Source organism: Pseudomonas sp. 22490 (genome assembly GCF_052044465.1).
In the GTDB taxonomy this organism is placed as follows: Bacteria; Pseudomonadota; Gammaproteobacteria; order Pseudomonadales; family Pseudomonadaceae; genus Pseudomonas; species Pseudomonas aeruginosa.
Window position 1 is genome coordinate 3,247 of record NZ_JBQENS010000020.1, and the last position, 55,529, is coordinate 58,775.

General features: G+C 66.8%; 55 protein-coding genes (1 of these 55 running past the window's edge). 32 read left to right on the plus strand and 23 right to left on the minus strand.

Going from position 1 to position 55,529, the window contains the following annotated elements; all coding sequences use genetic code 11:
- The coding region (locus ACTJJX_RS21000; RefSeq protein WP_033984372.1) for an Ig-like domain-containing protein at nt 1-911 on the minus strand (911 nt) is incomplete at its 3' end.
- Nucleotides 912-1,410: 499 nt separating this feature from the next.
- Between ACTJJX_RS21000 and ACTJJX_RS21005 the strand changes: the two genes are divergently transcribed.
- Nucleotides 1,411-2,433 carry a transporter gene (locus ACTJJX_RS21005; protein ID WP_003106674.1) on the plus strand — a complete coding sequence of 341 codons (1,023 nt, stop codon included), beginning with the start codon at nt 1,411-1,413 and terminating at the stop codon, nt 2,431-2,433.
- 60 nt (nt 2,434-2,493) lie between these two features.
- Complete coding sequence (locus ACTJJX_RS21010) at nt 2,494-3,285, plus strand: EcsC family protein (protein ID WP_003106675.1); 792 nt, start codon at nt 2,494-2,496, stop codon at nt 3,283-3,285.
- Nucleotides 3,286-3,399: 114 nt separating this feature from the next.
- On the opposite strand, the gene lasA is transcribed toward ACTJJX_RS21010, so the two are convergent.
- The 8 genes from lasA to fan1 form a co-directional block, all read right to left on the minus strand.
- Nucleotides 3,400-4,656: an elastinolytic metalloprotease LasA gene (lasA, locus tag ACTJJX_RS21015; RefSeq protein ID WP_003120216.1), complete on the minus strand. Its 1,257-nt coding sequence runs from the start codon at nt 4,654-4,656 to the stop codon at nt 3,400-3,402.
- 283 nt (nt 4,657-4,939) lie between these two features.
- Nucleotides 4,940-5,365, minus strand: coding sequence for a hypothetical protein (locus tag ACTJJX_RS21020; RefSeq protein WP_016851737.1), 426 nt, complete (start codon nt 5,363-5,365; stop codon nt 4,940-4,942).
- Between the two features lie 282 nt (nt 5,366-5,647).
- On the minus strand, nt 5,648-5,887 hold the full coding sequence (gene acpP, locus ACTJJX_RS21025) for an acyl carrier protein (RefSeq protein WP_009876275.1): 240 nt from the start codon (nt 5,885-5,887) through the stop codon (nt 5,648-5,650).
- A 167-nt stretch (nt 5,888-6,054) separates the two neighbouring features.
- Nucleotides 6,055-8,385 (minus strand): type II secretion system secretin GspD, encoded by a 2,331-nt coding sequence (gene gspD, locus ACTJJX_RS21030; RefSeq protein ID WP_016851738.1) that lies wholly within the window; start codon nt 8,383-8,385, stop codon nt 6,055-6,057.
- The gene (locus tag ACTJJX_RS21035) at nt 8,372-8,899 is read right to left on the minus strand and encodes a type VI pilus biosynthesis protein (protein WP_003113617.1); all 528 of its coding nucleotides are present in this window, start codon (nt 8,897-8,899) and stop codon (nt 8,372-8,374) included. Before ACTJJX_RS21035 ends, gspD begins: the two co-directional genes overlap by 14 nt.
- 141 nt (nt 8,900-9,040) lie before the next feature.
- Complete coding sequence (locus ACTJJX_RS21040) at nt 9,041-9,250, minus strand: hypothetical protein (RefSeq protein ID WP_016851739.1); 210 nt, start codon at nt 9,248-9,250, stop codon at nt 9,041-9,043.
- An 89-nt stretch (nt 9,251-9,339) separates the two neighbouring features.
- Nucleotides 9,340-11,616 (minus strand): ATP-dependent DNA helicase, encoded by a 2,277-nt coding sequence (locus ACTJJX_RS21045; protein ID WP_014603038.1) that lies wholly within the window; start codon nt 11,614-11,616, stop codon nt 9,340-9,342.
- A complete protein-coding gene (gene fan1, locus ACTJJX_RS21050; RefSeq protein WP_016851741.1) occupies nt 11,609-13,288 on the minus strand; it encodes a nuclease Fan1 in 1,680 nt (559 codons plus the stop codon). Before fan1 ends, ACTJJX_RS21045 begins: the two co-directional genes overlap by 8 nt.
- 133 nt (nt 13,289-13,421) lie before the next feature.
- On the opposite strand from fan1, the gene ACTJJX_RS21055 reads away from it, so the two are divergent.
- From ACTJJX_RS21055 to modC, 4 genes are all read left to right on the plus strand, one after another.
- Nucleotides 13,422-14,072, plus strand: a complete 651-nt coding sequence (locus tag ACTJJX_RS21055; RefSeq protein ID WP_003450136.1) for a TetR/AcrR family transcriptional regulator — start codon at nt 13,422-13,424, stop codon at nt 14,070-14,072.
- Nucleotides 14,073-14,190: 118 nt separating this feature from the next.
- Nucleotides 14,191-14,946: a molybdate ABC transporter substrate-binding protein gene (gene modA / locus ACTJJX_RS21060; protein WP_016851742.1), complete on the plus strand. Its 756-nt coding sequence runs from the start codon at nt 14,191-14,193 to the stop codon at nt 14,944-14,946.
- Nucleotides 14,947-14,958: 12 nt separating this feature from the next.
- Entirely contained in the window at nt 14,959-15,645 is a 687-nt protein-coding gene (gene modB / locus ACTJJX_RS21065) for a molybdate ABC transporter permease subunit (RefSeq protein WP_003088068.1), read from the plus strand.
- A 1-nt stretch (nt 15,646) separates the two neighbouring features.
- Nucleotides 15,647-16,732, plus strand: coding sequence for a molybdenum ABC transporter ATP-binding protein (modC, locus tag ACTJJX_RS21070; RefSeq protein ID WP_003098212.1), 1,086 nt, complete (start codon nt 15,647-15,649; stop codon nt 16,730-16,732).
- 21 nt (nt 16,733-16,753) lie between these two features.
- On the opposite strand, the gene ACTJJX_RS21075 is transcribed toward modC, so the two are convergent.
- Entirely contained in the window at nt 16,754-17,581 is an 828-nt protein-coding gene (locus ACTJJX_RS21075; RefSeq protein WP_014603040.1) for a class I SAM-dependent methyltransferase, read from the minus strand.
- A gap of 85 nt (nt 17,582-17,666) precedes the next feature.
- Between ACTJJX_RS21075 and ACTJJX_RS21080 the strand changes: the two genes are divergently transcribed.
- The 6 genes from ACTJJX_RS21080 to ACTJJX_RS21105 all read left to right on the plus strand — a co-directional run bounded on the left by ACTJJX_RS21080 (nt 17,667) and on the right by ACTJJX_RS21105 (nt 23,691).
- The gene (locus tag ACTJJX_RS21080) at nt 17,667-18,554 is read left to right on the plus strand and encodes a LysR family transcriptional regulator (RefSeq protein WP_003098210.1); all 888 of its coding nucleotides are present in this window, start codon (nt 17,667-17,669) and stop codon (nt 18,552-18,554) included.
- Between the two features lie 8 nt (nt 18,555-18,562).
- A complete protein-coding gene (locus ACTJJX_RS21085) occupies nt 18,563-19,390 on the plus strand; it encodes an aminoglycoside phosphotransferase family protein (protein ID WP_003098209.1) in 828 nt (275 codons plus the stop codon).
- 115 nt (nt 19,391-19,505) lie between these two features.
- On the plus strand, nt 19,506-20,429 hold the full coding sequence (locus ACTJJX_RS21090; RefSeq protein ID WP_003098208.1) for a DUF808 domain-containing protein: 924 nt from the start codon (nt 19,506-19,508) through the stop codon (nt 20,427-20,429).
- A gap of 346 nt (nt 20,430-20,775) precedes the next feature.
- Nucleotides 20,776-22,218, plus strand: coding sequence for a cytochrome-c oxidase, cbb3-type subunit I (ccoN, locus tag ACTJJX_RS21095; protein ID WP_016851743.1), 1,443 nt, complete (start codon nt 20,776-20,778; stop codon nt 22,216-22,218).
- A 2-nt stretch (nt 22,219-22,220) separates the two neighbouring features.
- Nucleotides 22,221-22,442 (plus strand): hypothetical protein, encoded by a 222-nt coding sequence (locus ACTJJX_RS21100; protein WP_016851744.1) that lies wholly within the window; start codon nt 22,221-22,223, stop codon nt 22,440-22,442.
- A 91-nt stretch (nt 22,443-22,533) separates the two neighbouring features.
- Nucleotides 22,534-23,691, plus strand: coding sequence for a CBS domain-containing protein (locus ACTJJX_RS21105; protein ID WP_003113608.1), 1,158 nt, complete (start codon nt 22,534-22,536; stop codon nt 23,689-23,691).
- Here ACTJJX_RS21105 and ACTJJX_RS21110 read toward each other — a convergent pair.
- Complete coding sequence (locus ACTJJX_RS21110; protein WP_003098205.1) at nt 23,679-24,542, minus strand: LysR family transcriptional regulator; 864 nt, start codon at nt 24,540-24,542, stop codon at nt 23,679-23,681. The genes ACTJJX_RS21105 and ACTJJX_RS21110 overlap by 13 nt on opposite strands.
- 284 nt (nt 24,543-24,826) lie before the next feature.
- Here ACTJJX_RS21110 and ACTJJX_RS21115 point away from each other — a divergent pair, with 284 nt between their 5' ends.
- Nucleotides 24,827-25,102: a hypothetical protein gene (locus ACTJJX_RS21115; protein WP_003098204.1), complete on the plus strand. Its 276-nt coding sequence runs from the start codon at nt 24,827-24,829 to the stop codon at nt 25,100-25,102.
- A 48-nt stretch (nt 25,103-25,150) separates the two neighbouring features.
- On the opposite strand, the gene ACTJJX_RS21120 is transcribed toward ACTJJX_RS21115, so the two are convergent.
- Complete coding sequence (locus tag ACTJJX_RS21120) at nt 25,151-26,356, minus strand: GGDEF domain-containing protein (protein ID WP_003098203.1); 1,206 nt, start codon at nt 26,354-26,356, stop codon at nt 25,151-25,153.
- A 248-nt stretch (nt 26,357-26,604) separates the two neighbouring features.
- Here ACTJJX_RS21120 and ACTJJX_RS21125 point away from each other — a divergent pair, with 248 nt between their 5' ends.
- The 3 genes from ACTJJX_RS21125 to ACTJJX_RS21135 are packed head-to-tail and all read left to right on the plus strand — an operon-like array spanning nt 26,605 to nt 29,048.
- A complete protein-coding gene (locus ACTJJX_RS21125) occupies nt 26,605-27,609 on the plus strand; it encodes a GlxA family transcriptional regulator (protein ID WP_003113607.1) in 1,005 nt (334 codons plus the stop codon).
- 22 nt (nt 27,610-27,631) lie between these two features.
- Nucleotides 27,632-27,874 (plus strand): DUF1272 domain-containing protein, encoded by a 243-nt coding sequence (locus tag ACTJJX_RS21130; RefSeq protein ID WP_003088038.1) that lies wholly within the window; start codon nt 27,632-27,634, stop codon nt 27,872-27,874.
- 4 nt (nt 27,875-27,878) lie between these two features.
- Entirely contained in the window at nt 27,879-29,048 is a 1,170-nt protein-coding gene (locus tag ACTJJX_RS21135) for an MFS transporter (RefSeq protein ID WP_014603042.1), read from the plus strand.
- Between the two features lie 58 nt (nt 29,049-29,106).
- Here ACTJJX_RS21135 and nfuA read toward each other — a convergent pair whose 3' ends face one another.
- A complete protein-coding gene (nfuA, locus tag ACTJJX_RS21140; RefSeq protein ID WP_003088034.1) occupies nt 29,107-29,691 on the minus strand; it encodes a Fe-S biogenesis protein NfuA in 585 nt (194 codons plus the stop codon).
- Nucleotides 29,692-29,813: 122 nt separating this feature from the next.
- Nucleotides 29,814-32,102, minus strand: coding sequence for a fatty acid cis/trans isomerase (locus ACTJJX_RS21145; RefSeq protein ID WP_016851745.1), 2,289 nt, complete (start codon nt 32,100-32,102; stop codon nt 29,814-29,816).
- Nucleotides 32,103-32,463: 361 nt separating this feature from the next.
- Here ACTJJX_RS21145 and tsi1 point away from each other — a divergent pair, with 361 nt between their 5' ends.
- The 4 genes from tsi1 (at nt 32,464) to ACTJJX_RS21165 (ending at nt 37,828) form a co-directional block, all read left to right on the plus strand.
- On the plus strand, nt 32,464-32,982 hold the full coding sequence (gene tsi1, locus ACTJJX_RS21150) for a type IV secretion system immunity protein Tsi1 (protein WP_003120232.1): 519 nt from the start codon (nt 32,464-32,466) through the stop codon (nt 32,980-32,982).
- A gap of 41 nt (nt 32,983-33,023) precedes the next feature.
- Complete coding sequence (gene tse1, locus ACTJJX_RS21155; protein ID WP_003088027.1) at nt 33,024-33,488, plus strand: type VI secretion system effector peptidoglycanhydrolase Tse1; 465 nt, start codon at nt 33,024-33,026, stop codon at nt 33,486-33,488.
- A gap of 258 nt (nt 33,489-33,746) precedes the next feature.
- Complete coding sequence (metH, locus tag ACTJJX_RS21160) at nt 33,747-37,451, plus strand: methionine synthase (protein ID WP_003088025.1); 3,705 nt, start codon at nt 33,747-33,749, stop codon at nt 37,449-37,451.
- Between the two features lie 14 nt (nt 37,452-37,465).
- Nucleotides 37,466-37,828 (plus strand): YggL family protein, encoded by a 363-nt coding sequence (locus ACTJJX_RS21165; RefSeq protein WP_003098191.1) that lies wholly within the window; start codon nt 37,466-37,468, stop codon nt 37,826-37,828.
- A gap of 51 nt (nt 37,829-37,879) precedes the next feature.
- Here ACTJJX_RS21165 and ACTJJX_RS21170 read toward each other — a convergent pair whose 3' ends face one another.
- On the minus strand, nt 37,880-38,377 hold the full coding sequence (locus ACTJJX_RS21170; protein ID WP_016851746.1) for a prolyl-tRNA synthetase associated domain-containing protein: 498 nt from the start codon (nt 38,375-38,377) through the stop codon (nt 37,880-37,882).
- 13 nt (nt 38,378-38,390) lie between these two features.
- Nucleotides 38,391-38,753 (minus strand): DUF1883 domain-containing protein, encoded by a 363-nt coding sequence (locus ACTJJX_RS21175; RefSeq protein WP_003122824.1) that lies wholly within the window; start codon nt 38,751-38,753, stop codon nt 38,391-38,393.
- Between the two features lie 37 nt (nt 38,754-38,790).
- Between ACTJJX_RS21175 and ACTJJX_RS21180 the strand changes: the two genes are divergently transcribed.
- From ACTJJX_RS21180 to ACTJJX_RS21195, 4 genes are all read left to right on the plus strand, one after another.
- The gene (locus ACTJJX_RS21180) at nt 38,791-39,831 is read left to right on the plus strand and encodes an RNA methyltransferase (protein WP_003122825.1); all 1,041 of its coding nucleotides are present in this window, start codon (nt 38,791-38,793) and stop codon (nt 39,829-39,831) included.
- A gap of 64 nt (nt 39,832-39,895) precedes the next feature.
- Nucleotides 39,896-40,123: a DUF2970 domain-containing protein gene (locus tag ACTJJX_RS21185; protein ID WP_003098182.1), complete on the plus strand. Its 228-nt coding sequence runs from the start codon at nt 39,896-39,898 to the stop codon at nt 40,121-40,123.
- A 410-nt stretch (nt 40,124-40,533) separates the two neighbouring features.
- Entirely contained in the window at nt 40,534-42,192 is a 1,659-nt protein-coding gene (locus ACTJJX_RS21190) for a nitrite/sulfite reductase (RefSeq protein ID WP_003098180.1), read from the plus strand.
- Nucleotides 42,176-42,673 (plus strand): DUF934 domain-containing protein, encoded by a 498-nt coding sequence (locus ACTJJX_RS21195; protein ID WP_003088003.1) that lies wholly within the window; start codon nt 42,176-42,178, stop codon nt 42,671-42,673. The genes ACTJJX_RS21190 and ACTJJX_RS21195 overlap by 17 nt, the downstream gene beginning before the upstream one ends.
- Nucleotides 42,674-42,737: 64 nt before the next feature.
- Here the strand turns inward: ACTJJX_RS21195 and ACTJJX_RS21200 are convergent, their stop codons facing one another.
- Nucleotides 42,738-43,319, minus strand: coding sequence for a TetR/AcrR family transcriptional regulator (locus ACTJJX_RS21200; RefSeq protein ID WP_003098179.1), 582 nt, complete (start codon nt 43,317-43,319; stop codon nt 42,738-42,740).
- A 122-nt stretch (nt 43,320-43,441) separates the two neighbouring features.
- Here ACTJJX_RS21200 and ACTJJX_RS21205 point away from each other — a divergent pair, with 122 nt between their 5' ends.
- Nucleotides 43,442-43,879, plus strand: coding sequence for a hotdog fold domain-containing protein (locus ACTJJX_RS21205; RefSeq protein ID WP_003098177.1), 438 nt, complete (start codon nt 43,442-43,444; stop codon nt 43,877-43,879).
- A gap of 94 nt (nt 43,880-43,973) precedes the next feature.
- Nucleotides 43,974-44,849 (plus strand): alpha/beta hydrolase family protein, encoded by an 876-nt coding sequence (locus ACTJJX_RS21210; protein ID WP_003117684.1) that lies wholly within the window; start codon nt 43,974-43,976, stop codon nt 44,847-44,849.
- Here ACTJJX_RS21210 and ACTJJX_RS21215 read toward each other — a convergent pair.
- A complete protein-coding gene (locus ACTJJX_RS21215) occupies nt 44,836-45,828 on the minus strand; it encodes a YhdH/YhfP family quinone oxidoreductase (protein WP_003087998.1) in 993 nt (330 codons plus the stop codon). The genes ACTJJX_RS21210 and ACTJJX_RS21215 overlap by 14 nt on opposite strands.
- A gap of 58 nt (nt 45,829-45,886) precedes the next feature.
- Nucleotides 45,887-46,912: a protease SohB gene (gene sohB / locus ACTJJX_RS21220; protein WP_003087997.1), complete on the minus strand. Its 1,026-nt coding sequence runs from the start codon at nt 46,910-46,912 to the stop codon at nt 45,887-45,889.
- 233 nt (nt 46,913-47,145) lie between these two features.
- Here sohB and ACTJJX_RS21225 point away from each other — a divergent pair, with 233 nt between their 5' ends.
- The 4 genes from ACTJJX_RS21225 to ACTJJX_RS21240 all read left to right on the plus strand — a co-directional run bounded on the left by ACTJJX_RS21225 (nt 47,146) and on the right by ACTJJX_RS21240 (nt 50,351).
- A complete protein-coding gene (locus tag ACTJJX_RS21225; protein WP_003098172.1) occupies nt 47,146-47,856 on the plus strand; it encodes a histidine phosphatase family protein in 711 nt (236 codons plus the stop codon).
- Between the two features lie 60 nt (nt 47,857-47,916).
- Nucleotides 47,917-48,231 (plus strand): SCP2 sterol-binding domain-containing protein, encoded by a 315-nt coding sequence (locus ACTJJX_RS21230; protein WP_003087993.1) that lies wholly within the window; start codon nt 47,917-47,919, stop codon nt 48,229-48,231.
- 257 nt (nt 48,232-48,488) lie between these two features.
- Nucleotides 48,489-49,559 (plus strand): phosphotransferase family protein, encoded by a 1,071-nt coding sequence (locus ACTJJX_RS21235; protein ID WP_003098170.1) that lies wholly within the window; start codon nt 48,489-48,491, stop codon nt 49,557-49,559.
- 24 nt (nt 49,560-49,583) lie between these two features.
- Nucleotides 49,584-50,351 (plus strand): SDR family oxidoreductase, encoded by a 768-nt coding sequence (locus ACTJJX_RS21240; protein WP_003087987.1) that lies wholly within the window; start codon nt 49,584-49,586, stop codon nt 50,349-50,351.
- A gap of 160 nt (nt 50,352-50,511) precedes the next feature.
- Here ACTJJX_RS21240 and ACTJJX_RS21245 read toward each other — a convergent pair whose 3' ends face one another.
- Nucleotides 50,512-51,273, minus strand: a complete 762-nt coding sequence (locus ACTJJX_RS21245; protein ID WP_003113599.1) for an SDR family NAD(P)-dependent oxidoreductase — start codon at nt 51,271-51,273, stop codon at nt 50,512-50,514.
- A gap of 131 nt (nt 51,274-51,404) precedes the next feature.
- Here ACTJJX_RS21245 and ACTJJX_RS21250 point away from each other — a divergent pair, with 131 nt between their 5' ends.
- Entirely contained in the window at nt 51,405-52,310 is a 906-nt protein-coding gene (locus ACTJJX_RS21250) for a LysR family transcriptional regulator (RefSeq protein WP_016851747.1), read from the plus strand.
- Here ACTJJX_RS21250 and ACTJJX_RS21255 read toward each other — a convergent pair.
- Nucleotides 52,307-52,951 (minus strand): hypothetical protein, encoded by a 645-nt coding sequence (locus tag ACTJJX_RS21255; protein ID WP_003087981.1) that lies wholly within the window; start codon nt 52,949-52,951, stop codon nt 52,307-52,309. The two genes, ACTJJX_RS21250 and ACTJJX_RS21255, sit on opposite strands and share 4 nt — an antisense overlap.
- A gap of 100 nt (nt 52,952-53,051) precedes the next feature.
- Here ACTJJX_RS21255 and ACTJJX_RS21260 point away from each other — a divergent pair, with 100 nt between their 5' ends.
- Complete coding sequence (locus ACTJJX_RS21260; protein ID WP_003113596.1) at nt 53,052-53,831, plus strand: TSUP family transporter; 780 nt, start codon at nt 53,052-53,054, stop codon at nt 53,829-53,831.
- Here ACTJJX_RS21260 and nudC read toward each other — a convergent pair.
- Together nudC and fimL are read right to left on the minus strand one after the other, a co-directional pair.
- A complete protein-coding gene (nudC, locus tag ACTJJX_RS21265) occupies nt 53,799-54,635 on the minus strand; it encodes an NAD(+) diphosphatase (RefSeq protein WP_003113595.1) in 837 nt (278 codons plus the stop codon). The genes ACTJJX_RS21260 and nudC overlap by 33 nt on opposite strands.
- Nucleotides 54,635-55,529, minus strand: partial view of a type IV pilus/biofilm regulator FimL gene (gene fimL, locus ACTJJX_RS21270; RefSeq protein WP_003098159.1) — the 3' portion only. It continues 794 nt past the right edge of the window; only the last 895 of its 1,689 coding nucleotides appear in the window; the start codon falls outside the window, past its right edge; the stop codon is at nt 54,635-54,637. Before fimL ends, nudC begins: the two co-directional genes overlap by 1 nt.

Below are 55,529 nucleotides of genomic sequence, written 5' to 3' on the forward strand. Positions count from 1 at the left end.
AGCGGAACCTCGAAGCTGCCGCCGGGGCCGACCACCACGGTGGTGTCCGGCTGGCCGTCGCCGTCGGTATCGACGCCCACCGTCGAGCCGGGTTCGGCCTTGCCGGTGACGCTGCTGCCGTCCGGCGCCACCTGCACGTCGGTAGCCGGCGCCGGGGCGGTAGTGTCCGGAGCGGTGACCTGGGCCGGCGGGCTGGCGTTGCCAGCCGGGTCGGTGACCACCACGGTGACCGTCTGGCCATTGGTCAGCGGCGGGTTCAGCGGAGCGGTGAAATTGCCGTTGGCATCGGCGATCACGGTGAGGTCCGGCTTGCCGTCGCCATTGGTATCGATGCCGACGCTCGCGCCGGCCTCGGCCTGGCCGCTGATGCTGCTGCCGTCAGGCGCTATCTTCAGGCCGCTGGCCGCCTTCGGCGGAGTGGTGTCCGGGGGCACCGAAGAACCGCCGCCGCCACCGCCGCCGCTGCTGTTGGAAATCGCCACCCCGGCGCCGATGGCCGCCGCACCGACCAGCAGCGCAGTCCCTGCGCTCATGCCACCGAGCACACCGGCGCCGGTCAGCGACTCGAAACCGGCCAGGCTTTCCTGCGGGATGTAGCCGGCCATCAGCGGCCCGTCGGCGGCGACCGGCGGCAGATCTACCGCCACCAGCTTGTCCTTGTCGGCCAGGAACAGCTGGCTGGAAGGCTGGCCTTCCGCATAGAAGTTGGCGATGCGTACGCTTTCCCCGGTCTTCAGCTGGACGATCAGGTCCGAACCGCTCTTCGAGTATCCCGCCACCGACTCCGGTGCGACATCGAGCGCGATATTACTGCTCTGGGAGAGTTTGAGTATCCCGTTTTCCGGAACCTCGACGGCAGCCGCAGAAGAAATACTCTGATCGATAGGGGTAACTTTCGCCTGGATCGACATTTCCGACATTCCTCTTGTCAAGCAGCGACCGAACGGCCGCACCATGTAATCCAGAAATAGCAGCTTTTAAATAAAAGGCGAGTCTGACTTTATATATAACGACTAAGAAAGCCCCCATGAAAAATTCAATTTAGATAACCCCTGGAAAACATGCAGCCATTTAGCCATCACACGCCTATCTAATTGATAAACAATATATAATCAAAAAGTTATAATACTTTATAAACAACCCCCATCACCTGGCACGGCAAATCGACTAAATAACCCAGCGGGCAAATATCAGAACTCTACGATGCGTATTTCATAAAAACCGGGAGAAATGAAATAGCACTTCCCGGCACCTCGTAGTTCGTCGGCGCGAGGCGACGGCAAGACGCCCCCGACAGTTCCAACGGAAAGCATCGCCGGGCATCCCGCGAAGCGGCCTTCATCGCCCTGCAATCAAAGCGTCATCGTTACGATGCCAAGTTACCCAACCGATCCTCTCCCGCGAGCGACCATGCATCACGGTATCTCCCCGCCCCAGGACGCCGACCTGTTCGGCCTGATCTACGGTTTCCGTTTCCGCCCCGGCGAAGCGGGGCGGGAAATCGACTCGGCTACCGCCCTCGCCTGCCTGCGGCAGGCTCGCGAGGAGGCGCCGGACGAGTTCCTCTGGCTGCACCTGAACCTCGCCCATGCCGCCTGCGAGCGCTGGATGAAGAAGCATCTGGAACTGCCGGATTATTTCTTCGAAAGCCTGCGCGAGGGGTCGCGCTCGACGCGCATCGAACACGTCGACTCGGCGCTGCTGGCAGTGGTCAACGACGTGGTCTTCAACTTCGGCCTGGTCTCTTCGGACGTGGCCACCCTGTGGGTCTGCGCCCGTGGCCGGCTGCTGGTCAGTGCACGAGCGCAACCGCTGCGCTCGGTGGACAAGCTGCGCTCTTCGGTGAAGCACGGCGAACCTTTCCGTTCGCCCCTGCAGTTGCTGATCCACCTGTTGCGCGACCAGGGCGACGTGCTGACCCAGATCGTCCGCGAAACCAGCGTCGCAGTGGACCGCATTGAGGACCAGCTACTGGCCCTGCGCCTCTCCGCCAACCGCGCCGACCTCGGCGCCATGCGGCGCGTGCTGGTACGCCTGCAACGCCTGCTGGCGCTGGAGCCCGGTTCGCTGCTGCGCCTGCTCAACCGACCGCCGGAATGGCTACAGGATGCCGACCTGCGTGAGTTGCGCGAAGCCACCGAGGAGTTCTCCCTGGTGATCAGCGACCTGACCGCCCTGGGCGAACGGATCAAGCTGCTGCAGGAAGAGATCGCGGCCAAGCTCAACGAACAGAATAACCGCATCCTCTTCACCCTGACCATGGTCACGGTGCTGGCCCTGCCGATCAACATCGTCGCCGGCTTCTTCGGCATGAACGTCGGCGGGATTCCCTTCGCCGACGATCCTGAAGGCTTCTGGATCATGCTCGTGCTGGTCGCCAGCTTCACCTTCCTCGCCGGCCGCTGGGCCTTCCGCAAGCGCGGCGACTATTGAGCGTGGACAACGCCGGCGGACAGTGGTTAGGTTGACCGACCACCGTCAGCCGGACCTTCCATGAGCCTTTCCCCCGCCGATCTCAAGCAACTCCAGGCCGCCAAGAACCTGCTGGAGAACCCTGGACTCACCGCGCAACTCACCAGCCTGCTGGGCACGCCGATCGAATACGGCCTGAAGAAGCTGCCACGGAAGGTCAACGAGAAGCTCGGTTCGGTGATCGAGGGAGCGCTGCTGAAAGTCGCCCGCTCGGCCACCGCCACTCTCCAGGAAAACGCCAGCGGTCAACCGGCGAACCGCCTGCATACCCTCGGCGCCGCCGTTTCCGGTGGCGTCGGCGGCTTCTTCGGGCCGCTGGCGATGCTGGTCGAGGTGCCGGTCACCACCGGCATCATCTTCCGTTCCATCGCCGACATCGCGCGCAGCGAGGGCGAGTCGATCAGGGACATGGACACCCTGATGGCCTGTATCGAAGTCTTCGCCCTCGGCGGCAAATCCGCCTCGGACGACGCGTCGGAGTCCGGCTACTACGCGGTGCGTACGGCGCTGGCCCAGCAGGTCAAGGCGGCCGCCGACTTCCTCGGCAAGGACGCCGGCAGCAAGAAGGCCGCGCCCATGCTCCTGGCCCTGGTGCGCAAGGTCGCCGAGCGCCTGGGCGTGCAGTATTCGGAAAAGCTCGCGGCGCAGATCGTGCCCATCGTCGGCGCCCTCGGCGGCGCGGCGATCAACACGGTGTTCATGAACCATTTCCAGGCCATGGCGCGCGGTCACTTCGTCGTCCGCCGCCTGGAACGCCACTACGGCAAGGATGTGGTTCGCGACGCCTACGCCCTGCTGCCCCGGCGCGGCTGAGCATGCCGGCCCACGCGGTCAGCCTGGCGCCGGGCGCGGCGGCAGCGACGCGCCAGCTGTTCAGCGCCGTTTCGCTCGCGGCGGAGCCCGGCTGGAGCCGGGCCCCGCGCCGACTCAGAGCGCCAGGCCGGGGTTGTACAACGGACGGAAAGCGCAATGGGTGGTGCCGGCGCTCTGGTTGTAGAAATAGTAGCGGCGACAGTCGTTGTCGTAGTTGCTGGTGCCGACGTTGATCCGGTACGGACCGAAGCTGGCGCCCTGCAGGGAAACGAAGGCGCCGTTGTAGAGCAGCGAGAAATGCAGGTGCGGTCCGGTGGAGCTGCCACCCTCGCAGAGCGCGGTGTTGATGTTGCCGGCATAGACGCCGAGCTTGGTGTCGGCGCTGACCTGCTGGCCGTTGCTCACCTGGATCTGGTCCATATGGTAGTAGTTGGTCGCCCAGCCGCTGGGGTGGGTCACCCGTACCTGGCAGCGCGACAGCACCCGTACCGTACCGGCGTGGGCGGCGACCACGCTGTAGGTCGCACTGCCCCAGCGCGGCCAGTCGTAGGACGCATCGAAGGACGAGTACGGATAGCCCGAGCCGGTGTTCGAATGCGCTCCGTTGGGCTGCCAGGAATAGCCCTGGCGCCAGGGCAATTGCATCAGGTTGGATGGCGGCGCCAGCGCGGCCTTCGCCTGGAGTTGCCGGGCCACGCGGTTGCGCGGCTGCAGGAGTTCCGCGGCCGGGGTGCCGAACAGGCGCTGGAAGGTCTGCGCGTAGGCGCCGAGCGGATTGCCGCCTTGCACGGCGGAGGCCTTCGCCCCCTCTCGCAACAGACCGAGCAGCGCGGCCGATGCCGCGTTCAGGCCGTCCTCGCCGACGGCCTTGCGCGCAGCCGCCTGGCGCAACTGGTATTCCTCGAAACCGTAGTAGCGCCGCGACAACTGCTGCAACACGTCGCGGACCTGGGCATCGAAGCCGCGTTTCGCCGACAGCCGTCCCAGCGGCGCCGCCAAGGCGCGCTCGTCCGGCGCCCCCAACGGCCCGGATTGCATGACCATCAGGGTCAGCAACACTTTCGGGTTGATGCTGTAGTAGCCGCTCCAGTGCTCCAGGTATTCGCTCTTGTCGCGCAGCGCCGGCGCATTCACCGCCAGGTAGGCCTCGAGGTCGAACGCCTCGGCGTCGCGACCGTAGAGGAACAGGTCGTCATTCAGCGGCAGGGCCACGCTGGGCAGTTGCAACTGGCCGAGTAACTCCGCCGAATAGCGGAAGGCCGGCAGGCCATCGTCATGGGCATTGGCCGTACCGCCCACGGCGAGCGCCAGCAAGACGAAGAGGAACGGCGAGCGCGGACTCGCCATCGCGCGGGATCTTTTGTGCTGCATGGGTAGCTCCTGGTCATCGAAGGGAAACCTTGAAAGCCAGCAGCCCGGCGACATCGCCTCCGACGGGATAGCCTGGTCCGCTCCGCCGGTATTTCGCCCAGGCCGGGTTGCACGCCGCAGGACCGTGCAACGCCGTCACCCGGGAAGACAACTATCAGCTTTTGCAGTAGATCCGGTGCCCCGCTCCGTCCGGCTGTAAAGCGTGCGGCAGCGCACTCCAACAGAGCCGAATCGATCACAGAACGCCAGGCGTCGGAAATACTTCGATACAGTCTGCGCGCGCTCAGCGTTCCTCGGTGGAGGAGCCGTCGAGCGGATCGCGACGTGCCAGCTCGGCTTCGTCGAGGCCGTGGCCAGCGCCGATCTCGTTGCCATGCACGACCCTCAGGCGCTTGTCCGCGGGCGATTCGCCGCCGCGCTCGGCCGGCGAGCGGGCGCCGCTTTCGTCGATCAGGGTTTCCGGAGCCAGATCGTCCATGCCGACGTTATCCTGGTAACCATCGTCCTCGTCCGGCTGCCCGCCAGCGTGGCCCGCCTCGCGTACCCGCCGCGAGGAAAACTCGGCCTCCACCTCGGCCTCGGGCCGCTCGTCGCCGATCCGCGCCTTGCGCGCCTGGCGGCGCTCGTCGAAATCGAGCTCGCGCATCGAACCCATGCGGTCCTGGATATCATCGATTTCCTGGGGTGTTGTTTTCCGTCGTGTAGCCATGGCGACCTCCGTTACGAATGGCGGGCACGCGCCGGGAATGGCACGCTGCCCTTGTTCGGTCGACCGGCGAGGCGCGGGAAGATTCAGGAAATCCAACCGACGGCGGCCGCCTCGCAATCGCGGCGGCGGGCAAAAAAAAGCCGGATCGGCCCGGGGCGGGCTGGACGATCCGGCGTAATCGAAGCGCGGGACGTCGCGCACCTTGCCGCCGGCACGGGCGGGAGGTGGCGCACAGCGTTTCGCAGGGAATGACCACGGCATCGGCCGGTGGTCCAGGGGGAGTCAGGTCGGCACGGCTTCCTCGAGATAGTCGATGGCCTGGCGCACGGTCTCGATCCGTTCCGCATCGTCATCGGCGATCTCGACGCCGAACTCCGTTTCCAGGGCCATGACCAGTTCGACCACCTCGAGCGACTCGGCACCGAAGTCGTTACGGAAGTCGCTGTCCAGCCGGATGTCGCATTCCTCCACGCCGAACCGGGCGGCTACCAGTTTCCTCACTCTGGTCTCGATGTCGTCCATGCATTGCGGTCCCACTGCCCGGCCCTGGAAAAAAGTGCGGCTACTAAAGCCTCCGTCCCCGCCAGCGACAACTGCCAGATCTGGCAGTGGCGCTGCGCTGGAGCGCGGCCGCCGCAGCGCGCCGGACAATCCGGTGGACGGAGCGCGACGCGAGGATTCGAAGTCCGTCACAGGGCGCTTCCCGGCGTATGCGCAATCACCCGCGCCTTCCCTCGCGGCAGGCTTTCGGGCAGTTCCGCCAGGGCCCGGCGTGCCTGCTCCGGGTCGAGGTAGTCGCCCCGTTCCACCGCGAACAGCTCCTGGCCATCGCGCAGTTCGCGGCGCAAACGCAACGACAGGCCCGGATGCCGCTCGATCAGCGCGCGCATGAAGGCTTCGCTGCTGCCCTCGACCAATCGCACGGCGTAGCGCTGGGGTGACGGCGGCTGCGGCGCGTGCGTGCCCTGGCGAACCTCCAGCACCTCGCCGCCGCGACCGTCGCCCAGGGACGCCGGGTCCGCCAGGCGCGGCTTCTCCATCAGCACCGGGGCTGGAGCCGGATAGCTGCGCGGCGAGCCAATAGGTGCCGGTGCGCCCTGGGCAGCGGGACGCAGGTCGATGGCGCCGGCATCCTCGAACAGCGGGCGCGCCGGTTCGCCGGCGGCACCGCGCAGCAACTGGATGGAACGGTAACGGCCATGGCTGATGCGCTCCAGGCCGGCGGCATCGCGGACGATGCTCGGGCGCAGGAAGACCATCAGGTTGCGCTTCACCCGGGTCTCGCGGGACGAGCGGAACAGCCGGCCGACGCCGGGGATGTCGCCCAGCAGCGGTACCCGCGAATCGCTGCGCAGCAGGTCGTCCTGGATCAGTCCGCCGAGGACGATGACCTGGCCGTCGTCGGCCAGTACGGTGCTCTTGATCGAGCGCTTGTTGGTCACCAGGTCCACCGCCTTCGCCGCCAGGGTGGCGGTTGGCGCGATGGAGGATATTTCCTGCTCGATCTCCAGGCGCAGCATGCGGTCCTCGCCGATGTGCGGCGTGACCTTGAGGGTCACCCCGATATCCTTGCGCTCGACAGTGGTGAACGGATTGCTCGAACCGCTGGCGCTGGTGGTGTAGCTGCCGGTCTGGAACGGCACGTTCTGGCCGACCAGGATTTCCGCCTTCTGGTTGTCCAGGGTCAGCAGGCTCGGCGTCGACAGCAGGTTGCTGCGGCTATTGCGGCTCAGCGCGGTGACCAGCGCGCCGAAATCGCGACTGCCGAGGCCGACTATCGCACCGTCGGGCAGCTCTGCCGGCGGCTTGCCGGCCTGCAACGCGCCCAGCAGGGTGCCGATGGACAACCCGCTGTCGGCGAAGCCAGCGCCGCCGGCGACATGCCCGCTACGCAGCGCCCATTGCACCCCGAGGGCGTCGCCGATCTCGCCGGACAGCTCGACGATCGCCGCCTCCACCAGCAGTTGCGCGCGCGGCACGTCGAGCTGGCGGACGATGTCCTCGAGCAGGCCGACATCCTCCGGGTCGGCGAGGATCACCAGGGCATTCAGCGATTCGTCGGCGCGCACCAGCAGGCCGCGCTTGCCGCTTCCCCGGCCATCCTGGCCCCGCTCGCCGTGCAGCGATTCGCCGATCTCCCCGAGGGTGGCGGCAAGGGTCTTGGCGTCGCCATGGCGCAGGCGGATCACCCGGCTGTTCGCCGACCGCGACGAGGGGACGTCGAGCGACTGCGCCAGCCGCAGCAAGCGCGCTCGCGCCTGCTGCGGACCGAGCAGGACCAGGCGGTTGCTGCGGCTGTCGGCAAGGACCTGGACGGTGGCGGCGCTCTTCCCGGCGGCCGGGGTGACGCTGCGATCGAGCACCTCGGCGATTTCCGCGACCCAGGCATGGCGCATGTCGTAGATGCTGTAGTCATGTTCGCCGGCCCGGTCGAGGCTGCGCACGATCGCCTCGATGCGCTCGATGTTGGCGCGGCGGTCGCTGACGATCAGCGCGTTGGCCGACGGTACGGCGGCCAGATGGCCATGGGCCGGGACCAGCGGCCGGATCATCGGGATTAGTTCCGCCACCGAGGTCTGCTGCGCCTGGACCACCCGCGTCTCCAGGCTGCCCGGCCCATCGCGGACGGTCTTCTGCGCGGCGTCCTGGCGTGCCTCCATGTTCGGCACGATACGCGCCTGGTCGCCCTGCGGCAGCACCGCGTAGCCATGGGTGGCGAGCACCGAAAGGAACAGTTGGTAGACCTCCGCCAGGCTGAGCCGCGCCTGGGATACCACCGTGACCCGTCCCTTCACCCGCGGATCGACGACGAAGGTCTGGCCGCTGATGCTCGATACCTGCTCGATGAAGTCGCCGATCTCGGCATCCTTCATGTTGATCGTCCACTGCTCTTCCTCTTGCGCGGCGGCAGTCTCGGCAGGTGCCGGATGGACCGGCGGCGCCAGGCCGAGGACGGCCAGCGACAGGACCAGGAACAGCGGAGACAGGCGCTGGGCGGAACGGGTACTACAACGTGGCATGGGTGGTTTCTGCCCCTTCGGCTTTGGGGAAATACAGACGTTCTTCATAACCCTGGTCGCGCAGCACCACATGGTCGCGATGAACCGCCAGCAGCACGGTGCCGGGGCGCACTTCGGCGCCCGGCAGGAAGCGCTGCGAGCGCCCGGCCACCGCGATCAGCGCCGCCGAGCGGTCCTCGCGACGCGCCAGGAAGCAGGCCAGCAGGCGCAATTGCAGACGCTCGCCCGCCGTCGCGCCGCGCGGCGACGGAGCGCCACCGAACAAGCCGGCTAACGCCGCGCGCGGGGCCGCTGAAGGGTTGGCTGGCGGCGCCGGGGCCGCTGCGGCGGGCAATTCCGCCAGCTCGCGGCGCAGCGAGCGCGTCTGGCTGGCCAGGCTGGCGCTGAGCAACGCCAGCAGCAGCACGCAAAGCACAGCGGGCGCATGCCCGGCCAGGCTGCGCAGGGAAACGAAAGACGATGGAAGGTGACGCGACATGCAGCAGGCGGATTCCGGCAAACGGGCGCGCTGCATCGACGCGGCTCGCCCAGGGGCGGCGAGCATAAGGGATGGGGCTGTGGCCTACGGCCGCGAAAGGGCAAAACTGTTAAGGCTGCCCGCTTTGATCCTTCGTGGCGGGAACTGGCCCACAAAACGCCAGGCGCGGGAAAGGCCTCAGCGCTTGCCCATCGAACGACGGGTACCGCGCGGCGCCATGCCGGGACGCTGGCCCTTGTCGTGGATCTTCCGCTGCGGATAGAGCTGGGCCTGGTTCTTCTTCGCCAGGGCGGCCTTCAGCAACGCGCTGGCGTCGCTCGGCGCGGCCTGGGCCGGAGCGTCGTCGGAGGAAAGGGTCTGGGGAAGAGCGTCGGGAGCGGAAGCCATGGCGTATCCGGATCGGGGGAAATCGTGGGGACGCGATTATACATGGCTGTCCGGCTGTCCGGCAGCACCTGCCGGCGTATCGCCACGGGTCAACGCAGTTGCCACCAGCCCGGCAGCAACCGGCGCACCTTGGCCTGGGCGAAACGGTCGTCGATCAGGTGCACCACGCCGCGATCGCTGCGGCTGCGGATCACCCTCCCGGCGGCCTGGACCACCTTCTGCAGTCCCGGATACAGGTAGGTGTAGTCGTAGCCGTCACCGAACAGGCGCTGCATGCGCAGGCGGATCTGCTCGTTCACCGGATTCACCTGGGGCAACCCGAGGGTGGCGATGAAGGCGCCGATCAGGCGCTCGCCAGGCAGGTCGATGCCTTCGCCGAAGGCACCGCCGAGCACGGCGAAGCCGATGCCCTCGCCGCCCGCGACGAAGCGCTCAAGGAAGCCTCGGCGCTCCGCCTCGTCCATCCGTGGCGTCTGGCTCCAGCACGGCACCCACGGGTATGCCTGGCGGAAGACGTCCAGCGCCTGCTGCAAGTAATCGAAACTGCTGAAGAAGGCCAGGTAGTTGCCCGGCCGCTGGCGAAACTGCTCGCCGAGAATCGCTGCGATGGGCGCCAGGGATGCCTGGCGCTGCGCATAGCGCGTGGAAACCCGACGCTGTATGTGCACCTCCAGTTGCTCGGCGCTGAATGGCGAGTCCACTTCCAGCCAGGGCGTGCCCGCCGGCAGGCCGAGCAGGTCGGCGTAATAGTCGCGCGGCCCGAGGGTAGCGGAGAACAGCACGGTGGAGCGGCTGGCGGCGAAGCGCTCGGCGAGAAACGCCGCCGGCACCACGTTGCGCAGGCACAGCCGGGCCAGGCTGCGGCCGTTGCGGCCTGGGCGCTTCTCGATGTCGAACAGCGAATGCTCGCCGAACAGCTCGGCGAGACGGCCGAACTGCAGGATCGCGAAGTAGAACTCCTGCAACGCCGGCTCCAGCGCCTGCGGTTGCTCGGCGAGCAGGTCGTTGATCGCCGCCACCGCGTTCTGCAAGGCCAGGAGCAGCTTCTGCGGAGGCTCGTCGTAGGCCTGGTAGTCGTCCGCCTGGGTCTTGGCCAGTTCGTTCCAGGCACGCTGGATGCGCTCCAGCGGTTTCCTCAGGGCCTCCGGGGCGGTTTTGCGCACACCGAGGAAATCGCCCTGGTCGAGTTCGGCGGAATACATCCGCCGGCCGCGCTCCACCAGGTTGTGCGCCTCGTCCACCAGTACCGCCACCCGCCACTGGTTGACCTGGGCCAGGCCATGGAGCATGGCGCCGAGATCGAAGTAGTAGTTGTAGTCGCCCACCGCCAGGTCGCACCAGCGCGCCAGTTCCTGGCCCAGGTAGTAGGGACAGACCCGGTGCGCCAGCGCCACCTCGCGCAACCGCGCCTGGTCCAGCCAGCGCGCCTCCACGGCGGCGGCGCGGGCCGCCGGCAGGCGTTCGTAGAAGCCCTGGGCCAGGGGACAGGACTCGCCGTGGCAGGCCTTGTCCGGGTGCTCGCAGGCCTTGTCCCGCGCCACCAGTTCCAGCACCCGCACCGGCAGTCCGCCGGTCTCCCCTTCCAGGCTACGCAGGGCATGCAGCGCGAGGGCCCGGCCCGGGGTCTTGGCGGCCAGGAAGAACAGCCGGTCCAGGCGCTGCCCGGGCATCGCCTTGAGTTGCGGGAACAGCGTGCCGATGGTCTTGCCGATCCCGGTCGGCGCCTGGGCCATCAGGCAACAACCGGCGGAGGCGGCCTTGTACACCGCCTCCGCCAGTTGCCGCTGGCCGTGGCGGAATTCGGCGTGGGGAAAGCGTAACGCGGCCAGTTCGCGGTCGCGCCGCTGGCGGTGCGCCAGTTCCTGCTCGGCCCAGGCGAGAAACGCCTGGCACTGGCTCTCGAAGAACAGCCGCAGCTCGTCGGCCCGCACCCGCTCGACGAAGCGGGTCTCCTTCTGGCTGCCGACCTCCAGGTAGACCAGCGCCAGTTCGACTTCCTCCAGCTTCCGTTCGGCGCAGAGCAGCCAGCCGTAGACCCTGGCCTGGGCCCAGTGCAGGTGCCGGTGGTTGGCCGGTTGCAGGGCGAGGTCGCCGCGGTGGGTCTTGATTTCCTCCAGGCAGTTCGCCTGCGGATCGTACCCATCCGCCCGGCCGCGCACCTGCAAGTGACGGTAGCGTCCGTCCAGCGCCACTTCGCGCTGGTAGTGAGCGGGGCGCCGGGAGGTCACCAGGGTATGTCCGGCGATGCCTTCCAGGGCGCTGGGCGACGGGGTGAAGCGCAGGTCGAGGTCGCCGCGCTTGGCGCTGAACTCGCAAAGCGCGCGCACCGCCACCTGGTACAGCGCCTCGCCGCCCTGCTCAGTCATCGACATGCCAGCGCACGTAGCAGACCGCCACCGGCATCTCCCGCTCGCGGCAGAATTGCAGCCAGCGCAACTGGTTGTCCTGCAGGCGGTCGCCCGGTCCCTTGACCTCGACCATCCGGTAGCGCCGCTGCGCCGGCCAGAACTGGATCAGGTCCGGCAGGCCGGCGCGGTTGCCCGGGATATCCTCCAGCAGGCGTTCGAACCAGGCGCGCAGGTGGGCCGCCGGCAGGCAATCGAGCGCCTGTTCGAGCAGTTCCTCGCCAAGCAGTTCCCAGTAGACGAAGGGCGACTGCAGGCCGAACTTGTCGCGGTAGCGACAGCGGATCGCGTCGCGGTAGCTGCCGTCCTCCAGCCGTCCCAGGCAGGCCTCGAACAGGGCGGCGCGGCGCTGGCGGAAGTCGGCGCTGTGCAGGTCCGCCGGCGCGCTGTGGAAGGGATGGAAGAACGCCCCGGGAATGGCGGCGAAGATCGCCTCCCAGCAGAGCAGCCCGAACAGCGAATTGATCAGGCCGTTCTCGACGTAGTGCACCGCGCAACCGGGCTCTTCCAGGTGCTCGCGGACCGCCCACTCGACGCTACAGGGTTCGCTCGGGAACGCCAGGCACAGGTCCAGGCGGTCGATTTCCGGAGCCGCCGCCCGCGCCTGTCGCGGCAGGCCGAGCTTGCCTTGCAGGCGCGGCAGCAATCGGGCCAGGCCCTGGCGTTCGGCGTCGCTTTCCGGCGCACAGCTGGCCTCCCGCGCCAATGCATGGGCTTCGGCGAAGCGCTCGCCGCGTTCCAGGCTGCGAATCGCCCGCAGGCGCGCGCCGGGGTGGCTGGATTGGCGATAGAGCCGCTGGGCCAGGTCGAAATCCCGCTGCTTTTCGCAGTGCTGGGCGAACTGGAACAGCAGCTTGACCCGCCGCCCTTCCAGCCAGGGATTGGCGTAGGGTTCGCCCGGCAGGCCGGCGAGCAGTTCCTCCAGCGGCTCGCCGAGGTCGAAGCGCTGGCGGCAGTCGAACAGGTGGAGATAGGCGTCGACGTCGGCACGCAGGCGAAAGCCGCGGGAGTCGGCGGAAAACTCGACGCTTTCGTAACGATAGATACCCAGGTCGGCAAGGACGAACTCCGACCAGTCCTGCCACAGGTTGCCGAAATACATCAACCGCAAGCGGTCGCAGAGCCCCATGCAGCGCAACTCGTAGACCGGTTCGGCGAAGTCGGCCTGCCACTCGCCGAGCCGCCGCGCCTCGGGGAACAACGGCTGGAGCCGCTCCAGCAACGCATCCTTGCGCAGGTTCGCGCGCCCGAGATGGTCCCTGAACAGCTGCGACAATTCGTCCTTCTTCAGCAAGCCGAACAGTTGCGCCAGTTCCAGGGTCGGCTGCGCGTCCACCCAGCCCAATGCCAACAGCGGTTGTACGGCGGCGCGCGTGTCGCCGATCTCGGCATAGGCCAGCTTGCCTTCGCGGAACAGCGTGCCCTTGCGCATCACCATGCGCACCAGCAGGGCCTGGCTGGCCTCGGGCAGCTCGGCGAACGCGGCGATGAAGGCACGTTCCTGATCGTCGAGCAGATCGGCATAGCGTTCGCCGATCCAGGCGAGCACCGCGCGGAAGTTGTGCAGGTAGTAGAAGGGTTCGGGAAGCGCTGGGGAATTCACGGGAAGCGGAGCCTGGTACTGTTCATGCATACAGATACCAGCGCCCCCACGGCTTGGCAATGCGCATCCGATCAAGCGTCGCCGGCCTGACGACGACTATCCAGGCACAAGGCGTTCGTTATATAAAAATATTAACAACGAAACCTGCCCCGTATCGGTCCCGATGAAGAAGATCCGCCAACGCAACCTGCAACTGATCCTCGACGCCGCCTGCGAAGTCTTCGCCGACTGCGGCTTCAGCGCCGCCCGGCTCAGCGACGTCGCCGAGCGCGCCGGCGTGGCGAAGGCCAACGTGCTCTATTACTACCGCTCCAAGGCGCAACTCTACGAGGCGGTGCTGGACAGCATCGTCGAGCCCCTGCTGGAAGCCTCCCGGCCATTCGCCGGCGGCCAGCCGCCCGCCGAGGCGCTACGCGCCTACGTCGACAACAAGATGCGCATCGGCGCCGAGCGGCCGCACGCGGCCAGGGTCTTCTCCTGCGAGATCATGCGCGGCGCGCCGCGCATGCCGGCGCCGCTGCTGGAACGCCTCGACGCCCAGGCGGAACGCAACGCCGAGCGCATCCGCCAGTGGATCGACGAAGGCCTGCTGGCGCCGCTGGATCCGTACCACCTGCTGCTCAACCTGTGGGCGATGACCGAGTCCTATGCCCTTGGCGGCTGGCAACTGGCGCGCCTCACCGGCCAGGCCGGGCTGGACGCAAGCGACTACCGGCAGGCGGCGGAAAACATCGTCCGCCTGGTCTGCGCCGGCTGCCTGGCACTCCCCGGCGAGGCCGCGCCGCGTCGGCGTTTCCGCGCGCTGGCCGGCTGAGCGACTTGCGCCGGATCAATTTCCGCGTAGCGCTATATTCCAAAAGCCATAGCGAACCCCTAAGCTTGCGCCAGCCCCGTCCGCCAACTTCGTTCGCCCCCCCCCACAGGAGCACTCCATGACCACCCGCCTGCCCCAGCTATTGCTCGCCCTCCTCGCCAGCGCCGTATCCCTGGCCGCCAGCGCCGACGAGGTGCAGGTCGCCGTCGCGGCCAACTTCACCGCGCCGATCCAGGCCGTCGCCAAGGAATTCGAGAAAGACACCGGGCACAGGCTGGTTGCCGCCTACGGCGCCACCGGCCAGTTCTATACGCAGATCAAGAACGGCGCTCCGTTCCAGGTTTTCCTCTCCGCCGACGACAGCACTCCGGCGAAACTGGAGCAGGAAGGCGAGATCGTGCCCGGCTCGCGCTTCACCTATGCCATCGGCACCCTGGCACTCTGGTCGCCCAAGGCCGGCTACGTCGACGCCAAGGGTGAGGTGCTGAAGAGTGGCAGCTTCAGGCACCTGTCCATCGCCAACCCGAAGACCGCGCCCTACGGCCTCGCCGCCACCCAGGCGATGGACAAGCTCGGCCTCGCCGCCACGCTCGGGCCGAAGCTGGTGGAAGGCCAGAACATCAGCCAGGCCTACCAGTTCGTTTCCAGCGGCAACGCCGAACTGGGCTTCGTCGCCCTGTCGCAGATCTACAAGGATGGTAAAGTCGCAACCGGCTCGGCCTGGATCGTTCCCGCCGAGCTGCACGACCCGATCCGCCAGGACGCGGTCATCCTCAACAAGGGCAAGGACAACGCCGCCGCCAAGGCCCTGGTCGACTACCTGAAGGGCGCCAAGGCCGCCGCGCTGATCAAGTCCTACGGCTACGAACTCTAAGGCGGGACCTGCATGGCGTTGCCACTCGACAGTACGGACCTGGCGGCCATCTGGCTGACCATCGAGCTGGCTTCGCTCACCACCCTCCTCCTGCTGCTGATCGGCACGCCCATCGCCTGGTGGCTGGCGCGCACCCGCTCCTGGCTGAAGGGGCCGATCGGCGCGGTGGTGGCCCTGCCGCTGGTGCTGCCGCCGACGGTGATCGGCTTCTACCTGCTGGTCAGCATGGGTCCCAACGGTTTCATCGGCCAGCTCACCCAGAGCCTCGGTCTCGGCACCCTGCCCTTCACCTTCGCCGGTCTGGTGGTCGGCTCGGTGTTCTACTCGCTGCCCTTCGTCGTGCAACCGTTGCAGAACGCCTTCGAGGCGATCGGCGAGAAACCGCTGGAGGCTGCCGCGACCCTGCGCGCGAGCCCCGTCGACCGTTTCTTCAGCGTGGTCCTGCCGCTGGCCCGGCCGGGTTTCGTCACCGCCGCGATCCTCGGCTTCGCCCATACCGTCGGCGAGTTCGGCGTGGTGCTGATGATCGGCGGCAACATCCCGGAGAAAACCCGCGTGGTCTCGGTGCAGATATTCGATCACGTCGAAGCCATGGAATACGCCCAGGCCCACTGGCTGGCCGGCGGCATGGTGGCGTTCTCCTTCGTCGTCCTCCTCGCCCTCTATTCGGGCCGGCGCCGCCGGCCGGGCTGGGCCTGAGATGGACGGCCTGCGCCTGCGCTTCCGCCGCGCCTACCCCGGCTTCGAACTGGACATCGACCTGGCTCTTCCCGGTCGTGGCGTGACCGCTCTGTTCGGCCATTCAGGCTCCGGCAAGAGCACTTGCCTGCGCTGTATCGCCGGCCTGGAAAAGGCCGCCGAGGGCGAGGTGACGATCAACGGCGAGACCTGGCAGGACAGCCGCCGCAACCTCTTCGTCGCGCCCCACCGGCGTGCCCTCGGCTACGTGTTCCAGGATGCCAACCTGTTCCGCCACCTGACGGTGCGGCGCAACCTGGCCTTCGGTCTCAAGCGCATCGCCGCCGCCGAACGCCGCGTCGAGCTGGAACAGGCCTGCGCCCTGCTGGGCATCGAGCACCTGCTGGAACGCATGCCGGAACGCCTCTCCGGCGGCGAGCAGCAACGCGTCGGCATCGCCCGGGCCCTCCTCACCAGCCCGCGCCTGCTGCTGATGGACGAGCCTCTGGCATCCCTCGACCTGAAGCGCAAGGGCGAGATCCTGCCCTATCTCGAGCGCCTGCACGAGGAACTGGACATCCCGGTGCTCTATGTCAGCCACTCGCCAGACGAAGTGGCGCGCCTGGCCGATCACCTGGTGCTGCTGGAGAACGGCAAGGTCCGCGCCAGCGGGCCGATCGGCGAAACCCTGGCGCGAGTCGACCTGCCGCTGGCGCTGGACGACGATGCCGGGGTGGTGATCGAGGGCACGGTCAGCGACCACGACCCGGCCTACGGCCTGCTGACCCTGGTCCTGCCCGGCAGCGCGCTGCAAATGCGCGTCGCCCACGCCCCGCTGGCCCCCGGCAAGCGCCTGCGCTTCAAGGTACAGGCGCGCGACGTCAGCCTGAACCTGCGCGACGACGCCCAGAGCAGCATCCTCAACCGCCTGCCGGTACGGGTCCTGGAATTGGTCGATACCGACACCGCGGCCCACGTCCTGGTGCGCCTGGATGCCGGCGGCAATCCGCTGCTGGCGCGGATCACCCGTTACTCGCGGGACCAGTTGCAACTACGACCCGGCCAGCTGTTGTGGGCGCAGATCAAGTCGGTGGCGGTGCTCGCCTGACCCCGGCCTCGCCTGCGGCGCCTAGACCCTGGGCCAACGGTAGCGGATCAGCCGGCCCATCCGCCGCAGGAAGGCGAAGCCGTTGTAGATCGGCAGCATCAGCCGCGACGACTGCGGCAGCTTGGCGACGTCCTGCGGGTCATAGTCGGTGACCTCCTCGATGAAACGCAGGGCCGGATGCCACCGCTCGAGTTCGCGCGGGTCGTCGATGCTCCAATGCACCTGCGCCCCGGTCTCGCGCAGCGGCGGATACAGGCGCAGCAGCATGATGCCGAGGCGGCCGTAGCCGTCGAACAGCAGCTCGCCGCTACCCAGGTGGTCGACCAGGCGTTCCACCAGGCGTCGCACCTGGGACTCCCGCAGATAGGGCATCAGCCCCTCGGCCAGGACCAGGGCGGGCCGCTCGCGCGGCACCCCTTGCAGCCAGCCGTCGTCGTCCACCGAGTGGCGCAGCGCCCGATAGGCGCCGGCGCGCGGCGGGTAGAGTCGCTCGCGCAGGTCCATGACCTCCGGATAGTCGAGGTCGAACCAGGGCAGCTCGGCCGGCGGGTCGACCCGGTAGATACGGCTGTCCAGGCCGCAACCGAGGTTGAGCACCTGCCCCTCGGGATGGCGGCCGAGGAACTCGCGGCAGGCCTGGTCGAAGTAATGCGAGCGCATGGCCAGGGCCCGTTCGTTGCCCTTGCCGAGGGCGACCCTGGAGAAGTCGAAGTCGATCTGCCGCACCGCCGCCTCGGCGAAACGGTCATGGAGGATGGAATCGTCCAGGCGGCTATCCAGCGCCTTGGCGTAGAGGGTGATCAGGAGCGTCTGCTTTTCTCCGGTGAGGGTAATGCGGTGGCCGGGCATGAAAACCTCCTGCGGGCACGCGTGCCTCTTCAGTCCTTGCCGAAAACATCGCTATGCTTCGGCAATGATTGCCCTGGAGTCACGAATGAAAGCCAACTCCGATGAACTGCAAAGCTTCGTCAGTGTAGTCGACAGCGGTTCCATCAGCGCCGCCGCGGAACAGATGGGACTGACCGCCTCGGCCGTCAGCCGGACCCTCTCGCGCCTCGAGCACAAGCTCGGCACCACCCTGCTCAACCGCACCACCCGGCGCATGGAGCTGACCGAGGAAGGCCGCTACTTCCTCGACCAGGCACGGCAGATCCTGCAGCAGATGGAGGCGCTCGAGGAACGCCTGGCCCTGCGCCGGCAGAGCCCCGCCGGGCGCCTGCGGATCAACGCCGCCTCGCCCTTCATGCTGCACGCGGTGGTGCCGCACATCGGCGAGTTCCGCCGGCTGTACCCGGACATCCAGCTCGAACTCAACACCAACGACCTGATCATCGACCTGTTGGAGCAACGCACCGACGTGGCGATCCGCATCGGTGCGCTCAGCGACTCCACCCTGCACGCGCGGCCGCTGGGCGCCAGCCGCCTGCACATCCTCGCCAGCCCGGAGTACCTGGCCCGCCACGGCACGCCGGCGAGCATCGAGGGGCTGCGAGGGCACACCCTGCTCGGCTTCACCCAGCCCGAGCATCTCAACCGCTGGCCGGTGGTGCACGCCGACGGCGATCGCCTGGAGATCCAGCCGGATATCTCTGCCTCCAGCGGCGAGACGCTCCGCCAACTGGCCCTGAGCCACCAGGGCATCGCCTGCCTGGCCAGCTTCATGACCGACCGCGATATCCAGGATGGGCGCCTGGTGCCGCTGTTCGCCGAACAGATGAGCGAATACCGGCAACCGATCCACGCCGTCTACTATCGCAACTCGCAACTGGCGCTGCGCATCCAGTGCTTCCTCGACTTCATCCAGCAGCGCCTGGGCGCCTGAGACCGACCGTGAACGAATCCCTCGATTTCTCGCCCTACCTCGAGCGCTGGGCGTTGCAACCCGACGGCGAGCCCTTCGCCACCCACAGCAGCCGCCTGCTGCCGGTGCGCCATCGCGGCGCAGCGGCGATGCTGAAGATATCCAGTGCCGAAGAAGAGCGTTTCGGCCACGTACTGCTCAACTGGTGGGACGGCCAGGGCGCGGCCAGGGTGCTGGCCTACGACCACCAGGCGCTGCTGATGGAGCGTGCCACCGGCGGGCGCTCGCTGCTGGAAATGGTCAGGCGCGGCGACGACGACGAGGCTACGCGTATCCTCTGCCAGGCCATCGAACGCATCCATGCCCCGCGCCCGGGTCCGTTGCCGGAGCTGACCCCGCTGGAGCGCTGGTTCGACTCGCTGTATGCCGCCGAGCGCCGCTACGGCGGGCTCTACGTCGACTGCGCGAATGCCGCCCGCTACCTGCTGGAGACCGCTCGCGAACAGCGCCCGCTGCATGGCGACATCCACCACGGCAATGTGCTCGACTTCGGCGAGCGCGGCTGGCAAGTCATCGACCCCAAGCGGCTCTACGGCGAGCGCGGCTACGACTACGCCAACCTGTTCACCAATCCCGACGCGAAGACCGCCCAGGCGCCCGGCCGTTTCGAGCGCCAGCTGGAGATCGTAATCGCCGCCAGCGGCCTGCAGCGCCGCCGCCTGCTGCAATGGATCCTGGCCTGGACCGGACTCTCGGCGGCCTGGTTCGACGAGGACGGCAGCCGCGAGGAGACCGAAGCCGAGCTGGCCATCGCCCGCCTGGCCCTGGCAAACCTCGCTCGAACGCCTGCGCAATGAACTGTGCGGCGGCTCCCGCGCTCCAACGCGAGGCACTGTTCCGCCGCCGCGATCCGGTGTCAAATACACACCCCGCCAAGATGGCGGTGCCCACCACCCAGTAAGGAAACCCAAGATGGCCGGAGCCAGCCTCCTCACCCTCCTCGACGATATTGCCGCGGTGCTCGACGACGTCTCGCTGATGACCAAGGTCGCCGCGAAGAAGACCGCCGGTGTCCTCGGCGACGACCTGGCCCTCAACGCCCAGCAGGTCACCGGGGTCAACGCCGACCGCGAACTGCCGGTGGTCTGGGCGGTAGCCAAGGGCTCGCTGCGGAACAAGGCGATCCTCGTCCCCGCCGCGCTGTTGATCAGCGCCTTCGCGCCCTGGGCGGTGATCCCGCTGCTGATGCTCGGTGGCGCCTACCTGTGCTTCGAAGGCTTCGAGAAGATCGCCCACAAATACCTGCCCCATGACGACGAGCACGCCGACGAGGCAGCGCTGGCGGCCAATGTCGACGTGGCCGCCCTGGAAAAGCAGAAGATCGGCGGCGCGATCCGTACCGACTTCATCCTCTCCGCGGAAATCATCGCCATCACCCTGGGTACCGTCGCCGAGTCCAGCTTCACCACCCAGGTACTGGTGCTGGTCGGCATCGCCCTGGTGATGACCATCGGCGTCTACGGCCTGGTCGCCGGCATCGTCAAGCTGGACGACGCCGGCCTCTACCTGTCCAGGCGCGACAGCGGCTTTGCCCAAGGGCTCGGCGGCGCCATCCTGCGCACCGCGCCATACCTGATGAAAGGCCTGTCGGTGGTCGGCATGGCGGCGATGTTCATGGTCGGCGGCGGCATCCTCACCCACGGTATCCCGGTGGTCCACCACGCCATCGAACAGGCCGCGCAGAGCGTCGCCGGCATCGCCACGCTGGGCCCGCTGCTGGCGGCGATCACCCCGACCCTGCTGAACTTCCTGTTCGGCATCGTCGCCGGCGCGGTGGTCCTGGCGGGGGTGCTGCTGGTCAAGCGCCTGCTGCCGAAGAAGAAAAAGACTGGCTGAGCCTGCCATCGCCGGCAGCGCCATCGCGGAGGGCGGATAGCCGCCCTGGCGCGCATCCCACGAAGCGGTTGTGCGCCCTGCCCCGGAAGTCCCCCTCCGTTACAATTCAATAATTTTGCACTGTAATAGCAACATTATTCGTTGGAGACGAATAAAGCTCCCCTCCTAGAATGGCCACCAGTGCCATGAGCCGTCTGTTCCGAGCCTTCCAGACGAAGATCCGACCTCCGCACTCCATCGACCCGGCAACGGGATACCCAGAAGAATACCGATAACCCAACGAGGACCCGAGGGTCGCGCCTGCTCGCCAGCCGGCCGGACCCCGGGGCCCGGCGTGCCAGCGACCATGAACGATACGGATAGCAGAAAAGATCCGGACGGCTACAACTACGACGTCGTCCGCCAGTTCACCTTGATGACCCTGGTCTGGGGCATCCTCGGCATGGGCCTGGGGGTGTTCATCGCCGCCCAACTGGTCTGGCCGGCGCTCAACCTCGACCTGCCCTGGACCAGCTTCGGCCGCATCCGCCCGATCCACACCAGCCTGGTGATCTTCGCCTTCGGCGGCAGCGCGTTGTTCGCCACCTCCTTCTACGTGGTGCAGCGCACCAGCGGCGTGCGGCTGATCTCCGATGCCCTGGCGCGCTTCGTGTTCTGGGGCTGGCAGGCGGCGATCGTGGGGATGATCGTCAGCTACCCGCTGGGCTATACCACCTCCAAGGAATACGCCGAGATGGAATGGCCGCTGGCGCTGTGGATGGCGATCGTCTGGGTGGTCTATGCCTACCTGTTCTTCGGCACCATCGCCCGTCGCAAGGTGAAGCACATCTACGTCGGCAACTGGTTCTACGGCGCCTTCATCATCGTCACCGCGATGGTCCATATGGTGAACCACGCATTGCTGCCGGTGAGCCTGGGCAAGTCCTACTCGGCCTATTCCGGCGCCACCGACGCGATGATCCAGTGGTGGTACGGGCACAGCGTGGTCGGCTTCATCCTCTCGGTCGGCTTCCTCGGCATGATGTACTACTTCGTGCCCAAGCAGGCCGGGCGACCGATCTACTCCTATCGCCTGTCCATCGTGCATTTCTGGGCGATCATCTCGATCTACATCTGGGCCGGCCCGCACCACCTGCACTACACCGCGCTACCGGACTGGGCGCAGTCGCTCGGCATGGTGATGTCGCTGATCCTCCTGGCACCGAGCTGGGGCGGCATGATCAACGGCATGATGACCCTCTCCGGGGCCTGGCATAAGTTGCGCGACGACCCGATCCTGCGCTTCCTGGTGGTGTCCCTGGCGTTCTACGGCATGTCCACCTTCGAAGGCCCGATGATGGCGATCAAGACGGTCAACTCGCTGTCCCACTACACCGACTGGACCATCGGCCATGTCCACGCCGGCGCCCTCGGCTGGGTGGCGATGATCTCCATCGGCACGCTCTACCACATGATCCCGAAACTCTGGGGCCGCGAGCGGATGCACAGCGTCGGCCTGATCAACGCGCACTTCTGGCTGGCCACCATCGGCACCGTGCTGTACATCGCCTCGATGTGGGTCAACGGCATCACCCAGGGCCTGATGTGGCGGGCGGTCAACGAGGACGGCACGCTCACCTACTCGTTCGTCGAGGCGCTGGTGGCCAGCCATCCGGGCTACGTGGTGCGCCTGCTCGGCGGCGCCACCTTCGCCAGCGGCATGCTGCTGATGGCCTACAACACCTGGCGGACCCTGCGCAGCGCGCAGGAGCAGCGGCAGCCGGTCCTGGCGGCCGGCCAGGGGGCCTGAACATGCTGTTGTCCCTGCTGTGCCTCCCCACCCTGGTGCTCGGCATCGCGCTCAGCCTCGCCGGCAGTACCCGCGAGGAACGCGAGCAGGCCGCCCTGCTGCCGTTCGCCGACGATCCCGAGGCCGCCCGCCGGGTCGCCCGGAATACCGGCAAGATCTGCCGGCAGGTGGTCCGCCCCCTCGAGGAATCCCGCGAGGCCGCCGGCCCGCCGTTCCTCGCCTGAACCGACTCCATCATCCAGGGATGGATGCCTCCAGCACGAAAGTGCCTTACGGGGCCGGCAACGGCCCCTTTCTTTCGCTTCGAAGAGTTCCATGAACGACTCCCCCAGCACCGCCGTACGCACCTGGCTGAAAGGCTTCCGCCCCCTGACCCTGAACGCTCGACCGCGCGACTGCCTGCGCGCCGGACTCGGTGCCTGCATCGGCGCGCTCGCCGCGGTATTCGCCTGCCAGGCGTTGTTCGGCAGCGAACTGGCGCTGCGCCTGGCAGCGCCGCTCGGCGCATCCGCCGTACTACTGTTCGCCCTCGCCTCCAGCCCCCTGGCGCAACCCTGGTCGATGCTCGGCGGCAACCTGGTCGCCGCCCTGGCCGGCGGCCTCAGCGCCTACTGGTTCGGACACGATCTGGCCCCGGCCCTGGTCGGCATGGCCCTCGGCATGCTGCTGATGTTCGCCCTGCGCTGCCTGCATCCGCCGAGCTGCGCGCTGGCCCTGAGCGTGGCCCTCAACCCGTCCCTGAGCGAACTCGGCATCGACGTGGTCTGGCCGATCCTGCTCTCCACCCTGGTGCTGATCGGCTGCGCGCTGCTCTACAACAACCTGATGCGCTCTCCCTACCCGCGCCCCTACCAGTCGCCGCGGGCCAATCTCCATGGCACCCGCGACCTGGCGCCGAGCGCGCGTACGGACTTCTCCGCCCGGGACCTGGACCAGGCGCTGCAGGACTTCGGCGAATACGTCGACATCACCCGCGACGACCTCGAGCGACTGATCCACCATACCGAGCGCTACGCCTTGCGCCGGCGCATGGGCGAGCTGACCGCGGCACGGATCATGTCCCGCGACGTGCAGACCGCCAGCACCGAGACCTTCATCGACGACGCCTGGAAGCAGTTGCAGGAACACCGTCTGAAGGCCCTGCCGGTGCTCGACGAGCATCGGCGGCTGGCCGGCATCGTCACCCAGAGCGACCTGCTCAAGCACTTCCGCCCCGACGGCAGCCCGTTCAAGCGCCTGCGCTTCCTGCGCGGGACCAAGCTGAAGACGATCATGACCACCCCGGTGGTCTGCGTACAGGCCGACACCCACGCCGTCGAACTGGTCTCGCTGCTATCCGACGAAGGCCTGCACTGCCTGCCGGTGCTCAACGAGGCCGGCTACCTGGTCGGCATCGTCAGCCAGACCGACCTGATCGCCGCGCTCTACCGCAACTGGCTGCAGCACCTGGGCCAGGCCGATCAGATCACGTAGTCCCAGCGCTGCGACCAGTCGCTGTCCTCGCGGACCACTTCGCGCAGCAACTGGAACGCATGGCGCAGGGTCGGCGACAGGCGCTCGCGGGAGTACACCAGGTAGGTCGGGTAGGCGAACTCCGGCGCCTGCTCGACCCGTTGCAGGGTGCCGCCATCCAGGTAGCTGCTCACCACCCGGGTACGGAAATAACCGCTGCCGCCGTTCTGCATGATGTACTGCAGGGCCAGCGGACCGAGGTTGCAGGCTAGCGCGGCCTTGGCCCGGTCCGGCAGCGCGGCATCGTGCTGGCTGCGGAAATCCGGGCCCCAGTCGACATACAGATAAGGCTCCGCGGATAGCACGGAACGCACCATCACCAGCTTTTCCTCCAGCAACTGCTCGACCTGCAGCCCCGGCCAGTATTCCGGCTGGTAGACCAGCGCGGCGTCCAGCGCGCCCTGCTCCAGTTGCTTGAGCAGGTCGGCACCCTGGCCGATCTCGACCCGCACGGCGTGGCCGGGAATCGCCTCGCGCAGGCGCCGCATCCAGTTAAGCAGCAGCGGATTGCACAGGCTGACCTCGCCGCCGAGGTTGAGCAGGTTGCGGAAGCCGTCCGGCAGCGGCAGGTCGCGTCGCGCCGCATCCCAGGTCTGCACCAGTTGGCTGGCGTAGCCGAGGAAGTGCTCGCCGTCGGCGGTCAGGCGCGCGCCCGCGCGGTTGCGCACGAACAGCCGGCAGCCGAGTTGCCCTTCGAGGTTCTGGATGCGCGCGGTGACGGCGGTCTGGGTCAGGTGCAGGCGTTCCGCGGCAGCGACGAAGCTACCGCTGCGGGCGATCTCCAGGAAGGTACGGGCGAGGTCGATATCCATGCGAAGCGGTCCGCTGCCACAGGTGGGCCGCCATTCTAGGCTGTGCAGGCGCGGGCGGCGAGCGCAAGGCGGCCTGGCCGCCCTCCTGGAGTTCTGCGACAAAACACCGCGCCTAGCCGCTTCGGCACGCTAAAACCCTTCGAAAAAGCGACAACCTGTTGCACAAACGCGCCACGCCGTGACTTTTTCGCTTTCGAAAGCATCAGTTAGCGTGACCGAACACGGTGGAGCCGGGAAGCGCCACCCATGTTCCACACAGACATGAACGAGAGAGACCGACTCCCATGAACGCTACGCTCCGTTTCAACGAGGCTTTGCTGATCACCGGGCGCGCCTTCCAGCCATACCAGTGCGTTGCCTGGTCCGAGCTAGGCAGTGACGGCGGCCTGAGCCTGTCCGTAGTCGATCGCACTGGCACCCGCCTGCTGGGCCGTGCACGCATTCCGAGCTCCGCCTACTCCGATCCGGAGCAGCTTGCCGGCCTGCTGCAACAGGCACGCGAAGAACTCAGCCACAACGGCTACAACCTGCAGGACTGGAGTATGCCCAGCCAAGGCTGAGCCGCTCCATACGACGAAAGGCGCCCATGGGCGCCTTTTTCGTTTCCTCTATTCGAGGCGGTCGTGCTGCCGGAACGCCACGCGCACCGCGTTGCGCCCTGCATCCTTGGCCTCGTAGAGCGCGCGGTCGGCCTCGCGATAGAGCGCGTCCAGGCCCATGCCGGAGGTCGAATAGGCCACCCCCAGGCTGATGGTCAGGCAGGGGCCGGCGCTGGAGCCCAGGTGCTCGATGCCCAGCGCCTCCACCGCCTGCCGCAGGCGCTCGGCGATGGCCAGGGTGTTGCCCTCCTCGCTGTCGTAGAGCAACACGGCGAACTCCTCCCCGCCCAGGCGCGCGGCGATATCCAGCGGCCGCCGCGCGCCCTGCCGGAGCACGACGCCAAGCTGGCGCAGGGCGGCATCGCCGGCCGGATGCCCGTAGTGGTCGTTGTAGGCCTTGAAGTCGTCGACATCCACCAGGATCAGCGCCACTCCCTTTTCTTCGCGGGCGCCCTGCTCCAGGGCCCGCTGGGCGAGCAGCTCGTAGTAGCGTCGGTTGACCAGGCCGGTGAGGCTGTCCTGTTCGGCCATCATGCCCAGCAGCCGCCGGCCGAGGAACTGCTCGCGCTGGGCGTAGTCCTGCAGGTACAGGGCGAACGAACAGATCAGCACCACCAGGCCGTTGTAGAGCGTATTCAGCAGGTTGGTACGCAGGTTCTCTTCGCCGCCGAAAAGCAGGAATACCGCCAGGTTCAGGGCCAGGCACAGCAACGCCAGGCGCACGCAGGCCCAGAACGCCAGGCCGAGCGGGAAGAACACCGCGAGGATACCCAGGGTCGCGCCCAGTTGGGTGAAGCGCGGCACCCCATGCCACTCGAACAGCACGTCGCAGGCCAGCACCGCCAGGTTGATCAGCAGCAGGCAGTAGGGCGCGATGGCATCGCCGACCTTGCGCAGGCTGGGCAGGAAGGCCGCCGGCCAGACCACCAGCAGCAGGCCGATCATTCCCAGGCGCACGCCCAGCAGTTGCTCGAACAGGCTGGGGTGCAGGCGGATGTCCACCATCATCCAGTCGGCCACGATGAACAGCGCCCAGATCAGGAACGCCACCCCGATGGCAGCGCGCCGCTGCATCAGCGAGTTCCAGCTGAGAAACTCGCGAAACTCGTTTTCCAGCTCCTTTTCGAACCGCAACCAACGAAAGCCGTTGCGCAACTGGCGCGCATACGGATTATCCGGCAGACCAGCCTGTACCAGGCTGTCGCGTGCAAGCATGCTGACTCCCCTACCTCGGACCGAACGCTGAAACAGGCCTGGACGACAATACCCTGGCGCCTCTGCAGCGATGAGTCAAAAAGCCATCACCCGTTACCAGACAATAGGGCATGCGGCGTGCCGAGGCGATACCAACCATCGGCGCAGCGGGACGCCCCGGCGAGCGAATGGCAAGATCCGTGGGCCGACTGGCATTGCGGCCAGGCCCGAAGGACGCCAGACTGCCGCCATCGCCATGAGGTTGTGCCATGCCCGAACCGCGCCTGATTGCCTGCCTGATCTATCCCGACGTGATGAGCCTGGACGTGACCGGACCGCTGCAGGTATTCGCCTCGGCCAACGTCGAACGCCAGCGCCAGGGCCTGCCGCCTTTCTACCGGATACAGGTGCTCGGCGAGCGTAGCGAAGCGGTGCCCAGTTCCGCGGGCATCCGCATCTGCGCCGACCTCGCCTGGCGCGACTGTCCGCCGGAAAGCCTGGACACCCTGTTGGTGCCCGGCGGCCTCGGTGTCGAGGCGCAGACCCGCAACGCCGACCTGCTCGCCTGGCTGAAAGCCGCCGAACCGTGCATACGGCGGCTCGGCTCGGTGTGTTCGGGAGCGCTGATCCTGGCCGCCGCCGGGGTTCTCGACGGGCGCCCGGCGACCACCCACTGGGCCGACGTGGCGACGCTGCGCCAGGGGTTTCCCGGCGTCCATGTGCAAGGCGACCGCCTGCACACCTACGACCCGCGGTGCCGCGACGGCGACGCCCACATCTTCACCTCGGCCGGCGTCACGGCGGGAATCGACCTGGCCCTGGCGCTGGTCGAGGCCGACCTCGGCCGCAGCCTGGCGCTCAGCGTCGCGCGACGCCTGGTGATGTTCCTCAAGCGTCCTGGCGGCCAGGCCCAGTTCAGCGCCTGGCTGACCCCGGAACCGAGCCGCACCCCGCGCCTGGCCGCGCTGCTGGAGTGGATTCCCGCCAACCTCGCCGGCGACCTGTCCCTGGAAGCCCTCGCCGACCAGGCCTGCATGAGCCCGCGTACGCTGTCCCGGGTATTTCTCCAGGAACTGGGCGTGGCGCCCGGTCGCTACGTCGAGCGGGTTCGCCTGGAGGCCGCGCGCGCCCTGCTGCAGGACGCCCAGGCGTCGATCGCCACGGTGTCCCGGCTGTGCGGCTTCGGCCATCCGGAAAACCTCCGGCGGACGTTCCACAAGCATCTTTCGGTCAGCCCCCAGGAATACGCCGAACGCTTCGGCATGCTGGCCTGACGCTCCCACCGAGGACCTTCCCATGCTGGAACTGCGCCCCAACTGCGAGTGCTGCGACCGCGACCTGCCCGGCGACAGCGGCGACGCGCTGATCTGCACCTTCGAGTGCACCTTCTGCCGCGATTGCGCGACGACCCGCCTGGGCGGCCAGTGCCCGAACTGCGGCGGCGAACTGCTGGCCCGGCCAAGGCGTCCGCGGGATGCGCTGGTCCGTCAGCCTGCCTCCAGCCGACGCGTCGTCAGGCCCGGCGGTTGTCCGGAGTGACGCCATGCTGCTACGCAACCCGACCCTGCTCCTGCTGTTCTGCGGCCAGGCCCTGTACTGGTCCTGCTCGCTGATCGGCATAACCCTGACCGCCCTGGTCGGCGTCCAGCTGGCGCCGTTGAACAGCCTGGCTACCCTGCCCCTGGCCCTGCTGGTGCTGGGCAACCTGCTGGCGGTGCAGCCGTTGTCGCACTTCATGCAGCGCCACGGCCGACGTCCCGGGCTGATGCTCGGCGCCGGCGGCGGCGTGCTCGGCGGCCTGGTCTGCGCCGCCGGTGTCTGGACTGGCGATTTCCTCTGGTTCTGTCTCGGCGCGCTGGGCATCGGGGTCTACCAGGCCTCGGCCATGTACTACCGGTTCGCCGCGCTGGAGGCGGTGGATGCCGGGCGGAAAGGCCGCGCCAGCGCCTACGTGCTCGCCGGCGGAGTACTCGCCGCGCTGCTGGCGCCGAGCCTGGCGCTGTGGTCGCGCAACGCGCTGGCCCAACCCTTCGTCGGCGCCTATCTGCTGATCGCCGCGCTGGCCCTCGCCGGCCTGCTGCTGATGGCTCTGCTCCGCGAAGGCCAGGCGCCACGCCCGGCACGACTCGCCTGGCGCGACATAGGCGGCCTGTTGCGGCGGCCGGTGGTCCGCGCGGCCATCGCCTGCACCGCGACCGGACACGGATTGATGATCCTGATCATGAACGCCACGCCGCTGGCCATGAGCTTCTGCGGCCTGCCGCTGGAACAGTCGAGTCGGGTCATCCAGTGGCACGTGCTGGGAATGTTCCTTCCGGCGTTCTTCGCCGGACCGCTGGTCGACCGCATCGGCAACCGTCGCGTCGCCCTGCTCGGCGCGTTCCTGCTCGCCGCAAGTGCCGGCATCGCCCTGGACGGGCAGTCGGTCACGCATTTCCTGCTCAGTTCGCTGGCCCTGGGCAGCGGCTGGAACCTGATGCTCATCGCCGGCACCACCCTGCTCGGCGAGGGCCACGCCGAAAGCGAGCGCGGCGCCGCGCAAGGATTGATGGAGCAAGGCAACAGCCTGGTGGCGGCGCTGATGTCGTTCGGCTCCGGCGCCCTGATCACCAGCCTTGGCTGGAACGCGGTGAACCTGCTGGTCTGGCCGGCGCTGCTGGTGGCGCTGGCACTGCTCTGGCCGGTACGACGAACGCGGACGCTGTCGCGCTGAAACGCCGGCAACGAAAAAGGCGACCTTGCGGTCGCCTCTTCTGCTTTACGGAAACGCCTCAGTAGTAGGCGTTCTCCTTGTTGCTGTGGTCGGTCACGTCACGCACGCCCTTCAGTTCGGGAATACGCTCGATCAGGGTCTTCTCGACGCCATCCTTGAGGGTCATGTCGACCATCCCGCAGCCCTGGCAACCGCCGCCGAAACGCAACACGGCGATGTTGTCCTCGACCACGTCGACCAGGCTCACCTGTCCGCCGTGGCTGGCCAGCCCGGGATTGATCTCGGTCTGCAGGTAGTAGTTGATGCGTTCGGTGATCGGGCTGTCCTCGTTGACCATCGGCACCTTGGCGTTCGGCGCCTTGATGGTCAGCTGGCCGCCCATGCGGTCGGTGGCGTAGTCCACCACCGCATCTTCGAGGAAGGGCTCGCTGACCGCATCGATCCAGGCAGTGAAGTCCTTCAGGGCGATGGCGGTGTCCTCGACCTTTTCCTCGCCCGGCTTGCAGTAGGCGATGCAGGTTTCCGCGTACTGGGTACCCGGCTGGGTGATGAAGATACGAATGCCGATACCCGGGGTGCTCTGCTTCTCCAGCAACTCGGCCAGATACGCTTGGGCAGCTTCGGTAATGGTGATGGCGCTCATGGCAACTCCTCGCAAATATGCCGACAGTTTACGCCAATCGGTACTTGCGGATAAAGCCCTAGTAAATTAGTAGGAATAATTCGCGATAACCGACCCGCCCCTTGTGGAGCGGGTCGCGAGACTCAGAGGTTCTCGTAGCGGTTCATGTCCAGTGCGCCCGCCTCGACCGGCTCGGTTTCGCGGATGTACGCCTCGAGATCGTGGAAGTAGCTCCAGAACTGCGGATTGCTGCGGCGCACGCCCCAGCGTTCGACCACCTTGTCGAAGTCCTCGCCGCTCTTCGCCGCCTCCAGGGCGCCGACGAAGGCCTCGGCATCCGTCGCCGGCAGATCGAACATGAAGTTCGGGTAGCTGGACAGCACGCCCGGGTAGATCGTCAGGGTGTCCAGGCCCGGCTGGTAGCGCAGCGACTCGCCGAGCATGAAGGCGACATTGCTGTGCGCGCGGTTGCGCAGCACGGTATAGACCTCGCGCTTGCCGCTGGACGTACGTAACCGCAGCATGGTCGCCTCGGGGAAGCGCTCGATGACCTTGAGGCCGGCCGCCGGCCGGCTCACCAGGCGACTGAAGGCCTGCTCGGCGTCCTGCAGTTCGCGGTCGATGCCCGGTCGATAGCAGTTGCCGTCCAGGCAGCGGTTGATCGGGTCGGGACGCGCATTGAGGTCGCCGTAGCGACGCAGCAGTTCTTCGGCGAAGGCCTTCTTCGGCTGCTTCTCCGGCAATCCCAGCGCGCTCGGCGTGTCGTCGTCGAAGGCCTGGTAGTCCATCCACATCTTCAGCTTGCCGCTGTTCTGGTACCAGTCGTCGAGCAACGGCTGGCGCGCGTCGACCGGCATCAGGCGGAGGAAGTTCTGCTCGGCGCCGTTGCGGATCAGGTCGAAGTACAGCCGCGTCTGCGCCTGGTGCGAGACGTTGCCGAAGACATCGAAGTTCACCACCAGCCCGTAGTAGGTTCGCTCGAACAGCGGGTAGTCCATCAGCCACAGGGTCTGCGGTACCTCGCCAAGCAGGCCCTTGCGCACCGAGGCGCTGTCGAACTGGCGGAAGATGCTCAGCAGGGCGTTGTCGTTGCCGTGCCAGAGCGTGTTCCAGGTCGGCGGCGGCGCGTCGGCGTAGACGTCCTGGCGCAGGTCTTCGTACTCGTTGCGCTTGTCCCGGTAGGCGCTCCACAGGCCGAGCAGGTTCTTCAGCTCGTCGATCTGCCCCGGCAAGGCCAGCAGCGGCTCGCTCTGCGCGCGGAAGTTGGCGTCGGTGACGAACAGGTCCTGCTCGGGGTCCTGGAATACCACCCAGAAGTTGTCGCGGATCACGTCGGTGGCGATCTGTCCACGGCACACCGGCCCGCGGATGAAGGTACGGGTGAAGTATTCGGCGTTGTCCAGCATGAACTGGTAGCGCGCCCGTGGCGGGATCGCGGCAAAGGTGGCGAACGGGTTGGCGCGGCTCTGCACGCCGTAGCCGGGAACCTTGTCGGTGTTCCACTGGGTGCCGAAGAACAGCTCCTGGACGCGCTCCAGCTTCTTCGCCGTCAGCGGATAGGTGATGTGCGTCTTGTGTACGATCACGCCCTGGATCGGCCAGAGGCGGTAATAGAAGCTGTTGCCCGGATCGTCGTTGGGACGCCGGGTCGGGATCGGGTCGATCGGCTGGCCGCTGGGCGTGCGCGAACGCACCAGCTGGAAGAAGTGGCCGGGCGCGCCCTGCTCCGGGAAATACAGGTGCGCCAGGAACAGGTGCTCGTAGAGCCAGCGCGAGACCAGGCTCTGCTTGGCCCCAGGCTGGTTGAGGAAACGCTCCCAGCTGGCCACCTGGCGCGCCTCGGCGGCGGTCGGCCGCAACGGCTGCTGGTCGACCGGGGCGCCCGCGGCCAGCCACTTCTGCAAGGTGGCGTATTCGTCGTCGCTCAGCCCGGCCACCGCGAAAGGCATGCCGGAACCTGGGTTCTTGCGGATGAACGCATCGATGCTGGCCGGCGTCGGGCACTGGTTGGCGCGGTTGATCGAAATGTCCAGGCCTTCGGGGATCTTCGCATTCGGCTGCAACGGCTGGCTGTGGCCAAGCTCGAGCATCCGCGCCATCAGTGCGGCCTGGCCGTCCTGCGGTTCGAGCACCGACCAGAAGTCCTTGCGCCGCCAGGCGTCGGCACCGTGCGCATCGAGGTACAGGCGGGTGGTTTCCTGCGCCTTGGTCCGCGTGCCGTCGTAGACCGGCAGTTGGTTGGCGCCGCGCTGCGCGCCCTCGGCGCTGCTCAGGTTGAGCTGGCAGGGCGAATCGTAGCAGGCGTGGCAGGCGACGCACTTGGCGGTAAAGATCGGCTGGACGTCACGGCTATAGGAAATTTCAGCAGCGGAAACAGACTGGATAAAAGACGACAAAACGAAGGCCAACCCAACCAACGGTCTTGGCAACATGAACCACTCCTCACTCGGCGACGGGCGATTCTAGCAAACCCGCCTCTCTGCGCCGCACTTTCACAACGGCGGGCGAACGCGCCCCGGATATGAGCCGCCATTTCGCCAGCATTCCACCGGCTTCGGCCGCCACGTATGCTAGCCGGGCTCCCAGGCCCGCCCTGGCGATCAAGGACGATGACTTCGAGGAAACAGGGATATGTTTCGACTCGCCGCGCCCCATCCGCGCCGGTTCGCGTGCGCCCCACGTCCCCTCTTCGCCGCTTTCCGCCTGCTGTCGTCAGGCGGCGCTTCCGTTCGCGCCCGGCGCGGCCTGGTCCATCCTTTCGCCGCCCTGGCGGCCCAACGGAGAACCCGCCCCATGAAACTGCTCGCCGGCAGCTTCGCCGCTCTCTTCCTGAGCCTTTCGGCCCAGGCGGCGGACTGTACTTTCACCCAGCTGGAAATCGTGCCCCAGTTCGGCTCGCCGAACATGTTCGGCGGCGAGGACGAGCACGTCCGCGTGATGTTCAGCAACGAGGATCCCAACGACGACAACCCCGATGCCTTTCCCGAACCGCCGGTCTACCTGGCCGACCGCGACAGCGGCAACGATTGCCGCATAGAGGACGGCGGCATCTGGTCGCGCGGCGGCGTGTTCCTGAGCCAGGACGGTCGGCGCGTGCTGATGCATGAATTCAGCGGCTCCAGCGCCGAGCTGGTGTCCTACGACAGCGCCACCTGCAAGGTGGTGCACCGCGAGGACATCTCCGGCCAGCGCTGGGCGGTGGACAAGGACGGGCTGCGCCTGGGTCAGAAATGCTCGGGCGAATCCGTCGACAGCTGCGCGAAGGTCGTGAAGCGTTCGCTCGCGCCGTTCTGCCAGACCGCAAAGAAATGATCCGGGCCGGAGCGCCCCTTATCGACACGCATAGGTGATACATGGACAGTCTCGATCAATGCATCGTCAACGCCTGCAAGAACAGCTGGGACAAGAGCTACCTGGCCGGCACCCCGAACAAGGACAACTGTTCCGGCTTCGTCCAGTCGGTGGCCGCCGAGCTGGGCGTACCGATGCCCCGCGGCAACGCCAACGCCATGGTCGACGGCCTGGAGCAGAGCTGGACCAAGCTCGCCTCCGGCGCCGAGGCCGCGCAGAAGGCGGCCCAGGGCTTCCTGGTGATCGCCGGCCTGAAGGGCCGCACCTACGGGCACGTCGCGGTGGTCATCAGCGGTCCGCTGTATCGGCAGAAGTACCCGATGTGCTGGTGCGGCAGCATCGCCGGCGCGGTCGGCCAGAGCCAGGGCCTGAAGTCGGTCGGCCAGGTGTGGAATCGTACCGACCGCGACCGCCTCAACTACTACGTCTACTCCCTGGCCAGTTGCAGCCTGCCCAGGGCCAGTTGATTCAGGCCGTGCTGNTTCGCAGCACGATTCCCCACGAGCATCCCGACTCCACTCGCCCGTCCCTTCGCCGCCTGCCTGCGCACTCCGACCTCCGCATTCCGCCCGTATACTGCGACAAAACGGCGCCAGGGATTTTTCCGGCCCGCGAATGAACATCCTTCAACTTGAATGAAATTCATGGTCCGACCACCCCCGGCCGGAAAGCCCCTGCCTTTGTTATGCTTTTCACCTTTCCGCCCACTGACGCCAGGTCCATCCATGTCCAGCCCGCTCACCGATCGCAGCGCCCGCCTGCAAGCCCTCCAGCACGCCCTCAGGGAACGTATCCTGATCCTTGATGGCGGCATGGGCACCATGATCCAGAGCTACAAGCTGGAAGAGGCCGACTACCGCGGCGAGCGCTTCGCCGACTGGCCGAGCGACGTGAAAGGCAACAACGACCTCTTGCTGCTGAGCCGCCCGGACGTGATCCAGGCCATCGAGAAGGCCTACCTCGACGCCGGCGCCGACATCCTCGAGACCAACACCTTCAACGCCACCCAGGTGTCCCAGGCCGACTACGGCATGCAGTCGCTGGCCTACGAACTCAACGTCGAAGGGGCGCGCCTGGCCCGCCAGGTGGCGGACGCGAAGACCGCCGAGACCCCGGACAAGCCGCGTTTCGTCGCCGGCGTGCTCGGCCCGACCAGCCGCACCTGCTCGATTTCCCCGGACGTGAACAACCCCGGCTACCGCAACGTCACCTTCGACGAACTGGTGGAGAACTACGTCGAGGCGACCCGCGGCCTGATCGAAGGCGGCGCCGACCTGATCCTGATCGAGACCATCTTCGACACCCTCAACGCCAAGGCGGCGATCTTCGCCGTCCAGGGCGTGTTCGAGGAACTCGGCGTGGAGCTGCCGATCATGATCTCCGGAACCATCACCGACGCCTCCGGCCGCACCCTGTCGGGCCAGACCACCGAGGCCTTCTGGAACTCGGTGCGGCATGCCCGGCCGATCTCGGTAGGCCTGAACTGCGCCCTCGGCGCCAAGGAATTGCGGCCGTATATCGAGGAACTGTCGACCAAGGCCGACACTCATGTCTCGGCCCACCCCAACGCCGGCCTGCCGAACGCCTTCGGCGAATACGACGAATCGCCGGCGGAAATGGCCGTGGTGGTCGAGGAATTCGCCGCCGCCGGCTTCCTCAATATCGTCGGCGGCTGCTGCGGCACCACCCCGGCGCACATCGAGGCGATCGCCAAGGCAGTGGCCAAGTACCCGCCGCGGGCCATCCCGGAGATTCCCCGGGCCTGTCGCCTGTCCGGCCTGGAGCCGTTCACCATCGACCGCAGCTCGCTGTTCGTCAACGTCGGCGAGCGCACCAACATCACCGGTTCGGCCAAGTTCGCCCGGCTGATCCGCGAGGAAAACTACGCGGAAGCTCTCGAGGTCGCCCAGCAGCAGGTGGAAGCCGGCGCCCAGGTGATCGACATCAACATGGACGAAGGCATGCTGGACTCGAAGGCGGCCATGGTCACCTTTCTCAACCTGATCGCCTCCGAGCCCGACATCTCGCGCGTGCCGATCATGATCGACTCCTCCAAGTGGGAAGTGATCGAGGCCGGCCTGAAGTGCATCCAGGGCAAGGGCATCGTCAACTCGATCTCGATGAAGGAAGGCGTCGAGGCCTTCAAGCACCATGCCCGCCTGTGCAAGCGCTACGGCGCCGCGGTGGTGGTGATGGCCTTCGACGAGGACGGCCAGGCCGACACCCAGGCGCGCAAGGAAGAAATCTGCAAGCGCTCCTACGACATCCTGGTCGACGAAGTCGGCTTCCCACCGGAAGACATCATCTTCGATGCGAACATCTTCGCCATCGCCACCGGCATCGAGGAACACAACAACTACGCGGTCGATTTCATCAACGCCTGCGCCTACATCCGCGACCACCTGCCCTACGCCCTGAGCTCGGGCGGGGTGTCCAACGTGTCCTTCTCGTTCCGCGGCAACAACCCGGTACGCGAGGCGATCCACTCCGTGTTCCTCTACTACGCGATCCGCAACGGCCTGACCATGGGCATCGTCAACGCCGGCCAGCTGGAAATCTACGACGAGATTCCGAAAGCGCTGCGCGACCGGGTCGAGGACGTGGTGCTCAACCGCACGCCCGAGGCCACCGAGGCCCTGCTGGCGATCGCCGACGACTACAAGGGCGGCGGCGCGGTCAAGGAGGCCGAGGACGAGGAATGGCGCAGCTACAGTGTCGAGAAGCGCCTCGAGCATGCGCTGGTCAAGGGCATCACCACCTGGATCGTCGAGGACACCGAGGAATGCCGCCAGCAGTGTGCGCGTCCCATCGAGGTCATCGAAGGTCCGCTGATGTCCGGGATGAACGTGGTCGGCGACCTGTTCGGCGCCGGCAAGATGTTCCTCCCGCAGGTGGTCAAGTCCGCGCGAGTGATGAAGCAGGCGGTGGCCCACCTGATTCCCTTCATCGAGGCGGAGAAAGGCGACAAGCCGGAAGCCAAGGGCAAGATCCTGATGGCCACGGTGAAGGGCGACGTGCACGACATCGGCAAGAACATCGTCGGCGTGGTGCTCGGCTGCAACGGCTATGACGTGGTCGACCTCGGCGTGATGGTGCCGGCGGAGAAGATCCTGCAGACCGCCATCGCCGAGAAATGCGACATCATCGGCCTGTCTGGCCTGATCACGCCGTCGCTGGACGAGATGGTCCACGTCGCCAAGGAAATGCAGCGGCAGAATTTCCAGTTGCCGCTGATGATCGGCGGCGCCACTACCTCGAAGGCGCATACCGCGGTGAAGATCGATCCGCAGTACAGCAACGACGCGGTGGTCTACGTCACCGACGCCTCGCGCGCGGTAGGCGTGGCCACCAGCCTGCTGTCCAAGGAGCTGAAGGCCGACTACGTGGCCCGCACCCGCGCCGACTACGCGGTGGTCCGCGAACGCACGGCCAACCGCAGCGCCCGCACCGAGCGGCTGAGCTACGAACAGGCGATCGCCAACAAGCCGGCGTTCGACTGGGCCGGCTACCAGGCGCCGACGCCTTCCTTCACCGGCGTCAGGGTGCTCGACGAGATCGACCTCGCGGTGCTCGCCGAGTACATCGACTGGACGCCGTTCTTCATTTCCTGGGACCTGGCCGGCAAGTACCCGCGCATCCTCACCGACGAGGTGGTCGGCGAGGCCGCCACCTCGTTGTTCAACGACGCCCAGGCGATGCTGAAGAAGCTGATCGACGAGAAGCTGATCAAGGCCCGCGCGGTGTTCGGCTTCTGGCCGGCCAACCAGGTCGAGCACGACGACCTGGAGGTCTACGGCGCCGATGGCGAGACCCTCGCCACCCTGCACCACCTGCGGCAGCAGACGATCAAGCCGGACGGCAAGCCGAACCTGTCGCTGGCCGATTTCGTCGCGCCGAAGGAAAGCGGCGTGCGCGACTACATCGGCGGCTTCATCACCACCGCCGGGATCGGCGCCGAGGAAGTGGCCAAGGCGTACGAAGCCAAGGGCGACGACTACAACAGCATCATGGTCAAGGCGCTCGCCGACCGCCTCGCCGAAGCCTGCGCCGAGTGGCTGCACGAGCGGGTGCGCAAGGAGTACTGGGGCTACGCCCGCGACGAACACCTCGACAACGAGGCCTTGATCAAGGAGCAATACGTCGGCATCCGCCCGGCACCGGGCTACCCGGCCTGCCCCGACCATACCGAGAAAGGCACTCTGTTCGAACTGCTCGATCCGCAGGGCCTGTCCGGCGTCAGCCTGACCGAGCACTACGCGATGTTCCCGGCCGCGGCGGTCAGCGGTTGGTATTTCGCCCACCCGCAGGCGCAGTACTTCGCGGTCGGCAAGATCGACAAGGACCAGGTGGAACGCTACAGCCAGCGCAAGGGCCAGGAAGCCAGCGTCAGCGAGCGCTGGCTGGCGCCGAACCTTGGCTACGATGACTGACCAGGAAGGCGACGATGAAATTCCTCACTCCCGAGCAGATGGAAAAGCCGCGCAAGCGCCGCCTGCGCAAGAAACTGCGCCTGGGCGAGTTCCAGGAGTTCGGCTTCAGCTTCGAACTGACCTACGACCGCAACGCCCTCTCCCACGACGATGCGCTGGACCATCTGATCGACTTCGTCGAGGCCCAGGGCTGGGTGTTCGGCGGTGGCGGCTCGCCGGAACAGGCGGAGATCAGCGGCTACCTGTGCCTGGCGCGGGTCGGCAGCCTGGACGAGGCGGACCGGGAAAGCGCCCGCCTGTGGCTGGAAGCCCAACCCTGGTGCAAGACCTTCGAGGTCGGCCCGTTGAGCGACTGCTGGCACAACTTCTTCGAGTGAAACCGGCGCCGGCATGACCTGGCCTGGTGCCAGCAGGCGCGAAGCTGCGACCTACGCCCGGATCAGGCGCGGTTCATGCCCCGTGTGGGCGAGGAAAGCCAGCAGGTCTGCGTAGCGGATGCACTCGGTGGCGGTATTCACCAACGGGTGGAAACCGAGCAACCGGTCCTGGCGGATGGCATCGTCGAGCAACACCTCGACCCTGTGCTGCGGATCGTTGACCAGCGCGAAAGGCGTCACGCAGCCCAGTTCGACGCCGAGGTATTCGCGCAGGCGCTCGACCGAGGCGAACGACAGGCGGCTTTCGCCGATCTGTTCGGCGATGCCCGGCAGGTCGGCCTCCTTGCGCTCGTCGAGCAGCACCAGGTAGTGGCGAGTACCCTTGCGGTTGCGCAGGAACAGGTTCTTGATGCCCTGGTCGGGCAATTCGATGCCCTGCGCGTAATATTCCTCGATGGAGGCGATCGCGGGATGCTCGACCCGCTGGCTGTCGATGGCCAGCTCGCGGAGCAACGCCAGAAGCGCCTGCTCGTCCATTTTCGCACTCATGGGACGCGCGCCCTCAGGTGAACTGCGAACCGGAACGGCGCACGAACTTGATCGACCACTTGAAGTTCGGCTTGCGCGTCACGCTGATCGGGCGCCGGGTCACGGTATCGATGGTGATGTTCCAGAACCCGGTGCTGGGCACCTTGATCTTCGCCGGGAAGCGGTCGAAGGCGCCGCCATGGTAGCTATGCCGCCCGCCATTCTTGAAACTGCGGAAATTGGCGTCGTTCATCAGGCGGATATTGCATTGCTGCGAGCACTCGATGACCACGATGTCGTCTTCGTTGAGGTGTTCGCGCTGGTGGACGAATTTCATGGAACGGTTCCGTTGCTGCGGTGGAGCGGAGCGCAACGATAGCACGTCGGCGCCGGCCATACCGCCTCATGACGGGCAATGGTAGGATGCGCGCCCCATGCGTAGCCAAGACCTCCACCAGCGCCTCGCCGATCTCGGCGCCAAGCCCCTGCATTGCGGGAGGATCGTCCGCGCCTGGCTGCAGGGCCGCGCCCTCGATGCCTGCACCGCCCGCCAGCGGGCCGAGGACTTCCTGCCGCTGGGCGTACGCCATGGTCTGCCCCAGGTAGCAGCGGAACTGGAAGGCATCGCCCGCCTGCACAGCGAGCATCCGGCGAGCGACGGCTCGTCGCGCCTGCTGGTGGAACTGGCCGACCGGCAGATGGTGGAAAGCGTGCTGCTGCCGCGCGGTGGGCTGTGCGTCTCGACCCAGGTCGGCTGCGCGGTCGGCTGCGTGTTCTGCATGACCGGCCGCAGCGGCCTGCTGCGCCAGGTCGGCAGCCTGGAGATGGTCGCCCAGGTGGTCCTGGCGCGCCGTCGGCGAGCGGTGAAGAAAGTGGTGTTCATGGGCATGGGCGAGCCGGCGCACAACCTCGACAACGTCCTCGAAGCCATCGACCTGCTCGGCACCGATGGCGGCATCGGCCACAAGAACCTGGTGTTCTCCACCGTCGGCGATCCCCGCGTGTTCGAGCGCCTGCCCCGGCAACGGGTGAAGCCCGCCCTCGCCCTGTCCCTGCACAGCACCCGCGCCGAACTGCGCCGGCAACTGTTGCCCAAGGCGCCGCCGCTGAGCCCGGAAGAACTGGTGGAAGCCGGCGAGGCCTACGCCCGCCGGGTCGACTATCCGATCCAGTACCAATGGACCCTGCTCGAAGGGATCAACGACAGCCTGGAGGAAATGGACGGCATCCTGCGCCTGCTCAAGGGCCGCTTCGCGGTGATGAACCTGATCCCCTACAACAGCATGGACGGCGACGCCTACCGGCGCCCGAGCGGGGAGCGGATCGTCGAGCTGGTGCGCTACCTGCACAGCCGCGGCGTGCTGACCAAGGTGCGCAACTCGGCCGGCCAGGACATCGACGGCGGCTGCGGGCAACTGCGCGCCAGGGCCACGCAGGGCACGGTGGAACGGCGCATCCCCGCCCGCCAGGCCTGAAGCCACCCTCCTCCCGCCAAGGGTCTAGACTCTCAGGGCAGGTATGGAAAAGGGAGGACCACCGATGGGTATCGAGACGGAAGAACCGAACCAGAAGCCGCCGACCTTCTGGCAGATGCTGCATAGCGTGATGGCTGCCGCCTTCGGCGTACAGAGCGGGCGAAACCGCGCCCGCGACTTCACCCACGGCAAGCCCGTGCACTTCATCATGCTGGGCCTGCTCTTCACCCTGGTGTTCGTGCTGTTGCTGGCCGGGATCGTGAAACTGGTGCTGAGCCTCAGCGGCCTGTGACCTCTGCGCCGCCGAGGCGGGCTTTCACTGGTGGCTGACCCAGAACACCGCGGTAGCCACCACCAGCAGGATCAGGACGAAGGCCGCGCGGGCGTCGACCACGCTGTCGCGGTTTTCCTGGGTTTTGCTCGGCTCGCTCATGACTCCCCCTGTTTCTTGTGGGTATCGGGACGAAGACATCGAAAGGCACTCTCCAGTTAAGACCAGCGCCGCCCATCGCTCAAGAAAGGCGCCGTTGCGAAGCGGTTATGCTTGCCTGGCGACTTAGTCTTTTTGGTTCTTACCATATACTCAAACATCACTTTTACGCATAAATATGAACTGGTATCGTGCGCCCACTCCGCGTGGAGCGCGTAGCCGTGCGCGCTGGTTAACGCAGTAAGCCGCATAGCCTGACAGCAGGAATATTCATGTACGTATACGACGAGTACGACCAACGGATCGTCGAGGACCGCGTCAAGCAGTTCCGCGACCAGACCCGCCGTTACCTGGCGGGTGAATTGACCGGTGAGGAGTTCCGCCCGCTGCGCCTGCAGAACGGTCTCTATATCCAGCGCTATGCCCCGATGCTGCGCATCGCCGTTCCCTATGGCCTGCTCTCCTCGCGCCAACTGCGCAAACTGGCGCAGATCGCCCGCGACTACGACAAGGGCTACGCCCACATCAGCACCCGGCAGAACGTGCAGTTCAACTGGCCGGAGCTGGAAGACGTGCCGGAAATCCTCGCCGAGCTGGCCACCGTGCAGATGCACGCGATTCAGACCAGCGGCAACTGCATCCGCAACACCACCACCGACCAGTTCGCCGGCGTCGCCCGCGACGAGCTGGTGGACCCGCGCCCCTGGTGCGAGATCATCCGCCAATGGTCGACCTTCCACCCCGAGTTCGCCCACCTGCCGCGCAAGTTCAAGATCGCGGTAAACGGCGCGGTGAGCGACCGTGCCGCCATCGAAGTGCACGACATCGGCCTGGAGGCGGTGAAGAACGAGGCCGGCGAGCTCGGCTTCCGCGTCTCGGTCGGCGGCGGCCTGGGCCGAACCCCCATCGTCGGCAGCTTCATCAATGAATTCCTGCCCTGGCAGCACCTGCTCGGCTACCTGGATGCCATCCTGCGCGTCTACAACCGCTATGGCCGGCGCGACAACAAGTACAAGGCGCGGATCAAGATCCTGGTCAAGGCGCTGACCCCGGAAGTCTTCGCCGAGCGCGTCGAGGCCGAATGGGCCAACCTCAAGGACGGACCGAGCACCCTCACCGAGGCGGAAGTCCAGCGCGTCGCCGCGCATTTCGTCGATCCGGCCTACAAGGCCCTCGACGACCTCGACGAGTCCCTCGCCCGGCTCGACGCGGAGCACCCCGGCTTCGCCCGCTGGCGCGCACGCAACACCTTCGCCCACAAGAAGCCCGGCTACGTCGCCGTGACGCTCTCGCTGAAGCCCACCGGCACCGCGCCGGGAGACGTCACCGACAAACAGCTGGAGGCCATCGCCGATCTCGCCGACCGCTACAGCTTCGGCGAGGTGCGCAACAGCCATAACCAGAACATCATTCTCGCCGACGTCGAGCAGGGCGAACTCTTCGCCCTCTGGGGCGAACTGCGCGAACTGGGCTTCGCCACCCCCAACGTCGGCCTGCTGACCGACATCATCTGCTGCCCCGGCGGCGACTTCTGCTCCCTGGCCAACGCCAAGTCGATCCCGATCGCCGAAGCCATCCAGCGCCGCTTCGACAATCTCGACTATCTATTCGACATCGGCGACATCGACCTGAACATCTCCGGTTGCATGAACGCCTGCGGCCATCACCATGTCGGCCACATCGGCATCCTCGGGGTCGACAAGAAAGGCGCGGAGTTCTACCAGGTCTCCCTCGGCGGCAGCTCGGCGCGCGACGCCAGCCTCGGGCAGATCCTCGGCCCGTCCTTCGCCCAGGAGCAGATGGCCGACGTGATCGACAAGATCATCCAGGTCTACGTGGAACGCCGGACCGAGGAAGAACCCTTCATCGACACCTTCCGCCGTATCGGTATCGACCCGTTCAAGGAGCGCGTATATGCAGCGAATCATTAAGGACCGCCAGGTGGTCGACGACCGCTGGCACTTGCTGCCCAAGGACGCGACCCTGGAAAGCGTACCCAACAGCGACGACGTGATCATCCCGCTGGCCCTGTGGCTCGAGCACGGCCCGGCCCTGCGCGGCCGCGACGGCGGCCTGGGGGTCTGGCTGGACGCGGACGAGGAGCCGGAAAGCATCGCCGGCGACCTCGACAGGTTCCAAGTGATCGCAGTGAACTTCCCCGCCTTTACCGATGGCCGCGGCTTCAGCAGCGCGCGCCTGCTGCGCGAGCGCTACGGCTACAAGGGCGAGATCCGCGCGATCGGCGACGTGCTGCGCGACCAGTTGTTCTTCATGCGCCGCTGCGGCTTCGACGCCTATGCCATCCGTGCCGACCGCAGCCCGGAAGACGCCCTGGCCAGCCTGGACGACTTCAGCGAGGTCTACCAGACCTCGGTGGAGCAGCCGCTACCGCTGTTCCGCCGCCGCGGCTGACCCCCGCCCTGACGGAAAAGCCCCGCAGCCGCGGGGCTTTTTCATTCCCGAGGTCACGGACGCCTCAGGCCGCCCGCACGCTGTCCCAGGCCACCTGCGCCAGCAGTTCGCGACAGTCGGCCAACGCCACCCGGGTTCGCCCGGCCAGCCACTGGCGGGCAAGGTCGTGGGCCGGGCCGATCACCACCGAAGCAAAGCAGTCGTCCGGCATCTCGCGGAACAGGCCCTCGGCCCGATATCCCGCCAGCGCCGCATGGATCCGTGCGAAGTGCGCCTGGTTGTCGGCCCGTAGGCGCTCGCCCAGCTCCCCCGCCTCCACCCGCCCGCGGCTGTGCAGGATGAAGCGTGCCCAGTCGGGATTCGCCACGACCCAGTCGATGTAGCTGGTGACCAGCAACCTGACCGTTTCCTCGGCGCTGCGCGCCCTGGCGAAGCCGGCTTCGAGCAACGCCGCGTACTGGCCGATCCCGGCCAGGTACAGTTCGCCATGGATGCGTTCCTTGTTGCCGAAATGGTGGTAGAGGCTACCGATGCTCGCTCCGGAACGGTCGCGGATCATCTCGATGGTGGTGGCGTCTACGCCATGCTCGCTGAAGCAGGCCAGGGCGGCCTGGAGAATCTCGTCTTTGCGGGAAGAACGGCCCATGTCGGTCCTTGTCGTTAATCGTCGAAACGCTGACTAGAATATTTTTCTAGAATAAATTTCTAACCTTCGTATACTGCCCCGGTGCGCACACATCTTCAATCCTGAAACGCCCGGAGTTTTCCATGAGTCAGATGATGCAGATGTACCAGCAGGTCGGCCCGGCCCAGTTCAGCGCCATGATCGGCCAGTTCGCACCCTATTTCGCCAGCATCGCCCCGCAGTTCGTCGAACTGCGTCCCGGCTATGCCGAAGTCACCTTCCCCAAGCGCCGCGAGGTGCTGAACCATATCGGCACGGTGCATGCCATCGCCCTGTGCAATGCCGCCGAACTGGCCGCCGGGACCATGACCGACGCCTCGATTCCCGCCGGCCATCGCTGGATTCCGCGCGGCATGACCGTCGAGTACCTGGCCAAGGCCACTGGCGACGTGCGCGCGGTGGCCGACGGCAGCCAGATCGACTGGCAAGCCACCGGCAACCTGGTGGTGCCGGTGGTCGCCTATGTCGACGACAAGCCGGTATTCCGCGCCGAGATCACCATGTACGTCAGCCAGGCCTGACCGCCAAGGCGCCCCGGCCGTGCTTTCGGCCGGCTGGAGGCGCCCTGGCGGCCAGCTCTATTCTCGAAGCCATGAGCAGACCACGGAGACCGGCATGAACCCTCCGCAACCACGCCTCATCGATAACGGCAACGGCCATCCGCTGGCCAGCCATTGGTACCGGCCTGCCGGGGAGCCGCGCGGCTATCTCCTGATCGTCCCGGCGATGGGAGTGGAACAGCGCTTCTACGCGCCCTTCGCCGCCTGGCTGGCAGAGCGCGGCTACCTGGCCATCACCTTCGACTACCTGGGCATGGGGCAATCGCGCAACGGCTCGCTGCGCGGTCTCGAGGTCGATGTGCTGGGCTGGGCCCGTCATGACTGCAGCGCCATGCTCGCCGCCGCGCTCGCCGAGAGCGGGAGCAAGCCCCTGTACTGGATCGGCCATAGCCTGGGCGGCCAGATCCTGCCCTTCGTCGAAGGGCGCGAGCGTATCGATAGGGTCTTCAGCATCGCCAGCGGCAGTGGCTACTGGAAGGAAAACAGCCCGCGGTTGCGCAACAAGGTCTGGTTGTTCTGGTACCTCGTCGCGCCCCTGCTGACGCCGCTGCTCGGCTATTTTCCCGGGCGCCGCCTGGGCATGGTCGGCGACCTGCCGCGCGGGGTGATCGAACAATGGCGACGCTGGTGCCTGCATCCGCAGTACGCCCTCGCGGATGGCGAGGCCATCCGCCGCGCCTTCTCCGCCGTACGCACGCCCATCGTGTCGCTGTCGTTCACCGACGATGAAATGATGTCCCGACGCAGCATCGAGTCGCTGCTGGGCTTCTACCGCGAAGCGCCGAAAACCGCCTGGCGCATCGCTCCCGAGGAAATCGGCGCCCGCCACATCGGCCATTTCGGCTTCTTCCGGCCGCAGTTCGCCGAATCGCTATGGGCGGGCTACCTGTTGCCTGAGCTGGGCTCCGGCAACGCCCTCAGCCGAGGTTGACCAGCACCCGGCCGACCAGCTTGCCGGCGAGGATCTGGTTGATCGCCCCCGGCAGCTCTTCGAGGGCGATCTCGCGCGCCACCTCTTCGAGGTTGTCGAGCTTCCATTGCAGCGACAGCTTGTCCCACATGGATGCCTTGACCACCAGCGGCAGCTCCACCGAGTCCACCCCGAGCAGGTTGACCCCGCGCAGGATGAACGGCAGCACCGAGGCCTTGAAGCCGGCGCCGGCGGTCAGGCCGCAGCAGGCGACGCTGCCGCCGTACTGCAACGACTTGACCACGTTGAAGAGGATGTCGCCGCCGACGGTGTCCACCGCGCCGGCCCACTGTTCCTTGAGCAACGGCTTGTCGACGCCATCGGCCACGGTGGCGCGATCGAGGATCTGCTTGGCCCCCAGGCGGTTGAGGAACTCGGCCTGCTCCAGCTTGCCGGTGGCGGCCGCCACGGTGTAGCCGAGCTTGGCCAGCAGTTCCACGGCGATACTGCCGACCCCGCCGCTGGCGCCGGTGACCAGCACCGAGCCATGGTCGGGGCGCAGGCCGCTGCGCTCCAGCTTTTCGACGCAGAGCGCCGCGGTCAGGCCGGCGGTGCCGAGGATCATCGCCTCGCGCAGGCTCAGGCCTTGCGGGCGCTTGATCACCCAGGCCGCGGGCACGCGGATGTACTGGCCGAAACCGCCGGCGGTGTTCATGCCCAGGTCGTAGCCGGTGACGATCACCTCGTCACCGGCCGCGAACTCGGCCACCGAGGACTCGGCGACCACACCGGCGGCATCGATGCCGGGGGTATGCGGGTACTTGCGGGTCACCCCGCGGTTGCCGCTGGCGGACAGCGCATCCTTGTAGTTCAGCGAGGAATACTGCACGCGGATCAGTACGTCGCCCGCCGGCAGGTCGCCGGTATCGCGCTCGACCACCTGCGTTTCGTAAACGCCGTGGGGCGCTTCCGTCACCCACAACGCCTTGAATACAGCCATTTCGACCTCCTCTCGTGAAAACCCTGAAGACAGCGTGTTCGTCCCTGTCGGCGCCGGCCTATTGCCAGAACTTCTGCTGGTTGAGCCGCCCCCACCAGGTCACCAGCACGCGGTCGATAACCACGCTGGCGGCCAGGCCGACGCGTTCCTGCAGGCTCTTGCGCTCGACGAATTGCACCTGGTAGACATCGCGCTCCCTGGCCTGCTCGGCCAGGTACTCGTCGCTGGTCTTGAGTTCGTCCACCAGCAGCTTGCCCAGTGCGGCCTGGCCCAGCCAGACCTCGCCGGTGGCGATCTCGTCCATGTTCAGTTGCGGCCGGTAGTGGGCCACGAAGTTCTTGAACAGTTCGTGGGTCACCTCCAGGTCCTCCTGGAACTTTTCCCGGCCCTTCTCGGTGTTCTCGCCGAATACCGTCAGCGTACGCTTGTATTCGCCGGCGGTAAGCACCTCGAAGTCAATATCGTGCTTCTTCAACAGCCGGTGGACGTTGGGCAACTGCGCCACCACGCCGATCGAGCCGAGGATGGCGAAGGGCGCGGAAAGGATCCGATCGCCGATGCAGGCCATCATGTAGCCGCCGCTGGCCGCCACCTTGTCGACGCACACGGTCAGCGGCACGCCGGCCTGGCGGATGCGCGCCAGTTGCGAGGCCGCCAGGCCGTAGCCATGGACCATGCCACCGCCGCTTTCCAGGCGCAGCACCACCTCGTCGTCCTTGCCCGCCATGCTCAGCACCGCAGTCACTTCGTGGCGCAGTTGCTCGGTAGCCGAGGCCTTGATGTCGCCGTCGAAATCGAGCACGTAGACCCGCGACTTCTGTTCAGGATGTTTCTTCGCCTGCTTCGCCGCCTTGCTCTCCTCCTTGCGCAAGGCCTTGAGGCTGGCCTTGTCGAGGACGCTGTGGCGGACCCGCTCGCGCAGGTCCTTGTAGAAATCGTTGAGCTTCTGCACGTCGAGGTGCCCGCCTGCGCCGCGCCGGCCGCGGCCGCGCAGGGCGACGATCACCACCAGCACCACGATGATCGCCGCCAGCACGGTCACGGTCCTGGCCAGAAAGCCCGCATATTCGGCAATGAACTCCACACAACCCCCTCTCTACTGTTGACGCACCCGTCTACGGGCGACACGATTGCGCAAGCATACCCAGGCCACCGACGGGCGGCCAGCGATGCCACTGCCTGGAGAGCCTTTGCAGGGCGCGCCCGGAGCAGCCGATAAAGGCAGCGAATGACATTCAAACAAGCGTATGTTTTTTCGTTGACAGCCCTGGGTGATCCTCATACCCTCGCGGAACTTTCACCCGCCGAGGTCCGCCCGTGGGCAGCATCTACCTGATTCGACATGGCCAGGCGTCGTTCGGTGCCGACGACTACGACGTGCTGTCGCCGACCGGCATCCGCCAGGCGGAAATCCTCGGCGACCACCTGCTGAACCTCGGCGTCCGTTTCGACCGCGTCCTCAGCGGCGGCTTGCGCCGCCAGCAGCACACCGCCCGCGCCGCCCTCGAACGCCTGGAGTCCTCCGGGCTGGCCACGCCGGAGCTGGAAGTCGATCCGGCGTTCAACGAATTCGAAGCCGACGCGGTGATCCGCGCGCACCTGCCGGACCTGCTCGATGAGCAGCCGGAAGCCTTGCACATCCTTCGCCATGCGGCCGAGCATCGGGCCGAGTTCCAGCGCCTGTTCTCCACCATCATCGCGCGCTGGGTTTCCGGCAACCATGAGAAAGATGGGCTGGAAAGCTGGCAGGAATTCCTCGATAAGGTCCATGACGGTCTTCGTCGTCTGCTGGCGCAGGCCAGCGGCAAGGACAGGGTCGCCGTGTTCACCTCCGGCGGTACCATTACCGCCCTGCTCCAGCTGATCGTCGGCGTTCCGCCGCTCAAGGCCTTCGAGCTGAACTGGCAGATCGTCAATACCTCGCTGACTCGCCTGAAATTCCGCGGCGAGGAAGTGTCCCTGGCTTCCTTCAACAGTCACGTGCACCTGGAACTGTTGAAGGCGCCGGAACTCATCACCTATCGATGAGCCGGCCTACCGCGACCGTTCCGGTCGCCGAAAAAACCCTAGAAGAAAGGAATAGAACCCATGACCACCGTTGCTGACATCGTCTCCACCATGAAAAGCAAGTTCAACGCCAGCGCGGCCGCCGGCCTGGATCTGGTGTTCCAGTTCAACATCGAAGACGGCGACAACCACTACCTGGTCGTCAAGGACGGTACCTGCGAAGTGGTACAGGGCGACGCCGAGAACCCCAACGTCACCCTGATCATGGACAGCGAAACCCTGAAGGGCATCACCAGCGGCGAGACCGACGGCATGCAGGCCTTCATGGCCGGCAAGCTGCGCGCCGAAGGCGACATGATGCTGGCGATGAAGCTGGGCGAACTGTTCCCGGTCTGACCGTTTCCGGCGCCATGCCAGAAGGAAAACCGGAGTCCCTCGCGGCTCCGGTTTTTTTTCGTCCGGCATTCCTCCAGGCCGACGATCAGGGACCGTGATGGAGCGGCAACACGCTTGCCCATAACGCCCGGCGGCGGCTTGTGAGGGCCGGGACAGGGCATTAGATTAGCCAATTATCGCCGGTCACCATCATTGCGCAGCCTGATGCGCGCACCGGCTCCCGCGGCTCCGCCGTGGCACCACGAGAAGGGAACCCCATGTCGCTGACCGACCAATCCACTCGCATCCGCGCCGGCGAAGAACTCGACGCCGCCGTCATCGACCCGTACCTGAAAGCCCATATCCCCGGCCTCGAAGGCACCCCGAAGATCAGCCAGTTCCCCGGTGGCGCGTCCAACCTGACCTACCTGATCGAGTATCCGCGCCAGGAGTTCGTCCTGCGTCGCCCGCCATTCGGCCACAAGGCCAAGTCGGCCCACGACATGGGCCGCGAATACCGCATCCTGAACCAGTTGAACGCAGGCTTCCCCTACTGCCCGAAAGCCTACCTCTACTGCACCGACGAGTCGGTGATCGGCGCCGAGTTCTACGTCATGGAACGGGTCAAGGGCATCATCCTGCGCGCCGAACTGCCGCCTGAGCTGAATCTCGACGAACAACAGACCCGCAGCCTGTGCAAGAGCTTCATCGACAAGTTCGTCGAACTGCACAACGTCGACTACGCCGCCTGCGGACTGGCCGACCTGGGCCGCCCGGACGGCTACGTGCAGCGCCAGATCGCCGGCTGGACCGACCGCTACGAGAAGGCCCTGACCCCCGACGCGCCGCTCTGGGAACCGGTCAAGGCCTGGCTCAAGGACAAGCAGCCGGCCGATCACCACAAGCCGGGCATCGTGCACAACGACTACCGCTTCGACAACGTGATCCTCGACCCGGAAAACCCGATGCAGATCATCGGCGTGCTGGACTGGGAACTGGCCACCCTCGGCGATCCGCTGATGGACCTCGGCAATACCCTCGCGTACTGGGTGGAAGCCGGCGACCCGGCTCCGGTGCAGCTGACCCGCCGCCAGCCCAGCCACCTGCCGGGCATGCTGACCCGCCGGGAGTTCGCCGACTACTACGCCGAGCGGGCCGGGATCCCACCGATCGACAACCTGGACTTCTACTACACCTATGGCCTGTTCCGTCTTGCCGGCATCGTCCAGCAGATCTACTACCGCTACTACCACGGGCAGACCCAGGACAAGCGTTTCGCCCAGTTCGTGCAGATGAACAAGCTGCTGGAGCAGATGAGCCTGCAGGCCATCGAGCGCTCCCGCCTGTAACCGACCACTACAAGGGGATAGCCCATGTCCAAGACCCACCTGTTCGACCTCGACGGCAAGATCGCCTTCGTTTCCGGCGCCAGCCGCGGCATCGGCGAGGCGATAGCCAAGCTGCTGGCCCAGCAAGGCGCCCACGTGATCGTCTCGAGCCGCAAGATCGATGGCTGCCAGGCGGTCGCCGACGCGATCACCGCGGAGGGCGGCAAGGCCACCGCGATCGCCTGCCACATCGGCGAGATGGAGCAGATCCAGAACGTCTTCGCACAGATCCGCGAGCAGTTCGGCCGCCTCGACATCCTGGTCAACAACGCCGCCACCAACCCGCAGTTCTGCAACGTACTGGAAACCGACCTCGGCGCCTTCCAGAAGACCGTCGACGTCAACATCCGCGGCTACTACTTCATGTCCATCGAGGGCGGCAAGCTGATGAAGGAACACGGCGGCGGCAGCATCATCAACGTGGCCTCGATCAATGGCGTATCGCCCGGCGAGTTCCAGGGCATCTACTCGGTGACCAAGGCCGCCGTGATCAGCATGACCAAGGTCTTCGCCAAGGAATGCGCGCAGTTCGGCATCCGCTGCAACGCCCTCCTGCCAGGGTTGACCGACACCAAGTTCGCTTCGGCGCTGGTGAAGAACGACGCGATCCGCAACCTCGCCCTGCAGCGCATCCCGCTCAAGCGCGTGGCCGAGCCGAGCGAAATGGCAGGCGCCGTGCTCTACCTGGCTAGCGAAGCGTCCAGCTACACCACCGGCGTGGCGCTGAACGTCGACGGCGGCTTCCTTTCCTGACGGAACGGCGAACGCGCGAAGAGGGAGCCAGGGCTCCCTCTTTTCATTTCAGGATTGCCAATGCCTCGCACCAGCGCGGGACAGGCGCCCCACGGCTATTCACCTGCGTTCTCGGGTAGCCGGACGAGTACCCCCATAGGCGTTACCCGCCGCTTCCACTTCAGTTGCCGACCCGCCAGCCACCGTTCACCGACACCACCGTTCCGGTGACGAACCCCGCCTCGGGCGAGGCCAGCCAGGCCACCGCCGCGGCGATGTCCTCGACCCGGCCGGTCCTGCCCAGCGGGGTCTCGCCGACGATGGCGGCGACCCGTTGCGGATCGAGGCCGCCGGGAAAGAACCGGGTGTCGGCGATGTAACCCGGCGCCACGCTGTTCACCGTGATCCCGCGCGAACCGAGTTCCCGCGCCAGGGCCACGCCGAAGCCATGCAGGCCGGCCTTGGCTGCCGCATAGCCCAGCGCACCGGGACTGCCGCTACCGGTCTGCGCAGCGATCGATCCGATATGGATGATCCGCCCGCCCTCTTCCGCGAAATGCGGCAACACCGCCAGCGACATGAGGAACGCGCTTTTCAGGTTGCCGTCCAGCAGCGCATCCCATTCCCGCTCGGCCTCAGCCAGCGGAGTGGTGGCGGCGATCTTTCGGGTGAACCCGGCGTTGTTCACCAGCACGTCGAGCCCCTGGAAGGTGTCGCCAACCCAGGCGGCCACCGCCTCGACAGCTTCGCGGCGAGAAAGATCGGCGGCCATCCAGGGCACACCGCCCAACTCGGCGGCAGCGCGTTGCAGGCGCTGGGAATCACGGGCCACCAGGGCGATCCGATAACCCTGTTGCCGAAGGCGCCGGGCGATGGCCAGGCCGATGCCCGACGAGCCGCCGGTGACCAGGGCGGTACGGGGGATTGGAGAATGAGTGTGCATGACGGGCTTCCTCTGTAATGGATGGAACGCCTCGTCTGGCCAAAGCGAGCGTACGGATGGATTTTCGACGGATCCGCCGCGATATATCCAATACTGTCTTTCTTAACTCACCATATCCGGGAGATATCGCAATGGCCGACTTACGCCAGTTCCGCCAGTTCGTCGCGGTTGCCGAGGAGCTGAGCTTCCGCCGCGCCGCTGAGCGCCTGCACATGGCCCAGCCACCGCTGACCACTGCGATCCGGCGGCTGGAAGAAGAAGTCGGCGCCAGCCTGCTGGAGCGTGACAACCGTATCCACCGCCTGACGCCGGCAGGCCGCGCGTTCCTCGACGAAGCCCGGCGCACCCTGGCCCAGGCCGAACGCACCCTGGCGGCCGCGCGCAGCGCCGCCAGCGGACGCAGAACGTTGCGCCTGGCGTTCGTCGACAGCACCATCAATATTCTGCTACCGCGCATACTCCAGGCGTTCCGCCAACAGCATGGCGCGCTGGACTTCCAGCTCCAGGAAGACACCACCGCAGGGCAACTGGAGGCGTTGCGCGAAGACCGCATCGATGCCGGCCTGATCGTTCTGCCGGTCGACTGCCAGCCCGGCCTGTACACACATCTACTGGTGGACGGCGACATGCGCGTGGCATTGCCCGAAGGGCATCGGCTGGCACGCCATGCGCGCCTGCGCCTGGAACAACTGGCCGGAGAACCCTGGCTGCTGTTTCCACGGCACTATGGGCCGGGCATGCACGACCTGATCGTCGCCGCCTGCGCGGCAGCCGGCTTCGTCCCGGAGGTGGTGCAGGAGGCACGGCAGATGCAGACCATCGCCGGGCTGGTGGCCGGCGGCATCGGCGTCGCGCTAGTGCCTTCGCTGCTACAACCGTTGCGCCCGCCGGGGGTCACCTTTCGTCCCCTGCAAGGGCGGCGGGCGCGAATTCCCTATCGGCTGGCGCTGGCCTACCGCACGCCGTCGGAACTCATCGAACGCTTTCGCGAAACCGCCCAGGCGATCGCCGCCGCCCCGGCTTTTCGCATGGCCTAGCGCCAGTCCCTGAGCGCCTCCTCGGCCGCCAGGTTCATCGGCTCGGCAAGCAGCCCGGCGACGCCGTAGTTCACCGCGAACACCGCCTTGTCCGCCATCGGCAGGAAAGTCACCCGCCCCGCCAGCGGCTCGAACAGGAACAGGTCGTGCTCGCCGGCCCGCAGCCAGCGCCAGAGATCGACCCCCAGCGGACTCTGCGACAAGCCCAGGCGGCGGCCCCGGGACTGCTGCTCGAGGGCCAGGAAGCGGCCGCTGAGCGCGTCGAGGCGATAGCCCGGCGCCAGACCGATCAACGCGGCCAGCCCCTTCCAGCGGAAAATCCGCGCGTCCAGTTGCCAGAGTTCGCCGTCCAGCACCACGCTGCGCTCGTTGGCGCCCTCCTGGATCAGCACCCGGTAGCGCTGCGGCCCTTCGGCCTGGAAGCTCAGGGTGGCCATCGGCTGCTCGGGCTTGAGCAGCGAATAGCTGCGCAGGTCCCAGGCGAGCACCAGCAGCAGCGCCGCCACGGCGACGAAGGCCAAGCCGCAGGTGCCGCGCAGCCAGCCGAGGAACCAGGTGCGTTCGAAGAGGATGCGCACCGCGACCAGGGCGGCCAGCAAGGCCAGTAACGCGAATGCCCAGGCCAGACCGTCGTACTGCATGCAAGCGATTCCTTCTGCGTGAAATTGCGGGCATTATGCGCACCCCTCCTCCCGACGGCCAGCGAGGCCGTTTCCCGATTGGAAGCAGGTCCGGTTTTTCATGCCCTTCGAACTCGCGATAGACCCCAGCACCCTGATCATCCTGGCCGTGGTGGCCTTTCTCGCCGGCTTCATCGACGCCATCGCCGGCGGCGGCGGCCTGTTGACCATCCCTGCGCTGCTCACCGCCGGGGTCCCGCCGCACCTGGCGCTGGGTACCAACAAGCTGAGCTCGACCTTCGGTGCGGCGACCGCCAGCTACACCTTCTACCGGCGCAAGCTGTTCCATCCCGGGAAATGGCGCAACGGTCTGCTCGCCACCGCGATCGGCGCCGCCATAGGCGCCTGGGCGGCTCACCTGCTGCCCGCCGAGTGGCTGAACCGGATGCTCCCGGTGGTGGTATTCACCTGCGGCCTCTACATGCTCTTCGGCGGCACGCCGAAGGCGCCGCTGGACGCCGATGCGCCGCTCGGACGCAAGCGCCAGTGGCCGCAGGGCCTCGCCCTGGGCTTCTACGACGGCGTGGCGGGACCGGGCACCGGAGCGTTCTGGACCGTCAGCTCGCTGCTCATGTACCCGCTGGACCTGGTCCGCGCCAGCGGTGTGGCGCGGAGCATGAACTTCGTCAGCAACATAGTGGCGCTGGCGGTGTTCATCGCCTCCGGCCAGGTGATCTGGTTGCTCGGCCTGTGCATGGGTGCGTCGCTGATGGTCGGCGCCTATTTCGGCGCGCGCACTGCCATCGGCGGCGGGGCGAAGTTCATTCGCCCGGTGTTCATCCTGGTGGTCCTGGCGCTGACCGCGCGGCTAGCCTGGCAGCACTGGTTCAGCGGCGCCTGAGCGGCGCGCCAGGTACAGGTCGATCAGGTGCCGGGCGATCGAGCGCTGCGCCGGTAGCGGCGGCAAGGCATCGAGGGAGAACCACTGGGCGTCCTCGATCTCGTCTTCCTGCGGGACGATCTCGCCGGACACGTACTCGGCGTGGAAACCGAGCATCAGCGAATGCGGGAACGGCCAGTTCTGGCTGCCGATGTATTCGAGATTGGCGACCTCCACCCCGACCTCTTCGCGCACCTCGCGGACCACGCACTGCTCCACCGACTCGCCGGCCTCGACGAAGCCGGCCAGGGTACTGTAGACCCCCGGCACGAAGCGCGGCGAACGCGCCAGCAACACCTCGTCGCCCCGGGTCACCAGGACGATCATGCTCGGCGACAGGCGCGGGTACTGGTGCAGCCCGCACTGCGGACACTGCATCACCCGCTCGTGGTCCTGCGCCTGCATGCGTGTGCCGCAATTGCCGCAGAACCGGTTGTGACGTGCCCAGATGCCGATCTGGCTGGCATAGCCGAGCATGCAGAACTGATCGAAATCGCCGTGCAGCATGAACTGCCGCAACGGCGCCCAGGCCATGCCCGGCAGCTCGATCGGCTCGTCCAGTTCCAGCACGTAGACCGGCTCGCCCTGCCAATGGCCGACCCCATGTTCGGCGAGCAGCGGGAGTTCCTGGCGCTTCAGCCATTCGCGGGGGAACAGCAGGCCGTTGTCGTCCTGGAGGAAGCGCTGCTGACAGTGCGCGAGCACCCAGCCGCCGACCTGGGCGGTAGCCGGCCGACCTGCCTGCCAGCGGAACTCGCCGGCCATCAGGCGGCCACCGGCAGTCCGAGCGCCTTGACGCTGGCGCTGGCCAGGTCGAGGACGTCCGGCTGGCCCTGCGGACGCAGCACGGCACCGCCCTCGAGATAGTATTCGAGACTGGTCAGGGCGTCGGCGAGGGTTTCCAGCATCTGTTCCGAAGGCATCTGCGCGGTCTCGATCATGCGCTGCTGGATGTAGTCGGCGCAGCCGCCGACCAGCAGCGCGGCGCGCTCCTGACCGAGGAACCAGAGACCGCCCCGGACCGCCTGCAGGCTGGCCGGGACGTTGGCCAGGTTGAGCTTGTCGCCATTGGATTCCAGGTACGCGGTGATCGCACGCTTGGCCAGGGCCAGGCCGGCCTTGGCCTCCTCGATCACCACGATGCGCGCCTCGGCCAACTGGTGCACGGCGAACGCATCGGCTTCCTGCCCGGGCTCCGCCGGAGTCGGCCGGATGATGCGGCGCTCGCCGCGCTCGAGGTTGCCGACCATGCTTTCCACGTAGAGCACCGCATCGGCCAGGCGCAGCAACGCCGGCGGCGAATCGGCGACGCCGCTGGCAGCCCAGGCGGCCACGGTGGGTAGCTGGGTCTGCAGGGCGGTGCCGGCCGAGTTCAGGCCGACCATGCCGAGGGTCTTGCTCAGCTTGCCCAGTTGCGCATGCAGGTTGGTCAGGCTATCCGGCTGGGCCACGCCGCGCTCGATCAGGTCGAGCATGTCCTTGACCCCGGCGAGTTCCTCGCGGATCGCCGTGGACAGCGAACGCATCACCGACTGGCCGGGGCCGGACAGGCGCTGCGATTCCTCTTCCAGCAGGTGGTCGGTGAACGGCAGCGGCGCCAGCCCATGCAGTTCGCGGACCTCGCGCGAACGCGGGCCCTGGCCGTCGGACAGCGCCACC

Coding starts and splice junctions, on each gene's coding strand:
- ACTJJX_RS21135 (WP_014603042.1), top strand. CDS start 27,879: ATGCTGCTACGCAACCCGACCCTGCTCCTGCTGTTCTGCGGCCAGGCC.
- ACTJJX_RS21035 (WP_003113617.1), bottom strand. CDS start 8,899: ATGCAGCGCGCCCGTTTGCCGGAATCCGCCTGCTGCATGTCGCGTCAC.
- ACTJJX_RS21250 (WP_016851747.1), top strand. CDS start 51,405: ATGGCCGACTTACGCCAGTTCCGCCAGTTCGTCGCGGTTGCCGAGGAG.
- ACTJJX_RS21105 (WP_003113608.1), top strand. CDS start 22,534: ATGAACGACTCCCCCAGCACCGCCGTACGCACCTGGCTGAAAGGCTTC.
- ACTJJX_RS21080 (WP_003098210.1), top strand. CDS start 17,667: ATGAAAGCCAACTCCGATGAACTGCAAAGCTTCGTCAGTGTAGTCGAC.
- lasA (WP_003120216.1), bottom strand. CDS start 4,656: ATGCAGCACAAAAGATCCCGCGCGATGGCGAGTCCGCGCTCGCCGTTC.
- ccoN (WP_016851743.1), top strand. CDS start 20,776: ATGAACGATACGGATAGCAGAAAAGATCCGGACGGCTACAACTACGAC.
- ACTJJX_RS21125 (WP_003113607.1), top strand. CDS start 26,605: ATGCCCGAACCGCGCCTGATTGCCTGCCTGATCTATCCCGACGTGATG.
- ACTJJX_RS21130 (WP_003088038.1), top strand. CDS start 27,632: ATGCTGGAACTGCGCCCCAACTGCGAGTGCTGCGACCGCGACCTGCCC.
- gspD (WP_016851738.1), bottom strand. CDS start 8,385: ATGCCACGTTGTAGTACCCGTTCCGCCCAGCGCCTGTCTCCGCTGTTC.
- ACTJJX_RS21240 (WP_003087987.1), top strand. CDS start 49,584: ATGTCCAAGACCCACCTGTTCGACCTCGACGGCAAGATCGCCTTCGTT.
- ACTJJX_RS21170 (WP_016851746.1), bottom strand. CDS start 38,377: ATGAGTGCGAAAATGGACGAGCAGGCGCTTCTGGCGTTGCTCCGCGAG.
- nudC (WP_003113595.1), bottom strand. CDS start 54,635: ATGGCCGGCGAGTTCCGCTGGCAGGCAGGTCGGCCGGCTACCGCCCAG.
- ACTJJX_RS21195 (WP_003088003.1), top strand. CDS start 42,176: ATGCAGCGAATCATTAAGGACCGCCAGGTGGTCGACGACCGCTGGCAC.
- ACTJJX_RS21100 (WP_016851744.1), top strand. CDS start 22,221: ATGCTGTTGTCCCTGCTGTGCCTCCCCACCCTGGTGCTCGGCATCGCG.
- ACTJJX_RS21165 (WP_003098191.1), top strand. CDS start 37,466: ATGAAATTCCTCACTCCCGAGCAGATGGAAAAGCCGCGCAAGCGCCGC.
- ACTJJX_RS21075 (WP_014603040.1), bottom strand. CDS start 17,581: ATGCCCGGCCACCGCATTACCCTCACCGGAGAAAAGCAGACGCTCCTG.
- ACTJJX_RS21020 (WP_016851737.1), bottom strand. CDS start 5,365: ATGGCTACACGACGGAAAACAACACCCCAGGAAATCGATGATATCCAG.
- ACTJJX_RS21175 (WP_003122824.1), bottom strand. CDS start 38,753: ATGGCCGGCGCCGACGTGCTATCGTTGCGCTCCGCTCCACCGCAGCAA.
- ACTJJX_RS21110 (WP_003098205.1), bottom strand. CDS start 24,542: ATGGATATCGACCTCGCCCGTACCTTCCTGGAGATCGCCCGCAGCGGT.
- acpP (WP_009876275.1), bottom strand. CDS start 5,887: ATGGACGACATCGAGACCAGAGTGAGGAAACTGGTAGCCGCCCGGTTC.
- ACTJJX_RS21245 (WP_003113599.1), bottom strand. CDS start 51,273: ATGCACACTCATTCTCCAATCCCCCGTACCGCCCTGGTCACCGGCGGC.
- ACTJJX_RS21230 (WP_003087993.1), top strand. CDS start 47,917: ATGACCACCGTTGCTGACATCGTCTCCACCATGAAAAGCAAGTTCAAC.
- ACTJJX_RS21210 (WP_003117684.1), top strand. CDS start 43,974: ATGAACCCTCCGCAACCACGCCTCATCGATAACGGCAACGGCCATCCG.
- ACTJJX_RS21045 (WP_014603038.1), bottom strand. CDS start 11,616: ATGACTGAGCAGGGCGGCGAGGCGCTGTACCAGGTGGCGGTGCGCGCG.
- ACTJJX_RS21180 (WP_003122825.1), top strand. CDS start 38,791: ATGCGTAGCCAAGACCTCCACCAGCGCCTCGCCGATCTCGGCGCCAAG.
- ACTJJX_RS21260 (WP_003113596.1), top strand. CDS start 53,052: ATGCCCTTCGAACTCGCGATAGACCCCAGCACCCTGATCATCCTGGCC.
- nfuA (WP_003088034.1), bottom strand. CDS start 29,691: ATGAGCGCCATCACCATTACCGAAGCTGCCCAAGCGTATCTGGCCGAG.
- ACTJJX_RS21040 (WP_016851739.1), bottom strand. CDS start 9,250: ATGGCTTCCGCTCCCGACGCTCTTCCCCAGACCCTTTCCTCCGACGAC.
- modB (WP_003088068.1), top strand. CDS start 14,959: ATGGCGTTGCCACTCGACAGTACGGACCTGGCGGCCATCTGGCTGACC.
- ACTJJX_RS21090 (WP_003098208.1), top strand. CDS start 19,506: ATGGCCGGAGCCAGCCTCCTCACCCTCCTCGACGATATTGCCGCGGTG.
- ACTJJX_RS21215 (WP_003087998.1), bottom strand. CDS start 45,828: ATGGCTGTATTCAAGGCGTTGTGGGTGACGGAAGCGCCCCACGGCGTT.
- tse1 (WP_003088027.1), top strand. CDS start 33,024: ATGGACAGTCTCGATCAATGCATCGTCAACGCCTGCAAGAACAGCTGG.
- ACTJJX_RS21185 (WP_003098182.1), top strand. CDS start 39,896: ATGGGTATCGAGACGGAAGAACCGAACCAGAAGCCGCCGACCTTCTGG.
- ACTJJX_RS21200 (WP_003098179.1), bottom strand. CDS start 43,319: ATGGGCCGTTCTTCCCGCAAAGACGAGATTCTCCAGGCCGCCCTGGCC.
- ACTJJX_RS21235 (WP_003098170.1), top strand. CDS start 48,489: ATGTCGCTGACCGACCAATCCACTCGCATCCGCGCCGGCGAAGAACTC.
- tsi1 (WP_003120232.1), top strand. CDS start 32,464: ATGAAACTGCTCGCCGGCAGCTTCGCCGCTCTCTTCCTGAGCCTTTCG.
- ACTJJX_RS21055 (WP_003450136.1), top strand. CDS start 13,422: ATGAAGAAGATCCGCCAACGCAACCTGCAACTGATCCTCGACGCCGCC.
- ACTJJX_RS21120 (WP_003098203.1), bottom strand. CDS start 26,356: ATGCTTGCACGCGACAGCCTGGTACAGGCTGGTCTGCCGGATAATCCG.
- ACTJJX_RS21115 (WP_003098204.1), top strand. CDS start 24,827: ATGAACGCTACGCTCCGTTTCAACGAGGCTTTGCTGATCACCGGGCGC.
- ACTJJX_RS21145 (WP_016851745.1), bottom strand. CDS start 32,102: ATGTTGCCAAGACCGTTGGTTGGGTTGGCCTTCGTTTTGTCGTCTTTT.
- ACTJJX_RS21190 (WP_003098180.1), top strand. CDS start 40,534: ATGTACGTATACGACGAGTACGACCAACGGATCGTCGAGGACCGCGTC.
- ACTJJX_RS21005 (WP_003106674.1), top strand. CDS start 1,411: ATGCATCACGGTATCTCCCCGCCCCAGGACGCCGACCTGTTCGGCCTG.
- ACTJJX_RS21205 (WP_003098177.1), top strand. CDS start 43,442: ATGAGTCAGATGATGCAGATGTACCAGCAGGTCGGCCCGGCCCAGTTC.
- ACTJJX_RS21255 (WP_003087981.1), bottom strand. CDS start 52,951: ATGCAGTACGACGGTCTGGCCTGGGCATTCGCGTTACTGGCCTTGCTG.
- metH (WP_003088025.1), top strand. CDS start 33,747: ATGTCCAGCCCGCTCACCGATCGCAGCGCCCGCCTGCAAGCCCTCCAG.
- modA (WP_016851742.1), top strand. CDS start 14,191: ATGACCACCCGCCTGCCCCAGCTATTGCTCGCCCTCCTCGCCAGCGCC.
- ACTJJX_RS21010 (WP_003106675.1), top strand. CDS start 2,494: ATGAGCCTTTCCCCCGCCGATCTCAAGCAACTCCAGGCCGCCAAGAAC.
- fan1 (WP_016851741.1), bottom strand. CDS start 13,288: ATGCATGAACAGTACCAGGCTCCGCTTCCCGTGAATTCCCCAGCGCTT.
- modC (WP_003098212.1), top strand. CDS start 15,647: ATGGACGGCCTGCGCCTGCGCTTCCGCCGCGCCTACCCCGGCTTCGAA.